At 68.5% G+C, this 57671-nt stretch carries 52 protein-coding genes and 1 tRNA gene (1 of these 53 running past the window's edge); 30 read left to right on the top strand and 23 right to left on the bottom strand.

The window, feature by feature from the left end:
- Both NS334_RS05430 and queF read right to left on the bottom strand, forming a co-directional pair.
- On the bottom strand, positions 1–369 hold the start of the coding sequence (locus NS334_RS05430; RefSeq protein WP_058754955.1) for a glycosyltransferase family 4 protein. 1905 nt of this gene lie to the left of the window's left edge; 369 of the gene's 2274 nt are visible here — the first part of the coding sequence; it begins with the start codon at positions 367–369; the stop codon falls past the left edge of the window.
- 127 nt (positions 370–496) lie between these two features.
- Entirely contained in the window at positions 497–943 is a 447-nt protein-coding gene (gene queF / locus NS334_RS05425; RefSeq protein ID WP_058754954.1) for a preQ(1) synthase, read from the bottom strand.
- Between the two features lie 74 nt (positions 944–1017).
- Here queF and NS334_RS05420 point away from each other — a divergent pair, with 74 nt between their 5' ends.
- From NS334_RS05420 to NS334_RS05410, 3 genes are read left to right on the top strand one after another with little or no spacing between them, the layout of a single operon-like run.
- Positions 1018–1866, top strand: a complete 849-nt coding sequence (locus tag NS334_RS05420; protein ID WP_058754953.1) for a sulfurtransferase — start codon at positions 1018–1020, stop codon at positions 1864–1866.
- A complete protein-coding gene (gene metC / locus NS334_RS05415) occupies positions 1863–3056 on the top strand; it encodes a cystathionine beta-lyase (RefSeq protein ID WP_058754952.1) in 1194 nt (397 codons plus the stop codon). The genes NS334_RS05420 and metC overlap by 4 nt, the downstream gene beginning before the upstream one ends.
- Positions 3053–4339 (top strand): mechanosensitive ion channel family protein, encoded by a 1287-nt coding sequence (locus NS334_RS05410; RefSeq protein ID WP_241491822.1) that lies wholly within the window; start codon positions 3053–3055, stop codon positions 4337–4339. Before metC ends, NS334_RS05410 begins: the two co-directional genes overlap by 4 nt.
- A gap of 330 nt (positions 4340–4669) precedes the next feature.
- Here NS334_RS05410 and NS334_RS05405 read toward each other — a convergent pair whose 3' ends face one another.
- Complete coding sequence (locus NS334_RS05405; protein ID WP_058754951.1) at positions 4670–4945, bottom strand: helix-turn-helix domain-containing protein; 276 nt, start codon at positions 4943–4945, stop codon at positions 4670–4672.
- Between the two features lie 189 nt (positions 4946–5134).
- Between NS334_RS05405 and NS334_RS05400 the strand changes: the two genes are divergently transcribed.
- Positions 5135–5812 carry a FadR/GntR family transcriptional regulator gene (locus NS334_RS05400; protein ID WP_058754950.1) on the top strand — a complete coding sequence of 226 codons (678 nt, stop codon included), beginning with the start codon at positions 5135–5137 and terminating at the stop codon, positions 5810–5812.
- Positions 5813–5821: 9 nt separating this feature from the next.
- Here the strand turns inward: NS334_RS05400 and NS334_RS05395 are convergent, their stop codons facing one another.
- Complete coding sequence (locus tag NS334_RS05395; RefSeq protein WP_241491821.1) at positions 5822–6379, bottom strand: gluconokinase; 558 nt, start codon at positions 6377–6379, stop codon at positions 5822–5824.
- A 163-nt stretch (positions 6380–6542) separates the two neighbouring features.
- Between NS334_RS05395 and NS334_RS05390 the strand changes: the two genes are divergently transcribed.
- From NS334_RS05390 to NS334_RS05365, 6 genes are all read left to right on the top strand, one after another.
- Positions 6543–6881 (top strand): hypothetical protein, encoded by a 339-nt coding sequence (locus tag NS334_RS05390; RefSeq protein ID WP_058754948.1) that lies wholly within the window; start codon positions 6543–6545, stop codon positions 6879–6881.
- 98 nt (positions 6882–6979) lie between these two features.
- Positions 6980–8743, top strand: coding sequence for a site-specific DNA-methyltransferase (locus NS334_RS05385; RefSeq protein WP_083500271.1), 1764 nt, complete (start codon positions 6980–6982; stop codon positions 8741–8743).
- Positions 8733–11171, top strand: coding sequence for a DEAD/DEAH box helicase (locus tag NS334_RS05380; protein ID WP_058754946.1), 2439 nt, complete (start codon positions 8733–8735; stop codon positions 11169–11171). The genes NS334_RS05385 and NS334_RS05380 overlap by 11 nt, the downstream gene beginning before the upstream one ends.
- Positions 11172–11184: 13 nt before the next feature.
- Entirely contained in the window at positions 11185–11895 is a 711-nt protein-coding gene (locus NS334_RS05375) for a hypothetical protein (protein ID WP_058754945.1), read from the top strand.
- Positions 11896–11954: 59 nt separating this feature from the next.
- Positions 11955–13757 (top strand): copper resistance system multicopper oxidase, encoded by a 1803-nt coding sequence (locus NS334_RS05370; protein ID WP_058754944.1) that lies wholly within the window; start codon positions 11955–11957, stop codon positions 13755–13757.
- Positions 13754–14893, top strand: coding sequence for a copper resistance protein B (locus NS334_RS05365; RefSeq protein ID WP_058754943.1), 1140 nt, complete (start codon positions 13754–13756; stop codon positions 14891–14893). The genes NS334_RS05370 and NS334_RS05365 overlap by 4 nt, the downstream gene beginning before the upstream one ends.
- Before the next feature lie 10 nt (positions 14894–14903).
- Here the strand turns inward: NS334_RS05365 and NS334_RS05360 are convergent, their stop codons facing one another.
- Positions 14904–15863 (bottom strand): cupin domain-containing protein, encoded by a 960-nt coding sequence (locus NS334_RS05360; RefSeq protein WP_058754942.1) that lies wholly within the window; start codon positions 15861–15863, stop codon positions 14904–14906.
- Between the two features lie 26 nt (positions 15864–15889).
- Positions 15890–17194 (bottom strand): MFS transporter, encoded by a 1305-nt coding sequence (locus NS334_RS05355; RefSeq protein WP_058754941.1) that lies wholly within the window; start codon positions 17192–17194, stop codon positions 15890–15892.
- Between the two features lie 114 nt (positions 17195–17308).
- Between NS334_RS05355 and NS334_RS05350 the strand changes: the two genes are divergently transcribed.
- From NS334_RS05350 to NS334_RS05340, 3 genes are read left to right on the top strand one after another with little or no spacing between them, the layout of a single operon-like run.
- Positions 17309–18214 carry a cupin domain-containing protein gene (locus NS334_RS05350; protein WP_241491820.1) on the top strand — a complete coding sequence of 302 codons (906 nt, stop codon included), beginning with the start codon at positions 17309–17311 and terminating at the stop codon, positions 18212–18214.
- A 20-nt stretch (positions 18215–18234) separates the two neighbouring features.
- Complete coding sequence (locus NS334_RS05345) at positions 18235–18663, top strand: hypothetical protein (RefSeq protein WP_058754940.1); 429 nt, start codon at positions 18235–18237, stop codon at positions 18661–18663.
- Positions 18660–19664 (top strand): SMP-30/gluconolactonase/LRE family protein, encoded by a 1005-nt coding sequence (locus NS334_RS05340; protein WP_058754939.1) that lies wholly within the window; start codon positions 18660–18662, stop codon positions 19662–19664. Before NS334_RS05345 ends, NS334_RS05340 begins: the two co-directional genes overlap by 4 nt.
- Positions 19665–19697: 33 nt before the next feature.
- On the opposite strand, the gene NS334_RS05335 is transcribed toward NS334_RS05340, so the two are convergent.
- Together NS334_RS05335 and NS334_RS05330 are read right to left on the bottom strand one after the other, a co-directional pair.
- Positions 19698–20018 carry a hypothetical protein gene (locus NS334_RS05335; protein ID WP_153002603.1) on the bottom strand — a complete coding sequence of 107 codons (321 nt, stop codon included), beginning with the start codon at positions 20016–20018 and terminating at the stop codon, positions 19698–19700.
- Positions 20019–20029: 11 nt separating this feature from the next.
- Positions 20030–21946: a PQQ-binding-like beta-propeller repeat protein gene (locus NS334_RS05330; protein ID WP_241491819.1), complete on the bottom strand. Its 1917-nt coding sequence runs from the start codon at positions 21944–21946 to the stop codon at positions 20030–20032.
- A gap of 158 nt (positions 21947–22104) precedes the next feature.
- Here NS334_RS05330 and NS334_RS05325 point away from each other — a divergent pair, with 158 nt between their 5' ends.
- Together NS334_RS05325 and NS334_RS05320 are read left to right on the top strand one after the other, a co-directional pair.
- Positions 22105–23292 carry a CaiB/BaiF CoA transferase family protein gene (locus tag NS334_RS05325; protein ID WP_058754936.1) on the top strand — a complete coding sequence of 396 codons (1188 nt, stop codon included), beginning with the start codon at positions 22105–22107 and terminating at the stop codon, positions 23290–23292.
- Positions 23289–24065 (top strand): enoyl-CoA hydratase, encoded by a 777-nt coding sequence (locus NS334_RS05320; protein WP_058754935.1) that lies wholly within the window; start codon positions 23289–23291, stop codon positions 24063–24065. The genes NS334_RS05325 and NS334_RS05320 overlap by 4 nt, the downstream gene beginning before the upstream one ends.
- 61 nt (positions 24066–24126) lie before the next feature.
- On the opposite strand, the gene NS334_RS05315 is transcribed toward NS334_RS05320, so the two are convergent.
- From NS334_RS05315 to NS334_RS05265, 11 genes are all read right to left on the bottom strand, one after another.
- Positions 24127–24576: a c-type cytochrome gene (locus NS334_RS05315; RefSeq protein ID WP_241491818.1), complete on the bottom strand. Its 450-nt coding sequence runs from the start codon at positions 24574–24576 to the stop codon at positions 24127–24129.
- A complete protein-coding gene (locus NS334_RS05310) occupies positions 24576–26681 on the bottom strand; it encodes a PQQ-binding-like beta-propeller repeat protein (RefSeq protein ID WP_058754934.1) in 2106 nt (701 codons plus the stop codon). The genes NS334_RS05315 and NS334_RS05310 overlap by 1 nt, the downstream gene beginning before the upstream one ends.
- A 2-nt stretch (positions 26682–26683) precedes the next feature.
- Positions 26684–28150 (bottom strand): NAD-dependent succinate-semialdehyde dehydrogenase, encoded by a 1467-nt coding sequence (locus NS334_RS05305; protein ID WP_241491817.1) that lies wholly within the window; start codon positions 28148–28150, stop codon positions 26684–26686.
- Between the two features lie 17 nt (positions 28151–28167).
- Positions 28168–29412: an iron-containing alcohol dehydrogenase gene (locus NS334_RS05300; RefSeq protein ID WP_058754932.1), complete on the bottom strand. Its 1245-nt coding sequence runs from the start codon at positions 29410–29412 to the stop codon at positions 28168–28170.
- A 17-nt stretch (positions 29413–29429) separates the two neighbouring features.
- Positions 29430–30752, bottom strand: a complete 1323-nt coding sequence (locus NS334_RS05295; protein WP_058754931.1) for an MFS transporter — start codon at positions 30750–30752, stop codon at positions 29430–29432.
- Positions 30749–32149, bottom strand: coding sequence for an amidohydrolase family protein (locus NS334_RS05290; protein WP_058754930.1), 1401 nt, complete (start codon positions 32147–32149; stop codon positions 30749–30751). The genes NS334_RS05295 and NS334_RS05290 overlap by 4 nt, the downstream gene beginning before the upstream one ends.
- A 92-nt stretch (positions 32150–32241) precedes the next feature.
- Positions 32242–32958, bottom strand: a complete 717-nt coding sequence (locus NS334_RS05285; RefSeq protein WP_058754929.1) for a GntR family transcriptional regulator — start codon at positions 32956–32958, stop codon at positions 32242–32244.
- 114 nt (positions 32959–33072) lie between these two features.
- A complete protein-coding gene (locus NS334_RS05280) occupies positions 33073–36018 on the bottom strand; it encodes a TonB-dependent receptor domain-containing protein (protein WP_083500269.1) in 2946 nt (981 codons plus the stop codon).
- Between the two features lie 474 nt (positions 36019–36492).
- Positions 36493–37698 carry an alpha/beta hydrolase gene (locus tag NS334_RS05275; protein WP_058754927.1) on the bottom strand — a complete coding sequence of 402 codons (1206 nt, stop codon included), beginning with the start codon at positions 37696–37698 and terminating at the stop codon, positions 36493–36495.
- Positions 37699–37822: 124 nt separating this feature from the next.
- Positions 37823–39430 (bottom strand): glycoside hydrolase family 43 protein, encoded by a 1608-nt coding sequence (locus NS334_RS05270; RefSeq protein ID WP_058754926.1) that lies wholly within the window; start codon positions 39428–39430, stop codon positions 37823–37825.
- Positions 39427–40668 carry an MFS transporter gene (locus tag NS334_RS05265; protein ID WP_241491815.1) on the bottom strand — a complete coding sequence of 414 codons (1242 nt, stop codon included), beginning with the start codon at positions 40666–40668 and terminating at the stop codon, positions 39427–39429. Before NS334_RS05265 ends, NS334_RS05270 begins: the two co-directional genes overlap by 4 nt.
- Positions 40669–40872: 204 nt before the next feature.
- Between NS334_RS05265 and NS334_RS05260 the strand changes: the two genes are divergently transcribed.
- From NS334_RS05260 to NS334_RS19400, 13 genes are all read left to right on the top strand, one after another.
- A complete protein-coding gene (locus tag NS334_RS05260) occupies positions 40873–41913 on the top strand; it encodes a LacI family DNA-binding transcriptional regulator (RefSeq protein ID WP_342585533.1) in 1041 nt (346 codons plus the stop codon).
- A 43-nt stretch (positions 41914–41956) separates the two neighbouring features.
- Positions 41957–42703 (top strand): GDSL-type esterase/lipase family protein, encoded by a 747-nt coding sequence (locus NS334_RS05255; RefSeq protein WP_058754974.1) that lies wholly within the window; start codon positions 41957–41959, stop codon positions 42701–42703.
- Complete coding sequence (locus NS334_RS05250; protein ID WP_058754924.1) at positions 42700–44163, top strand: carboxylesterase/lipase family protein; 1464 nt, start codon at positions 42700–42702, stop codon at positions 44161–44163. Before NS334_RS05255 ends, NS334_RS05250 begins: the two co-directional genes overlap by 4 nt.
- Before the next feature lie 88 nt (positions 44164–44251).
- On the top strand, positions 44252–45031 hold the full coding sequence (locus NS334_RS05245; RefSeq protein ID WP_058754923.1) for an SDR family oxidoreductase: 780 nt from the start codon (positions 44252–44254) through the stop codon (positions 45029–45031).
- 510 nt (positions 45032–45541) lie between these two features.
- Positions 45542–46789 carry a tyrosine-type recombinase/integrase gene (locus NS334_RS05240; protein WP_058754922.1) on the top strand — a complete coding sequence of 416 codons (1248 nt, stop codon included), beginning with the start codon at positions 45542–45544 and terminating at the stop codon, positions 46787–46789.
- Positions 46790–46890: 101 nt separating this feature from the next.
- Positions 46891–47355, top strand: coding sequence for a hypothetical protein (locus NS334_RS05235; protein WP_153002602.1), 465 nt, complete (start codon positions 46891–46893; stop codon positions 47353–47355).
- Between the two features lie 316 nt (positions 47356–47671).
- Positions 47672–48238 (top strand): hypothetical protein, encoded by a 567-nt coding sequence (locus tag NS334_RS18115; RefSeq protein WP_153002601.1) that lies wholly within the window; start codon positions 47672–47674, stop codon positions 48236–48238.
- A 10-nt stretch (positions 48239–48248) separates the two neighbouring features.
- Positions 48249–48482 (top strand): helix-turn-helix domain-containing protein, encoded by a 234-nt coding sequence (locus NS334_RS19405; protein ID WP_083500264.1) that lies wholly within the window; start codon positions 48249–48251, stop codon positions 48480–48482.
- A 184-nt stretch (positions 48483–48666) separates the two neighbouring features.
- Positions 48667–48867 carry a hypothetical protein gene (locus tag NS334_RS17600; RefSeq protein WP_083500263.1) on the top strand — a complete coding sequence of 67 codons (201 nt, stop codon included), beginning with the start codon at positions 48667–48669 and terminating at the stop codon, positions 48865–48867.
- Positions 48860–49171 (top strand): hypothetical protein, encoded by a 312-nt coding sequence (locus NS334_RS05230; RefSeq protein WP_058754973.1) that lies wholly within the window; start codon positions 48860–48862, stop codon positions 49169–49171. Before NS334_RS17600 ends, NS334_RS05230 begins: the two co-directional genes overlap by 8 nt.
- Entirely contained in the window at positions 49168–50118 is a 951-nt protein-coding gene (locus NS334_RS05225; protein ID WP_153002599.1) for a toprim domain-containing protein, read from the top strand. The genes NS334_RS05230 and NS334_RS05225 overlap by 4 nt, the downstream gene beginning before the upstream one ends.
- Entirely contained in the window at positions 50111–51397 is a 1287-nt protein-coding gene (locus NS334_RS05220) for an AAA family ATPase (protein WP_058754919.1), read from the top strand. Before NS334_RS05225 ends, NS334_RS05220 begins: the two co-directional genes overlap by 8 nt.
- Before the next feature lie 905 nt (positions 51398–52302).
- The gene (locus tag NS334_RS19400; RefSeq protein WP_428835038.1) at positions 52303–52878 is read left to right on the top strand and encodes an HGGxSTG domain-containing protein; all 576 of its coding nucleotides are present in this window, start codon (positions 52303–52305) and stop codon (positions 52876–52878) included.
- Here NS334_RS19400 and NS334_RS05210 read toward each other — a convergent pair.
- Positions 52875–53396, bottom strand: a complete 522-nt coding sequence (locus NS334_RS05210) for a hypothetical protein (RefSeq protein WP_058754917.1) — start codon at positions 53394–53396, stop codon at positions 52875–52877. The two genes, NS334_RS19400 and NS334_RS05210, sit on opposite strands and share 4 nt — an antisense overlap.
- Positions 53397–53827: 431 nt before the next feature.
- A tRNA-Ser gene (locus NS334_RS05205) sits at positions 53828–53917 on the bottom strand.
- A 196-nt stretch (positions 53918–54113) separates the two neighbouring features.
- Here NS334_RS05205 and NS334_RS05200 point away from each other — a divergent pair.
- A complete protein-coding gene (locus NS334_RS05200) occupies positions 54114–54830 on the top strand; it encodes a DUF1134 domain-containing protein (RefSeq protein WP_241491814.1) in 717 nt (238 codons plus the stop codon).
- Positions 54831–54856: 26 nt separating this feature from the next.
- On the opposite strand, the gene NS334_RS05195 is transcribed toward NS334_RS05200, so the two are convergent.
- The gene (locus NS334_RS05195; protein ID WP_058754915.1) at positions 54857–56188 is read right to left on the bottom strand and encodes a dihydroorotase; all 1332 of its coding nucleotides are present in this window, start codon (positions 56186–56188) and stop codon (positions 54857–54859) included.
- A 53-nt stretch (positions 56189–56241) separates the two neighbouring features.
- On the opposite strand from NS334_RS05195, the gene NS334_RS05190 reads away from it, so the two are divergent.
- Positions 56242–57000, top strand: a complete 759-nt coding sequence (locus tag NS334_RS05190) for a YgfZ/GcvT domain-containing protein (RefSeq protein WP_058754914.1) — start codon at positions 56242–56244, stop codon at positions 56998–57000.
- A 283-nt stretch (positions 57001–57283) separates the two neighbouring features.
- Here the strand turns inward: NS334_RS05190 and NS334_RS05185 are convergent.
- The coding region (locus NS334_RS05185) for an OmpA family protein (protein WP_153002598.1) at positions 57284–57671 on the bottom strand (388 nt) is incomplete at its 5' end.

Genomic DNA, 57671 nt, shown 5'->3' with positions numbered 1-57671 from the left:
AAGCGTCACGATCAGAGGGGTCGAAACGCGGTCAAGAAGCGCGAGGATGTGCGCACCCGCCTCGCCACCGAAGATGCCGTATTCGTGCTGGAGCCAGAGCACCTGCGCGCCGCTGCTTTCGATCGCGCGGGCCGTGGAGACATAGGCGCCACGATCATGCTGCGGGATCGTACCGACCACAGCGTCGGGATAGTCGTAGCGGCCGGGATGGTCGTCCATCGCGTACACGTCCACCTGCATATCCGGGTAGCGTGTCCGCAGCGCATGATATGTGTCGGTGGTGAACGTCGCGATCCCGCACTTTCGCGGGAGGAAATTACCGATCAGCGCGATATGCTTGACGGCGAGCGCCTCGGTCGACTGCGTCATCCCCTTGCCTCTGCTGATGCCCCACCGCGCCCGATGCGCCGGTGTCCACGGGATGAACCGTTCGTCAGGAAAAAGGTTGCGGAAATATTGCGGCGCAACACACGGCAAAGCGATTGATCGACGTCAGTCAGCCGCGTCCGCGATAGGGGGCAACCCCCTGATCCGGCAGCCACAGGCCAGCCGGTGCCGCACCGGACTGCCAGAACACGTCGATCGGCATTCCGCCGCGAGGATACCAGTAACCGCCGATCCGCAACCATTGCGGGTGCATCTCGCGGAACAGCCGCTCGCCGATCCCCACGGTGCAATCCTCGTGAAAGGCGGCGTGGTTGCGGAACGACCCGAGGAACAGCTTCAGCGACTTCGATTCGACGATCGTCTCGGCTGGCGCATAGTCGATCACCAGATGCGCGAAATCGGGCTGTCCGGTCACGGGGCAGAGCGAGGTGAACTCGGGCTGCGTGAAGCGCACCAGATAGATGGTACCGGCGCGCGGATTGGGCACGTAGTCGAGGACCGCTTCCTCGGGCGAGGTGGGAAGCGTGCTGGTCTGGCCAAGATGCATCGGGGTCATACGCGCGCACATAGTCGCTCGCGTCCGCGATTGCGACCTGTTCCCCGCCGCGTCCGAACCGCTATGGAAGGACGATGCACGATCTCGTCTCCACCGAATGGCTCGCCGCGAACGCCCATGCGCCGGGTCTGCGCATCCTGGACGCCAGCTATCATATCGGGCTGCCCGCCGAAGGCCCACGCGACGCCGCCGCCGAATTCGCGGCCGCGCATATTCCCGGCGCGACGTTCATGGACCTCGTCGCCTTCAACGAGCCCGGGGCGGCGCTGCCCTCCACGATGCCGGGGGCGGCGCATTTCGCGGCACTGGCCGGGCGGGTGGGCTTACGCGGTGACGACCGGATCGTGCTCTACGACGATGCCCCGCACCGGACGGCGGCACGCGCATGGGTGATGCTGCGCGCCTTCGGCTTCGGTCAGGTCGCGCTGCTCGACGGTGGGCTGGCGAAATGGAAGGTCGAGGGACGGCCACTCGAACAGGGCATGCCGACTGTCGCAACGACGACCGTCGATGTGGCCGAAGCCGGGATCGGCGTGCTCGATCTGCCGGCGATGCGCTCGCTTTACGCGGGCGGGGCAACGCAGATCGTCGACGCGCGCTCGGCGGCGCGCTTCACCGGCGTGGAGGCCGATCCGCGCCCCGGCGTCGCGCCCGGCCATATTCCGGGCTCGCGCAACCTGCCCTATCCGCAGCTGTTCAACTCAGACGGGACGTGGAAACAGGGCGAGGCGCTGGCCTCCGCCTTCGTCGCCGCCGGGATCGATCCGACGCGGCCGATGGCGATGACCTGCGGCTCCGGAATCACCGCCAGCGTGCTGGCGTTCGGCGCGCATCTGCTCGGACAGGACGCCGCCGTATACGACGGTAGCTGGACCGAATGGGGCGGCGACGCCGCCACCCCCAAGGCGATCGGTGACTCATGAGCGACCATGACGACATCCGCCCGGCGACGCGGCTGGTCACCGGCGGGCGGCGCGCGGAATGGACCGCGGGCGTGGTCAACACCCCGGTCTGGCGCGCCTCGACGATCCTCTACGACGACGTCGCGCACCTACGCACGACCGGCGCGCGCGATACCCACCACCGGCTGTTCTACGGCCGGCGCGGCACGCCGACGCAGTGGAGCCTCGCCGATGCGCTGACCGAACTGGAGCCGGGCGCGGAGGGGACGTTCCTCTATCCCTCGGGCGTCGCGGCGGTCGCGGCGTGCCTGCTGACCTTGCTGTCACCGGGCGACGAGATGCTGCTGGTCGACAGCGCCTATGACCCGACGCGCGGGCTGTCCGACAAGCTGCTCGCGCGGATGGGCGTGACGACACGCTATTACGACCCGCTGATCGGCGCCGGGATCGCCGATCTGATCGGCGAGCGGACGCGCGTCATTTTCATCGAAAGCCCCGGCAGCCTAACCTTCGAGGTGCAGGACGTACCTGCGATCGTCGCCGCCGCAAAGGCGCGCGGCGTCGCGACTGTCATCGACAACACCTGGGCGACGCCGTTGCTGTTTCCCGTCGTCGAACGGGGCGTCGATTATTCGATCCTCGCCTGCACCAAATATATCGGCGGCCATTCCGACGTGATGATGGGATCGGTCACCGCCGGGCCGGGGCGGTTCGCCGCGCTGCGCGACACCAGCTTCCAATTGGGCCAAGTGGTCAGCGCCGACGACGCCTATCTCGCTGCCCGCGGCTTGCGGACGATGGGCGTCCGGCTGGAACGGCACGAAGCGAGCGCGATGCGGATCGCGCAGTGGCTGGCGACCCGGCCGGAGGTGGCGCAGGTCCTGCACCCCGCGCTCCCGTCCTGCCCCGGCCACGACATCTGGAAACGCGATTTCAAGGGCGCGGCGGGGCTGTTCTCGTTCGTGCTGGCGGGCGGCGACGATGCCGCGCGCACCGCGTTGATCGACACGCTCGACCATTTCGGGATCGGCTATAGCTGGGGCGGATTCGAAAGCCTCGCCATCCCCGTCGATCCGCAGCGCCACCGCAGCGTCACCGACCGCGCCTTTGCAGGACCAGTGGTGCGCTTACAGATCGGGCTGGAGGATGCCGACGACCTGATCGCCGATCTGGAGCGCGGTCTGGCGGCGTGGCGGGCGGCGCAGGCGTGAACGACCTCGCGCCGCTCCTGGCGATGGTGCCGGCGCGCGCCGACCTGATCGAACTGGGCGTCGCGGGCGCGCTGATCCTCGCTGCGCTCGCGGCCGGGGTCACGGCACAGCGGATGGTCGGCACACGCGTGGCGCGGTGGTGGCGCGACAAGGTCGGCGCGCATGTCGAGGGGCTGCGCCCGCGCCTGCCGTCGATCGTTCGCCACGGCACCGCCGCGCTGCTGCTGGCGATCGTGCTGACGGTGCATCCGTGGGGGCTATTGGCCGCCGCCGCGATCGGCTTCACGCTGGCGTGCGCGTCCACGCTGACCGCGCACCAGTTGATGCGCGGCGTCGGCATCCCCCGCCTCGCCGCTTATGTGGTCGAGGTGGTGGTGTTCACCGCCTTGTTCAGCCGCGCGGTTGGCGGGCTGGAGCCGATCACCTCGACGCTCGACGCGATCGGGGTCACGGTCGGGCGGCGACGGCTGTCGCTGCTGGCGCTGGTCGAGGCGTTGGTGACGGCCGTCGTGCTGATGGCGGCGGTGCGCGTCGCCAACCGCACCACCGCGCACACGATCGCCCACGCCCGCGCGCTGGATGCGACGCAAAAGGTGCTGGCGCAGAAGATCGCCGGGATCGGCGTCGTCGTCTTCGCCTTCCTGTTCGGCATCGACCTGCTCGGGATCGACCTCACCGCGTTCGCAGTGTTTTCGGGCGCGTTCGGGCTTGCGGTCGGCTTCGGGATGCAGAAGACGATCGGCAATCTGATCGCTGGCATCATCCTGCTGATGGATCGTTCGATCAAGCCCGGCGACGTGATCGCGGTCGGCACCAGCTTCGGCTGGGTCAACAAGATCGGGGTGCGCGCGGTGTCGGTGCTGACGCGCGACGGCAAGGAGCATCTGATCCCGAACGAGGATCTGATGACCCGCGAGGTCGAGAACTGGTCCTATTCCGACCGCAACGTTCGCGTGCGGATCACGGTGCGCGTCCCGTATGACTGCGACCTGCAGGCGGCGCAGGCGCTGATGCTGAGGGCGGCGCGCGAATCGCCGCGCGTGCTCGACTCGCCCAAGCCAAACGTGTGGCTGACCGCGTTCGGCACCGATGGCGCGGAGCATGAGATCCTGGCGTGGATCAGCGATCCCGAAAGCGGGGTCGGCAACGTCCGCTCCGACGTGCTGAACCGCTTGTGGCTGATGTTCCGCGAGGCGGGGATCGGGATGCCGTTCGCGCAACGCGACATCTATGTGCGGAGTTGGCCGGGAGCGGCATCCCCCGCCCCCGGCTCCGAGGCCTAGACCCTCACCACGTACAGGCCGTGGTGGGTAAGGACGTAGAGCGTACAGCCCGTCATTGGTCAGCTTTTCAAAGGCGTTGGTCAGCGTGATCCGGCTGCCCGGAACCGCCCCGACGAAGCCATCGAGCGTGTCGGACCAGCGCCAGCCGGCGGAGATTCACAGGTCGCGGGGGCCGACACGGTCCGCGAATTCGCCGTTCGCCCAGACGTTGACGGGCAGCCACCCTGCCCGCCTCGCCCGTCTCCGTGGCCTACCCCGCCTTTCCGCCAGAAATACCAAGATGATGATCGAGGCACGACGAAAGTCGTAGCGGTCGGCCCGGACACCTCGTCAGGCGGCTCCCTGCACCGCGCCACCGGCCAGCGCCTGCGCGGCGATCGCGACCTGCGTGCGGTTGCGGACGTTGAGCTTGCGCATCAGCGCGGTCATGTGTGCCTTCACGGTCGCTTCCGCGATGCCGAGGTCGAAGGCGATCTGCTTGTTGAGCAGCCCCGAATGGACGCCGCGCGCCACCTTGATCTGCGTCGGGGTCAGTCGTGCCAGCGCCAGTGCCTCCTCGGGCAGGCCGGCATCGTCGGTCCGGTTTTCCTGGACGATCCCTTCCATCCTCTCCTCCTCCACAAAGATCCGCCGCGCCCGTCGAGGCGAATGCGGTCGGACAGCTTTCACCATTATGCCGCGTTTTTCGCAATTCTATCAAATCAAATATCGTCTTAACCTGCGTGACCTGTCCGACAGCCTAGTGCGGGCGGGCGCGGGCAGCTACAGGGAAGACCTGGCCCGGGGAGGTGCGCGGTGAGCGAAGGACGAGTGGCCGATCGCGCCTATGCGGCGATCGTGCGCATGATCACGGACGAGAAGCTGTCGGCGGGCGACCGGCTGCCGTCCGAGGCGCGGCTGGCGGCGACGTTCGGCATGTCGCGGACGATCGTGCGCGAGGCGCTGGCACGGCTCGCCTCCGACGGGATCACCGAGGCGCGGCTGGGGGCGGGGAGCTACGTCAAGCGCCGCCCGTCCGAGCGGCTCGGCACGCATCTGCCGATGGACGAAATGGCAACGACGATAGGCACTTACGAGGTACGCTTCGTGCTGGAGGCGGAGGCGGCGCGGCTGGCGGCGCTACGCCGGTCGGGCCCGCAACTCGAGGCGATCGAACGGGCGCTGGAGCAATTGCGCGCGGCGCTGTTCTCCCACGCCCCGGCGCATGACGAGGATTGGCAACTCCACCGCGCGATCGCCGAAGCGACGGGAAATGCGGCGTTTTTACCGGTGTTCGACCATCTGCGCGATAGCGTGGTGCACATCCTGCGCGCCGGGGTGGATATTTCCCGATCGCGCCCTCCGCAGGTGATCGCGGCGATGATGGAGGAGCATGACGCGATCGTCGATGCGATCCGCGTCCGCGATGCCGACGGCGCGGCGCTGGCGATGCGCTGGCACCTGTCGCAAGGCCGCAAGCGCCTGATGCCGTGAGATAATCGACTAGGCGACCGTCTCGCCCAGCCAGGCGCGCAGGTCGCGGATCAGTCGTTCGGGCGGGCGTCCGGCGTCGAGCGTCAGCGCGCGTTCGTCGGGTGTCGGACGCTCCAGCGTGGCGAGTTGGCTGTCGAGCAGGCAGGGCGGCATGTAATGCCCTTCGCGCGTGCTCATCCGCCGCGCGATTTCGGCCCGCTCAGTGTCCAGGAAGGCGAAATACAGGGGCAGTCGCGCCGCCTGCGCCAGCCGATCGCGATAGACGCGCCGCAACGCCGAACAGGCCGCCACCGCGACCCCGTTCGTGCGCGCCGACTCCCCCAGCGCGGCACCGAGCCGGTCGAGCCACGGCCAGCGATCGGCATCGGTCAGCGGATGGCCGGCGCGCATCTTCGCGACGCTGGCGGCGGCGTGATAGGCATCGCCCTCCAGGAAGGGCGCGTGCCATTCGGCGGCGAGCCGCGCGCCGAGCGTCGACTTGCCCGACCCGCTGACTCCCATCACGACGATCGCGCGCGCGCCCGACGCCGTCCCGCACCCCTGCCGCATCGCCATCCGTTCCCTCATCCCCGGTCAACGCCCGTTATCCGCGGCGGGTGCCGCAAAGACCATTACGACCTTCGTCGGCGAGCGCCGCGACGCTGGTCGTCGCCGTCCCCCTCGCTTCGATCGATACCGAGGGTGACGGCCCGATTGATCCGGACGCCCGAACGGTCGATAGCACACGGCCATGTCGATGCGCTGCGCCCTGGGCCTTCACCACTGGTCGAGCCGGGCGACCGCGCGCGCCGGCACCACCGTCCACCGCTGCGAGCGGTGCGGGCTGACGCGGCTGACGCATGGCGGGCGCGGGCGGAGCCGGAAGCGCTGGTGGCTGGCCGGGGCGCTCGCGGTGTCGGCGGGGCTCTGGTTCGTCAGCTACAATCTGGTCGTCCACCGGCGCACCCGCGTGCTGCACACCATGTCGCGTGCCGCGCGCAAGGCGGAGGTGGCGGCATCGCGCGGCCGCGCCGCCATCCACCGGATCGAGGGCGATCGCGGTGCCTATGTCGACGGCAACGACGACTGATCGGCGACTTTGCGCGCGTGCACGGTTAAGGGCGTGACGTGAAATCGCCATGGCGGCGCGCCGGAGCGGCGACGCCGCCGCCATACGGAAGGAAGCGCGTGCCGACGCTGGAGTTCAAGGGCAAGCCGTTCGTCTATGCGCATCATCTGTCGGTGCCGTTCCGCGAGCTGCGCATCGACGCCGCGCGCAGCCTGCCCGGCCCGGCCGGCCCGAGCCTGGACGACAATCTCATCATCCACGGCGACAATCTGGAGGCGCTGAAGGCGCTGCTGCCGCGTTATGCGGGCAAGGTCGACGTGATCTACATCGACCCGCCGTACAACACCGGCAAGGAGGGCTGGCGCTACAACGACAATGTGAAGGCGCCGGGCCTGCGCGAATGGCTGGGCCGCGTCGTCGACGAAGAGGATATGGAACGCCACGACAAGTGGCTGACGATGATGTGGCCGCGGCTGAAGCTGTTGCGCGAGCTGCTGTCGCCGACCGGGATCGTGCTGATCCATATCGACGAACATGAGGAAGCCGCGCTGTCGATGATCGGGGACGAGATCCTCGTGCGCGGCGAGACCGAGCGTTACGGCACGATTGTCTGGGACAAGGGCAATCCGAAGGGGGACGCCTCGGGCGTGGCCTGTCAGCACGAAAGCCTGCTGGTATGGGGACCGGAGAAGGCCGGCGGCTACTCCCCCGCCTTCCTGCGGCCGAAGCCCGGCGCGCAGGCGATGCTGGCGGCGGCGGCGCGGTTCCGCGCGGATGACCCGGCGACCGCGCCGGCGCGCTATGCCGAATGGGTGCGCGGCGAGGCGACGCTGACCGGGGGCGAGCGCCCGTACAACAGGATCGACCATGCCGGCGACGTCTATCGGCTGGTGCATATGGGCTGGCCGAACAAGAAGCGCGCACCGGACGAATATTTCGCGCCGCTGCGCCACCCGGTCACGGGCGCGCCGACGCCGATGCCGGCGCGCGGCTGGCGTTATCCGGTCGCGACGATGCGGCGGATGCTGGGCGACGGCGCGCCGGTCATCGAGCCGGACGGCAGCGTTTCGATGGGGGAGATCGTCTTCCCCGCCGACAACGACAGCCAGCCGCAGCGCAAATACCGGCTGAAGGACAATCTGCTGGAGAACGTGCCCTCCGTACTGCGTTCCGCGGCGAGCGACGATGCGTTCTTCGCGGCGCTGGGGCTGACCTTCGAGAATCCGAAGCCGGCGCGGGTGGCGCAGTCGATCCTGGGATGGGTGGTGAAGAAGGACGCGCTGATCCTCGATTCCTTCGCCGGATCGGGGACGACCGCGCAGGCGGTGCTGGCGCTCAACAAGGCCGATGGCGGCAACCGGCGCTTCATCCTGATCGAGACCGAGGATTATGCCGACACGCTGACCGCCGAGCGCGTGCGGCGCGTCGCCAGCGGCGTGGCGGGGGCGAAGGACGCGACGCTGCGCGACGGGCTGGGCGGCAGCTTCACCTATTGCACGCTGGGCGAGGCGATGGACCTGGAGCGCTTCTTCGCCGGCGACGGCCGCGCGCCGGCATGGGAGCGGGTGGCCGAATATGTCGCCTATACCGCGACCGGCGCGACGCTGAACGCCCGCGACACCGGGCCGGACGGCTATGCCGGCGAGGCGGGCGGGTTCCGCTTGCACCTGCTGTATCGCCCCGATCCGGCGTGGATGCGATCGAACGACGCGATGCTCGACACCGCCACCGCCGAGCGGATCGCGGCGGCGGCGGCCGGCCGCCCGGTGCTGGTGTTCGCGGCGGGCAAGTTCATGGCGCAGAAGGCGCTGACCGACCTGGGGCTGACCTTCTGCCAGCTTCCCTATGCGATCCACCGCATGCTGGGCGTCGATGCGGCTTAAGGACTATCAGGAGGACACGCTCGCCGCGCTGGACCACTATGTCGCGGCGCTGGCGGCGGCGCGCGACGCCGCCGAGCCGGCGGTGGCGGCGTGGGGCGCGGTGCAGGCCGCCGGGGTCGCCGCCTCGCCCGATCCGTGGCGCCCGCTGCGCGACGGGCATGGGGCGCAGGTGCCGCATGTCTGCCTGGCGTTGCCGACCGGATCGGGCAAGACGCTGATCGCCGGCCATGCGGTCGGGCGCATCCTGTCGGGGCTGGGCGGGGCCGCCACCGGGCTGGTGCTCTGGATGGTGCCGTCGGAGGCGATCTACCGGCAGACGCGCGCGCAGTTGCGCGACCGCGCGCATCCGCTGCGGCAGGCGCTGGAGGTGGCGAGCGGCGGACGGGTGACGCTGCTGGAAAAGGGATCGGACATCGCGCGCGCCGATGTCGAGGGCGGGCTGGCGGTGATGCTGCTGATGCTCCACGCCGCGCGGCAGACGAAGGACACGTCCGAGCAGAAGGCGCTGAAGGTCTTTCGCGAGAGCGGGCGCTATCGCGATTTCTTTCCCGAGGGCGACGACCGGGCGGCGGCGCAGGCGCTGGCGGCGCGGGTGCCGAACCTGGAGACGCACGACCTGCCCGACGGGGCGCCGGGCGCGATCGTGCAGAGCCTGGGCAATCTGTTGCGGCTCGTGCGCCCGCTGATCGTGCTGGACGAGGGGCATACCGCCTATAGCGTCGATCGCCGCCGGTTGCTGGGCGCGTTCAACCCGCGCTTCCTGCTGGAGCTGACCGCGACGCCGAGCCGCGAGCATTCCAACATTCTGGTGCGCGTCGGCGGGCGGCGGCTGCGCGATGCGGAGATGATCCGGCTGCCGATCGAGCTGGTGGCCGACGCCGACGCGCCGTGGAAGGACACGCTGAAGGCCGCGCTGGACCAGCGTGCCGCGCTGGAGCGGCTGGCGCGGGCGAACGGCGCGCCGATCCGCCCGATCATGCTGGTGCGTGTCGAGCTGACCGGGCGCGACCAGCGCGAGAAGGGCAAGGTCCATACCGAGGATGCGGTCGAGGCGCTGGTCAACGAGATGGGCGTGCCGCCGGAATGGATCCGGCGCCAGACCGCGGTCGACCGGGAACTGGACGACCAGTTGCTGTCGGATGCCAGCCCGGTGCGGATCATCGTCACCAAGGACGCGCTGCGCGAGGGGTGGGATTGTCCGTTCGCCTATGTGCTGGCGCTGCTGGGGAGCACGCGCGCCCGGACCGCGCTGACGCAGATGATCGGGCGCGTGCTGCGCCAGCCGGGCGCGCGGCGGACCGGGGTCTCCGCGCTGGACAGCGCCTGGGTGTTCTGTCGCGACATCAGCGTGCGCGACGCGGTGGCGGGCATCCGCGCGGGACTGGACGAGGAGGGGCTGGGCGATCTGGAGACGCCGGTCCGTGCCGCCGGGGCGCCGGGCGAGGCGCGGACGATCGCCCGCGGCGCGGCGTGGCGCGACGCGCCGATCGCGCTGCCGGTCGTCACACATGACGACGGCACGGGCACCGCGCGCGCGCTGGACGTGGAGCGCGACATTCTGGCGGCGATCGACTGGTCGGCGCTGCGCTACGTCGCCGCCGCGCCGGTCGTGGCGGGCGGATCCGGCGCGACGCGGCGGCGGATCGACGATCGCGGCGATGCGCCGGGCGCGGCCGGGATGATGGTCGACGAGCGGATCGACCGCCCCGATCTGGCGCGGCGGTTGCTGGACGTCGTGCCCAATCCATGGGTGGCGATCACGCTGGTGGACCGGGCGCTGGCGGCGTTGCGCGCGCAGGGGATCGACGAGGCGACGATCGCGCGCGGGCGGCTGGCGCTGGTCGCCGACATGCGGGTGGCGCTGTCGCGCGCGGTGGACGCGGCGGCGCGCGCGGTGTTCCTGCAGAAGCTGGCGGCGGGCACGATCGCGATCCGGCCGGACGACGCGGTGGCGATCCCGGCGCACGTGACCGTGCCGGTACGCGCGCGGGGGGACGGTCCGCTGACCGACGATCGCGGCGCGCCGCTCGCACGCCCGCTGTTCCCGGAGGCGATCGGCGCGGGAGAGCTGAACGCGTTCGCGCGCGAGGTGGCGCTGTCTCTCGACCGTGCGGACGCGGTCGACTGGTGGTGGCCGCTGCCGGCGCGCGGGGCATGGGGGGTGCGGGGCTGGCGACGGCAGCACGTCCGGCCCGACTTCGTGGTGCGGGCGGGTGGACGGTTGCTGGTGCTGTTGCTGGAGGCCGGCGGGCGGCCGTCCGACGATGACGATGCCGCCTACAGGCGCGCGCTGATGGCGGCATTGCAGGACGTTCGCGCGGTCGATGCCAGGGGGTCCCGCGGCAACCCGCGTGCCGCGCCCGCGTTCACGATGCTGATGCAGGACGAGGACTGGCGATCGGTGCTGGCCGCCGCGCTGCGGCTTTGATCGTGGGAGACCGATGGCCTATTACACCAGCAACGGGGTCTACGATCGTCTGGCGCGGGAGCGGCCGGACGGTTTCGTGTGGGCCGCCGGCAATGCGTGGATCCTGCTGTATGGCGACCGCCGGTCGCGCGTGAAGCTGGTCGCCTTCGTCACCGGATCCTCGGCGGCCGACGTCGGCGAGGCCCGCGATGCGGCAGCGATGCTGGCGACGCGCGCGGGGCTGCCGTTCGCGACCATCGCGTTCGACGACAGCGTTCGCGAGATCGTCGGGGTCGTGCTGAACGACAGCCCTGCGTCGCTGGACGAGCTGACACGCTGGTTCGCGCGGGTCGGTGTTCCGGTCAACCGTGGTCGGACGGGCAAGGCGATCAACAGGGCCAGCAGCAGCGCCTATCAGGACTGGCAGCGCGCGGCGCTTGGCCGCATCCGCGTCACCGACATCGATCTGATCCGGCAGCGCGGCGACGGCAGGATCGTCGTCTACGAACTGAAGCGATCCTTCTATTCGATCGACGACTGGCCGGAATTTCCGGAGGACTTCCCCAATTTCGACCTGATCGTCGACTTCTGCGCGCGCGCCGACCTTCATTTCCGGATCCTGTACAACGTGGTGAGAAAGCCGGCGTTCGACGATCCGTCCGAGGTGGCGATCTTCAACTATGCGCCCGGCACCGCCCCGGCACACTGGCGGACGATGCCCTTCGAGGTTTTCGTGAAGGGGTAAGCGCCTCGCCCGCGTAAAGGGAGCGATGCCGCGGGTCGCGGCGCCTTCCGGGAGTGTGCATGTCGGGCGTTGTCGATCGCCGTCAATTGTTGCGGGGTGCCGGGCTGGTGGCGGGCGGTGCGGCGCTGTCCGCCGGGCTGCCCGGCTGGGCGCAGCCGGTGTCGGCGGGCCTGCCGACCGTGACCGGCGACGACATCCACCTTCGCATCGCGCACCAGATGATGACGATCGACGGCCGGCGCCGCCATGCGATCGGCATCAACGGCAGCGTTCCCGCGCCGCTGATCCGGCTGCGCGAAGGGCGGACGGTGCGGCTGCATGTCGAGAACGCGCTGGACGAGGACAGTTCGCTGCACTGGCACGGGCTGATCGTGCCGTTCCAGATGGACGGCGTGCCCGGCATCTCCTTTCCCGGCATCCCGAAGCGCAGCACGTTCACCTACGAATTCCCGGTCGTGCAGGCCGGCACCTACTGGTACCACAGCCATTCGGGATTGCAGGAGCAGATGGGGCTGTACGGCCCGATCGTGATCGACCCGGCCGGCGACGATCCGATCGTGTCCGACCGCGAGCATGTGATCGTCCTGTCGGACCACAGCCCGCTGCACCCGCACCGCATCTTCATGAACCTGAAGAAGCAGGCCGGTTACTTCAATCGCCAGCAGCAGACGCTGGCCGGGCTGCTGAAGGGCGAGGACCAGCCGCTGCGCGAGCGGCTCGCCTGGGGGCGGATGCGGATGGACCCGACCGACGTCGCGGACGTGACCGGCTCCACCTACACCTATCTGGTCAACGGCCATGGGCCGCGCGACCATTGGACCGGGCTGTTCCGCCCCGGCGAGCGGGTGCGGCTGCGCATCGTCAACGCATCGGCGATGACGACCTTCAACGTCCGTATCCCGGGCCTGCCGATGACGGTGGTGCAGGCGGACGGGATGAACGTGCGCCCGGTGGAGGTCGACGAATTCCAGATCGGCGTGGCGGAAACCTATGACGTGATCGTCACGCCGCCCGCGGACATCGCCTATACATTGGTCGGCGAAAGCGTCGACCGGTCGGGCATGGCGCGCGCGACGCTGGCGCCGCGTGCCGGGATGGTCGGCGCGGTACCGCCGCTGCGTCGCCGCCCGGTCGCAACCATGAAGGACATGGGGATGGGCGGGATGGATGGCGGCGGGAAGGACATGGCGGCGCATGATGCGATGCCCGGGATGGACCACGCGGCCATGGGTCACGCGACGATGGACCATGCGGGGATGGGTCATGCGGGGATGGATCCTCCCACGGCGGGCCATGCCACGATGGACCATGGCGACATGCGCGACTTCGCGAAGGCGCCGGGGGTGCGCAAGGGTCCGGGGGTGCAGACGATCGCGCCGATGCCGGTCGATCGCACCGGCGATCCCGGTCAGGGGCTGGAGGATGTCGGCCACCGCGTCCTCACCTATCGCGACCTGATCGCGCGCGACCGCAACCCCGACGTCCGCGCGCCCTCGCGCGCGCTGGAGATCCACCTGACCGGCAACATGGAACGTTACATGTGGGGGTTCGACGGCGAGAAGCTGTCGGAAGTGACCGCGCCGATCCCGTTCACCGCCGGGGAGCGCGTCCGCGTCACGCTGGTCAACGACACGATGATGGGACACCCGATCCACCTGCACGGCCATTTCTTCGAACTGGTGACGGGGCATGGCGCGTACAGCCCGCGCAAGCATACGGTGATGGTGCAGCCGGGCGGGACGGTGAGCTGGGACGTCACCGCGAATGCGGGCGACTGGGCGTTCCACTGCCACATGCTCTATCACATGCATGCCGGGATGATGCAGGTGGTGCAGGTGCGCGCGGACGGAGAGGCGGCATGAGGATCGCGCCGCTTGCCGCATGGGCCCTGATCGCCGCGCCCGCCGGGGCGCAGACGATGGATCATGCGACGATGCCGGGAATGGCGATGCCCGCCGCGACGCCCCGACCGGCGGCGTCCGGCGCGCGGCGGAAGCCCGCGCCGCGACCGGCGCGCCCTGCGGCGGCGCGACGATCCGCCCCGCACGCGGCACACGACACGCCCGCGACGAAAGCGCCCGCCGATCCGCATCCCGGACACCATCTGCCCGGCATGACGACGGCCCCGGCGGCGCAGGACCATGGCGGGCACCATATGCCCGGCATGACGACGACCCCGATGGCGGGCCATGGCGGGCATGACATGGCGGTCGATCCCGGACCGTCGTCGTCCCCGCCGGCTGGCACCGACCTGCCCGTCGGCACCGCCCCGGCACCGCGCGCCGTCCCCGGTCTGGCGGCGGCGCGCTATCACGACGCCGCCGCGATGCGCCGCGCCGCGCGCGCGATGCGCCGCGAACATGGCGGGATGACGATCCATCAGGCGCTGCTGAACCTGGGCGAGTATCAGGTACGCGACGGTCGCGACGGCTATCGCTGGGACGGCGATCTCTGGATCGGCGGCGATATCGACCGGCTGACGATCAAGACCGAAGGCGAGGGCAGCGCCGGTCGCGGGGTCGACGATGCGGAAGTGCAGGCGCTCTACAGCCGCGCGCTGGACCCGTATTGGAACCTGCAGGCGGGCGTGCGCTACGACATCACCCCCCGCCCCGCGCGCGGCTATGCGACGATCGGCGTCGAGGGGCTGGCGCCCTATTGGTTCGATGTCGAGGCCGCGCTGTTCCTGTCGACCAGGGGCGAGCTGCTGGCGCGCGCGGTCGGATGGTACGACCAGCGGGTGACGCAGTTCGTGGTGCTCCAGCCGCGCGTCGAGGCCAATGCCGCCGCGCAGGCGATGCGGGACACCGGGACCGGCGCGGGGCTGACCGATATCGAGCTGGGCGTGCGGCTCCGCTATGACCGGCGGCGCGAATTCGCGCCCTATGTCGGCCTGTCGTGGGAGCGTCGCGTCGGCGCCACGGCGCGGCTGGCGCGCGCGCGCGGCGACGAGGTGGGCGGCCTGGCGGCGGTGGCCGGGATCCGCGCCTGGTTCTGATCCGGCGGCGCTACTGACGCCCGCCCGACCGGACGCTGTAGCCGTGCAGCCCGAGCGGGTAGGGATTGATCGCGACCCGCGTTCCCATCTGCCCCTCCGGCCCGCCGAAGCTGGCGCGGTGCCAGCGTCCCTGCTTGGCGATCAGCACGTCGCCGGGCGCGGCGCCCGCGATCAGCGGCTCCCCCTCGATCTGAAGATCGACATTGCCCTCCATGACGAACCAGAATTCGTCGTAGCCGACGTGGAAATGGCCGAGGTTGGACGCGGGCGGCGTCGGCGTGGCACGGCCGCGAATGTTGTTCACGAACAGATGCTGCGCCGCGACGAAGGCGGTGGCGCGCGCCCCGCCCTGCACCACGTCCTTGTAGTAATCGAGGTACAGCGGGTTGGTCGCGTCGGGCGTGCCCGCGCCGCCGGACACCAGCCGCCGTTCGTAGCGGAAGCCGGCGACGTCGCGCGGCCGCGCCGCCGTGCCGGCGACCGGATAGAGCGGCAGGTCGCTGGCGGCATGGACCTCGAACCACAAGGCCGGCCGGTCGCCGATCGTCTCCAGCGTGAACGGCACGCGCAGCGGCACGTCGATCTCGAACCCCTTGCCCGCCACGAACGTCGGGTGGCCGGCGATGGTGACGCGCACCTGCCCCTCCCACACGATGATCGCGGTGCGATTGTCGGCATAGGCGACCTCGGCGGTGCGGTTGCCGGGCGCCTGCTGGTGCCAGTCGGCGACAAGGTCGCGGTTGCGCACGATCGGTTGCGACCAGTCGGCCGCGCCCCGGTGCAGCGCGCGCACCTCGGCGAGCTTCCACCACGGACGGTTCGGCGCGTCATAGGCGGCATAGGGCGTCTTCTTGGGCACCCACATCTCGACCGGGGCGGGCGGCGCGGGGCGCGGCGCCTGCGCGGTGAGCGTCAGCGCGGCGAGCGCGCAGGCGACGACGCGCCGACGGCGTCCGGTGTCGTGGATCATGCTTCCTCTCCGTTGGTCGTTCGCGATCATCGTGCGGCGATCGCGACAGGATCGCGGTCGGCGCCGATCAGCCGGCGGGGATCGACGATCGCCCAGGCACCGATGCCCAGCATCACCACCCCCGCGCCGGTCCCGAAGGCCGCCGCCCAGCCGTAGCGCGCCGCGATCCACGGCGTGAGCGACGCGGTCAGCGCGCCGCCGATCTGGCAGCCGACGTTCATCAGCCCCGACACGACGCCGGTGTGACGCCCCGCGATGTCGGCGGTGACCGACCAGAAGGAGCTTTGCGACAGATAGATCGCGCCGCCGCCCAGCGCGAGGGTCATCACCGCGAGCGGCGCGTTGTCGACCCGCGAGCCGATCAGCAGGAACACGGCGGTCAGCGCGAACGACAGCATCGCCAGCCCGGATCGGCCCCAGTACAGGCCGTGCCGCCGCGACACCGCATCGTTGATGACGCCCCCGGCGAGACACCCGACCGTCATCGCGAGGAAGGGCGCCATGCCGAACAGCGCGCTGGAAGTCAGATCCAGCCCGCGCGCCTCCGCGAGGTAGATGAAGAACCAGCTGAAGAAGATCCAGATGACATAGCCGAACGCGAAATAGCTGAGGAACAGTCCCCATACCGCGCGGCTGCCGAGGATCGCGCGCCACGGGATCGGCCCGGTCGCGCCGGCCGGCGCGTCGGGCAGCCCCGCCTCGATATGCGCCCGCTCCGCCGCGTTCACGGCCGGATGCTCCTGCGGCCGGTCGCGCGCGATCGCGAACCAGATGACGGCGGCGATCAGCCCGATCAGCGCGCAGACGTAGAAGGACGCGCGCCAGCCGCCGACCGCGACCACCGCGCTGATGAGCGGCGGGGTCAGCCCCGATCCCGCCCCGACGCCCGCGAAGATCAGGCCGTTGGCCTTGCCGCGTTCCTGCGCCGGCACCCAGCGCGACACGAACTGGTTGCCGGACGGATAGACCGCCGCCTCGCCGATGCCGAGCCCGAAGCGCACCAGCATCAGCAGCGTGATGGCATGCGCGCTGCCCGGCGGCACCCAGGCGGTGGCGATGCTGAACACGCCCCACCAGAGCAGCGCCAGCGTCAGCAGACGGCGCGGGCCGATCCGCGCCGCCAGCCAGCCGGCGGGCACCTGGAAGGCGGCATAGCCGATCAGGAACGCGCTGAAGATCCAGCCGAGCCGGATCCGGTCGATCGCATATTCCTGACGCATCTGCACACCGGCGACCGAGATGTTGGTGCGATCGAGGAACGCGATCGCGCTGATGACGAACAGCATCGCCACCAGCCGCACCCGCACGTTCGTTCGCCCCGCCTTCGCCATCAGCACTCTCCCGGACGCACGGCTGGTACCGCATTATATCCTATATGATTTTGTGTAGACCCGTTGTAAGCATCCGTAAAGCCGGTCGATTCCGGCGCGGACGGGAGAAACGGGGTGGGTGCGATCCGATCGCTGGCGCGCGGCGCGACGATGCTGACGCTGATGCTGGGGGCCACCGCACCGGCGCAGCCGCCGCGCGGTCCGGCACCGGCGGCGCGGCCGCTGGCGCAGCGGATCGGCCATAGCGACCCGGCACGCTATCGGCGGCTGGACAAGGTGCACGGCGGCGCGGGCACGATGGCGTTCGCGCCGCTGCTCGGCCCCGATGCGCTGTCCACCAACCTGATCTTCGTCCACCGCGGCGTGATCGCCCCGCACAGCGGGATCGGCCAGCATTTCCACCACCAGTGCGAGGAGATGTTCGTCATCCTGGACGGCGAGGCGCAGTTCACGGTCGACGGCCGCACCGCGACGCTGGCCGGCCCCGCCGCGGTACCCGACCGGATGGGGCACGCCCATGCGCTCTACAACGCCTCCGACCGGCCGGTGCAGTGGCTGAACATCAACGTCGGCCAGACCAAGCGCTATGACAATTTCGACCTGGACGACGCGCGCGACGCAGCGGCGATCGACCCGGTCGCGCAATTCGCCGCGATCCGGTTCGACCGCGCCAGACTGACGGCGGACGGCGCGATCCGTACGCGCCGGCTGCTCGGCCCGGAGGTGTTCGCGACCCCCTGGGCGTTCGTGGACCATGTGCTGATCCCGCCCGGCGCCGCGCTGGAGGGTGCCGCCGCACCGGGGATCAGCGAGATGGTCTATGTCATGGCCGGCACCGGCGAGGCGACGGTCGCCGGCGACCGCGCGCCGCTGCGCGGCGGCGACGCGCTGCCGGTCGAGGTCGGCGCGCGCCGAAGCCTGCGCGCGACCGGGGACGCCCCGCTCGAACTGATGGTGGTCGGGATCGCGCGCGATCCCGCCGCCAAGGCCGCCTACGCGGCCTCGCTTCCCCCGCGCTGACCCCGGAAAGGACCCTGCCGATGCAACGACGCTCCCTCCTGCGACTGATCGCCGCCACGGGCGCGGGCTGGGCGCTGCCCGGCGCGGCCCGCGCCGCCGCGCCGAAGACGACGCCGAAGCCGAAGCCGATCGTGCTCTATTGCGACCTCGCGGTCGATCCGGCGCGCGAACAGGAAATGCTCGACGCCTTCCACCGGCATTTCCTGCCGGCGGCGCGGAGCTTTCGCGGGCGCGGCTTCATCGACCTCAAGATGCTCAAGCTGCGCACGGTGATCCAGGGCCGGCCCGCGCCGCCCGCCGGGGTCAATTATCGCTTCCAGCTCACCTATGAGAGCGAGGCGCAGCGCCAGCAATGGATCCGCTCCGATGTGCACGAGCGCAACTGGCCGCTGATCGAGCGCACGGTGCTCAATCGCGACTATCTCGTCCTGCTGACCGACGCGGTATGACGATGCCGCGCCTGTTCGTCGTCGCGGCGGCGGTCGTCGCGCCGCTCGCGCTCCATGCCGCCGCACCCGCGCAACAAGGCGGCGCGCGGATCGAGCGGCTCGACCCCGCGCTCGACGCACTGATCGCGCCGGACACCCGGGTCGAGCGGGTCGCGACCGGCTTCGGCTTCACGGAGGGGCCGCTGTGGCACGAGGGCCGCTTGTGGTTCTCCGACGTGAGCGGCGACGTGCTGCGCGCGGTCGATCCCTCCGGCCGCGTCGAGTCGCTGATCGCCCATGCGGGCGGGCTCGCCGACCCGCCGGCCGGCAAGAGCATCGGCCCGAACGGGCTCGCCCCCGACCGCGACGGCAGCGTGCTGATGGCGCAGATGGGCGCGCGCCGGATCGTGCGGGTCGGCGCCGACCGCCGGATCACCCCGGTGATCGCCGACTATCGCGGGAAGCGGCTGAACAGCCCCAACGACCTGGTCTTCGCCGCCGATGGCGCGTTGTGGTTCACCGATCCGCCGTTCGGGCTGTACAACGGCATGGATCGCGATCCCGCCAAGCAGCTGCCCTACAATGCGGTGTTCCGCTATGCCGGCGGTACGCTGACGCCCGTCATCACCGACCTGACGCTGCCCAACGGCATCGGCTTTTCCCCGGACGGGCGGACGCTGTACGTCACCGATTACGGACCGCCGGGGACGATCTACGCCTATCAGGTCGGACGCGGCGGCACGGTCACGGCGCGGCGCGTGCTGATCGCCTTCCCCGCCGACGGGGCCGGCGGCGCCGACGGGCTGAAGGTCGACCGGCGCGGCAACATCTGGGCGACCGGACCCGGCGGCATCCGCGTGATCTCGCCGGCGGGCAAGGTGCTCGGGCGGATCGTGCTGCCGGAGGTGGCGGCCAACCTGGCCTTCGCGGGCGACGGCCGCACGCTCTACATCACCGCCTCGACCAGCGTATATCGGTTGACGACCAGGGTCGCGGGGGTGCTGCCGCGCCACGCCCGCTGACGTGGCGGGGGCGACCGGCCCGCCCCCGCGCCCTCAATGCCCCGCCGCGCCGGCCGCCTTCCGATCGGTGGCGAGCGTGGCGACCAGATAGTCGTTCATCACCTTCTGCTCCTCCGGCGTCAGTTCGGCACCGCGATCGATCATCGACTGGACGATCGCGGGCCATTCGGCCGACGTCTTGCGCGCGGCGAACACCTGATTGGGGGTGTGGCAATAGCCGCACCGTTCGTTGATCAGGTCGAGCCCGGGACCGGGCGTCGGCGGCGCGGATTGCTGCGCCGAAAGCGCCGCCGCGCCGAGCAGCGCCGCGCCGACGACCCCGGCGACGCGGACGAACGGGTCGATACGCATCATGGTCATTCCCTTCAGCGGACGGCGAAGGCGACCACCTGGTCGCTGGTCGCGGGTTGCGCGGCGAAGCCGCCGGTGGCGACCGCCGCGAGCATCTGGCGCCCGTCGGCGGCGCGATAGGTCATCGGCGTGCCGTAGTTCGAGGCGGGCAGCGGCGCGGACCACAACAGCGCGCCGCTCCTGGTATCGAAGCCGCGAATGGTCGCGTCGCGCGTCGCGCCGATGAAGGTCAGTCCGCTCGCGGTCGTGATCGGCCCGCCAGCGCTGATGACCCCGGCATCGGCGAACGCAGGATCACTGTTCGTGCCCAGCACCTTGCGCCAGGCGATCGTGCCGGTATCGACATCGACCGCGATCAGTTCGCCCCACGGCCCCTTCTGGCACGGCATGCCGGTGTCGGGATCCTGGAAATAGGCGTAGCCCGCCTTCATCCCCCAGCTGCCGTCCGGTTGCCGCGCGAGTTGCTGCGGGCTGGCGAGATTGTTGATGTTGACGACGTACAATCCGGTCTTGCGGTCGAACGCGCCCCCGCCCCAGTCGACACCGCCCAGGCTGCCGGGGAAGAAGTTGACCGCGCTGTCGGCACGCAGCGGCTGGAACAGCCGGCTCGGCGCCACCGAGAGGTCCGCCACCAGTTTCTCGCACGCCGCGCGATGCGCCGGGGGCCCGTCGACCAGATCGGTCGCGGCATAGCTGAGCCGGGCGAGCGGCGGCGGCGTCACCGGCATCGGCTGCGTCGGCCACGGCTGTTCGCCGGGCACGTCGGTATCGGTCGGCACCGGCACCTCGCGCACGTCGTACAGCGGCTTGCCGGTGACGCGATCGAGGATGAACATCATCGCGGTCTTGTTCATCACCGCGATCGCCGGGATCGTCCGCCCGGCGCGGCGCACCTCGATCAGCGTCGCGGACGGCAGGTCGACGTCCCAGATGTCATGGTGCACGGTCTGGAAGTGCCAGAGGTAGCGGCCGGTCGCCGCCTCCACCGCGACGATCGAATTGCCGTACAGGTTCTGCCCCTTGCGATCGCCGCCCCAGCGATCGAAGGTCGGCGCGCCGACCGGCAGATAGGCGATGCCGCGCCGGTCGTCGACGAGCACGAACGTCCAGACGTTGACGCCCGAACGCCGCCGCCAGCTGTCGCCCTCCCACGTGCCGAAATTGGGCTCGCCCGGTTGCGGGATGGTGTGGAAGGTCCAGAGCAGCTTGCCGGTGCGCGCGTCCCAGCCGCGCACGTCGCCCGCCGCGCCCTTGACCGGCATTTCCTGCACGCGCGACCCGGTGATGATGACGTCGCGGTAGATCGCGGGCGGGCTGCTCATGCCGAGCGGCGCGCGCGTGCCGTTCATCACCTCCGGCGTCTTCATGTCGACCGCGCCGGCGGTGCCGAAGCCCGCCGCCGGCCGCCCGGTCGCGGCGTCCAGCGCGATCAGCTTGCCGGTCCGCGTACCGAAGACGATCCGCGCGCCGGCCCCCTTCCCGCCCGGCCAGTAAGCGACGCCGCGCGTCGACGGCTGGTCGTTGCCGGGCAGCTGGAACACCCAGCGTTCCCGGCCGGTGGCGGCATCGAGCGCGACGACGCGCCGATACGGTGTCGCGAGGTACATCACGCCCTTCACCACCAGCGGCGTCGCTTCCGACGCGGAGAAGCCGGTGCGGAATTTCGCCGGAACGCTGTCGGGCATCGGAATCGCCTCGCCGGTCGTGCCCGCCGGCCGCATGTGATAGGTCCAGACCCGTCGCAGCCGCGCGACGTTCGCGGGCGTGATCTGCGTCAGCGGCGAGTGGCGCGCGTGGCTTTCGTCCCGGCCATATCCCTGCCAGTCGCCCGCGCCCTGCGCGGTCGCCGAAGCGACCGATGACAGCGCGACGGCGATCGCCGTCCCCGCCCGCGCGACGCCGTTCATGCGCCGCCTGATCCTGCTCGCCACGCTCCACTCTCCTGTCCGGCGGCGTTGCGTTCCGCATCGGGCGGCCGCAACGTTGTCCTGTCATTTCAACGGTGCTAGCAAGCCACACGATCCTATACAATATGATCCGTGATGGTCGGATGCCGCGATCGGCGGCATCGCAGGAGAGGAGATTGCGCATGCCGGAACTGCCGCTGAAGGGCCTGAGGGTCCTCGATATCTCGCAGGTGATGGCCGGGCCGTTCTGCTGCATGCTGCTGGGCGACATGGGCGCGGACGTGATCAAGATCGAACCGCCGCGCACCGGCGATTCGACGCGCCATTCGATGGGGTTCCGGCTGAAGGGGGAGGACAGCCCCGGCTTCCTGGCGCTCAACCGCAACAAGCGCAGCATCACGCTCGACCTGAAGGACGCGGCGGATCGCGCGGTGCTCTACGCGCTGGTCGAGACCGCCGACATCGTCGTGGAGAACGCCCGGCCGGGTGTCGCGAAGCGGCTGGGCATCGACTATGACACGCTCGCCGCGCGCAATCCGCGACTGATCTACGCCAGCATCTCGGGCTTCGGCCAGACCGGGCCGTGGGCGCAGCGCCCCGGCTTCGACCTGATCGCGCAGGCGATGTCGGGCGTGCTCAGCTCCAACGGCTTTCCGGGGATGGAGCCGGCCAAGAATTCGATCGCGGTCGCCGATCTCGGCGCCGGGCTGTTCTCGGTCTACGGCATCCTGAGCGCGGTCATCGGGCGCCAAGCCTCGGGGCGCGGGCAATATATCGACGCCTCGCTGCTGGAGGCCGCGATGGGGCTGTCGATCTGGGAGACGACCGAATATTGGGGCACCGGCCGCGCGCCCGCGCCGATCGGGTCGGCCAACCGCATGTCCGCGCCCTATCAGGCGGTGCGCGCGTCGGACGAATGGTTCGTGATCGGCGCCGCCAACCAGGGGCTGTGGCGCACCTTCCTGACGGTGATCGACCGACCGGAATTGCAGGAGGACGAACGCTTCGCCACCAACGCCGCGCGCGTCGCCCACCGCGAGATCCTGATCGAGACGCTCGCCCCCACCTTCCTCACGCGCACCAGCCAGGAATGGATCGATGCGCTGCTTGCCGCCGGCGTCCCGGCCGCGCCGATCCTCGATTACGGCGAGGCAGTGGTCAGCGAACAGGCGGTCGCGCGCGAGATGGTGATGCAGGTGCCGCACCCGGTGGAGGGCGAATTCCGGGCCCTGGGCTTTCCAGTCAAGATGCGCGGCACGCCGCAGGAAGTGCGGCTGCCCCCGCCGCTGCTCAACGAGCATGACGCCGAGATCCGCCGCGAGCTGATCGAGCGCGGGCTGCTGCCCGCCGGGCAGGAGGCGGCGGCGTGAGCGGCGTCGTCGTCACGCGCGACGGGGCCGCGGTCCATGTCCGGTTCGACAATCCGGCCGCGCACAATGCGCTGACCGGCGCGATGTGGCAGCAGCTGCGCGACGCCGCGCGCGCGGTCGCCGCCGACGACACGGTGCGGGTGGTCACATTCCGGGGCACCGGGGGCAAGGCGTTCATCTCCGGCACCGACATCGGCAAATTCGCCGATTATGCCGACGGAGCGCAGGGCGTCGCCTATGAGCGCGAGATCGACGCGTGCATGGGCGCGGTCGACGCCATTCCCTGCACCACGATCGCGGTGATCGAGGGCTGGGCGGTCGGCGGCGGGCTGAACATCAGCGCGGCATGCGACTTTCGCGTCGCGACCCCCGACGCGCGCTTCGGCTCGCCGATCGGGCGCACGATCGGCAACTGCCTGTCGGCCGCGAGCGTGGCGCGGATCGGCGGCGCGATCGGCGTGGCGATGGCACGGCGCATGGTGCTGCTGGGCGAGATCGTCGGCGTGGAGGAACTGCGCGCGAACGGGTTCCTGCTGAAGGTCGTGGCGCGTGAGGCGCTGGATGCCGAAGTGTCGGCGCTCTGCGCGCGCGCGTCCGAAAATGCGCCGCTGACCACGCGCGTGACCAAGGAGACGCTGCGGCGGATGACGTTCGACGGCCTGCCCGCGATCGAGCCGCTGATCGAACAGGTGTACGGCAGCGACGATTTCCGGCGCGGGGTCGCGGACTTCCTGGCGAAGACGAAGCAGGTGCCGGCGTGGCGGGGGGCGTGAGCACGCGCCGCCCGCCACGCGCCCTCGCGCGCACGACCCGCGCGACGCCGGCCGACGCCGCCTAGCCGACCGGTTTGGGCGCGATCATGATGCCCGCCGCCATCGGCTGGCTGGGCGGCAGCGGCAGCTTGCCCGCCGGGAAGCCGTTCACCTCGAACATATAGGCTTCGATGTCGGAAACCGTCTTCCCGCTGAGGCTGCCGGGGGCGCTGAGCGGCATCGTCGTCTTGATCCGCGAGAACAGGTCGCCCGCCGAGGTGCCGTTCCAGTTGTTGAGGAAGCCGCCCCCCGCCAGCGCGGGCGCCACGTCGATCCCGGCCAGCGTGTCGCCGTGGCAGGCGGCGCAATGTTCGGCATAGGCGACCTTGCCGCGCGCCGCCTGCTCGGCGGTATAGACGCCGTTCCACACGTCGCGCTGCCCGCCCTGCGCGCGCACCACCACCGCGCTGCCCAGCGTCAGCGCCGCCGCGCCGAACAGCCAGCCGCCAAATCTCGTCACGCGTTCGATCATCACGCTGCTCCCGGCAATCGATAGGCGACCAGCTCCGCGCTGGCATTGCCGCCGCCGGTGGCGACGACGATATACTGGCGGCCCTTCAGGCGATAGGTCATCGGCGAGCCGCTTTGCGGCGCGGTCATGTAGACGGCACCCTTCTCCTCGCCGGTGGCCTTGTCATAAGCGCGCAGCATCGCGCCGCGGATGCCGTATTCGTTGGTGTAGAACCCCGCCTCGCCGCAGATCACCAGCGTCCTGGTCACCAGCGGCCCCAGATTGCCGGCCCGGCCGGTGCGCGGGATCTTTAGCCCCTTCAGCAGGGGATGGTTGCGGACGTTGTCGGGCGTCTCGCCATGCGCGACCTGCCAGGCGAGATCGCCCCTGGCGAGGTCGATCGCGGTGATCCGGCCATAAGGCGGCTTCAGCAGCGGCAAGCCGTCGATGGCGAGGAAGCCCGGGGGCGGCCCCTTCGACGCGCCGGCGGGCGCGCCCCCGGCGGGCGGCGACGCGGGCGGCGCCTCCATGTTGCGCATCCCGGTACGCGCCGCGCCCATCGCCGGCATCGCGCGCGCCTCGCGCCCCGCGACGCCGTGCACCTGCGGAAATTCGGACACCTGCGGATCGTCGTTGGGCACGATCCCGATCAGCGACGGCTGCGTCTTCGAATAGACGTACACCATATGCGTCTCCGGGTCGTAGCAGCCACCCGGCCAGTTGGTGCCGCCCTGAATCCCCGGCGCCGAGATCGTTCCCCACCGTCCGGGCTTGCTGACGGTCGGCGGCGTGAACAGCGGCCCGATCCTGTACGACTTGACGAACTCGACCGCCTTCGCGCGCAATTCGGGGGTGAAGTCGATCAGGTCGTTCTCGGTGACGCCCTGCACGTCATAGGCGGGCGGCCTGGTCGGCACCGGCTGCGTCGGGCTGTACCATTCGCCGGGCACGTCGCCGCGCTCCACCTTGCGCTCGACGATCGGCCAGACCGGCTTTCCCGTCTGGCGATCGAGCACGTAGAGAAATGCCTGTTTCGTCGGCTGGGCGAGCGCCTTGACGATGCGCCCGCCGACCGGAATGTCGCACAGGATCGGCGCGCACGGAATGTCGCGGTCCCAGAGGCCGTGATGGACGAACTGGTAATGCCAGCGCCGCTGCCCCGTCTCCAGATCGAGCGCGACCAGCGATTCGCCGAACAAGGCGTTGCCGCGACGGAACATGCCCATTTCGTCGCCGGTCGGCAGCTCGACAGGGACATAGACCAGCCCCAGTTCCTCGTCCGCCGACATCTCCGCCCAGGCGCCGGCGTTGCCGGCCTCGTCGGCGTCGCCGTTCAGCCAGCTGTCATAGCCGAATTCGCCCTTTCTGGGGATGGTGTGGAAGATCCACTTGCGCTTGCCGGTGCGCACGTCGAAGCCGCGGATATAGCCCTTCACGTTCTTGCGCACCGCCGGCACGTCGCCGGCGGTATGTGCGGCGCCGACCACCACCGTGTCGCGCGCCACCATCGGCGTGGCGTGGAGCCCGACATCGGCGGTGTCGAGATCGAGTTCCTGGTCGAAATCCCGCTTGAGATCGACGACGCCGTTGGTGCCGAAGGCAGGATCGGGGATGCCGGTATCGGCGTCGAGCGAGACGAGCTGATAACCGATCGTGACGTAGAGGATCCGCTCGACCGTGCCGTCGGTCCAGTAGGAGACACCGTGCCCGGAGAGCTGGCGCGGGGAGTTGAGCGCGCGCTGCCCCTCATCGACGCGGTGCATCCACAACAGCTCGCCCGTCGCCGCGTCGAGCGCGATACAGTCGCGGCGCGAGCCCGCCGGCAGGAACAGGCGCCCCTTTACCAGCAGCGGCGTGGGTTCGAACTGATATTCCTTGCGCGCGCCGAACACGTCGGTCTTCACGCTCCACGCTATTTCGAGATCGTTGAAATTGTCGGCGTTGATCTGGTCGAGCGGGGAATAGCGGGTGTTCGCCTTGTCGGCGGCATAACTGCGCCACTCGGTATCGGGCGGCGGCGCGTCGGCGTCCTGTGCCGGGGCGGCGAGCGCCGCCGGATCGACCGCGAAGGCCAGCGCCGTGGCGGCGGTCCCCGCGAGCAACCGGCGGCGGGTGAGCACCGGCACGCTCACCACGTCACCGCGATATATTTCGCCTCGCAATATTCCAGCAGCCCGTGATGCGAGCCTTCGCGCCCCAGCCCGCTCTGCTTCATGCCGCCGAACGGCGCGGCGGCGTCCGACACCAGCCCCCGGTTGACCGCGACCATGCCGCAGTCGATCCGGTCGGCCACCGCCAGCGCCCGCCGCAGATCGCCCGAATAGACATAGGCGGCGAGCCCGTATTCGGTGTCGTTGGCCAGCGCGACCGCCTCGTCCTCGGTATCGAAGCCGGTCACGGCGGCGACCGGGCCGAACACCTCCTCGTGCAGGATCGCGGAGCCGGGCCGCACATCGGCGATCACCGAAGGCGGGTAGAAACAGCCGTCACCGGCGGGCGTCCGTCCGCCCAGTTCGACGCGCGCGCCCTTGCCCACCGCATCGGCGACGAGCCGCTCGATCTTCTCCACCGCCTTGCGGTTGATCATCGCGCCGCACTGGGTCGCGGGATCGGTGCCCGGACCGACCGTCAGCGCGCCCATCCGCTCCACCAGCCGGGCGACGAACCGGTCGTGGATGCCGCGCTGGACGTAGAAGCGGTTGGCGGCGGTGCACGCCTCGCCGGCATTGCGCATCTTGGCGACCATCGCGCCGTCGATCGCGGCGTCGAGATCGGCGTCGTCGAAGACCACGAAGGGCGCGTTGCCGCCGAGCTCCATCGACGAGCTGATCACCTGGTCGGCCGCCTCGCGCAGCAGCACGCGACCGACCTGGGTCGAGCCGGTGAAGGACAGTTTGCGCACCCGCGGATCGTGGAGGATCGCGCTGCACACCGGGCCGGGCCGGCTGGTGGTCACGACATTGACCACTCCCGCCGGCACACCGGCGCGGCGCATGATCTCCGCCACCGCCAGCGCGGTCAGCGGCGTTTCCGCCGCCGGTTTCAGGATGCAGGTGCAGCCCGCCGCCAGCGCGGGCGCGATCTTGCGCGTCGCCATCGCCGCCGGGAAGTTCCACGGCGTGATGAGCAGCGCGATGCCGATCGGCTGGTACCGCACCATGATGCGGTTGCCGCCGGCCGGGGAGGTGGCGAGTTCACCCGGGATCCGCACCGCTTCCTCGGCATACCAGCGGAAGAATTCGGCGGCATAGGCGACCTCGCCCCGCGCGTCCGGCAACGCCTTGCCATTCTCCAGCGCGATCAGCCGCGCCAGCCATTCCTGCTGCGCCATCATCGCGTGATAGCAGGCGAGCAACACCTCGGCGCGGCGGCGCGGCGCGGTCGCGGCCCAGCTGGTGGCGGCGGCGGCGGCGGCATCAACCGCCGCGATCCCCTCCTCCGGCGCGGCGTCGGCGACGGTGGCGAGCGTCGCGCCGGTGGCGGGATCGTCGACCGCGATCGTCGCGCCGTTCGCCGCCGGGATCCAGCGCTCGCCGATCAGCAGGCCGGTGGGAATGGCGAACGGGCCGTCGCCGGGCGGGGTGTAGCTGGTCATCGAAGACGTTCCGTGCATCAGGCGTTGAGGAGCGTGGCGCGATCGCCGGCGAAGGCGGCGCGCGTGATGGTCTGCATCGCCGCGAGGTCGAGCGGGCGCGGGTTGTTCTTGATCAGCCGCGCGGCGTTGAGCGAATATTCGGCGACATGGTCCTGCTGCTCGGCGTGCAGCCCCAGCGCGGCGAGCGAGCGCGGGATGCCGATCCGCGCAAACAGGGCATCGACCGCGTCGATGAACGCCTGCGCCCGCGCCGCCGGCGTCGCGCCCGCGATGCCGACCAGCGTGGCCAGTTCGGCGAAGCCATCGACACAGGCGGGGCGGTTGAACTGCATGACGTAGGGCAGCAGCGTGGCGACCCCCTGCCCATGCGCGGTGTGCGTCAGGTTGCCGACCGGATATTGCAGCGCGTGCGCCGCCGCGGTGCCGGCGGTGCCGAACGCGCAGCCCGCCGCCAGCGACGCCAGCATCACGCCCTCGCGCGCCTCGATATCGCTGCCGTCGACCACCGCGCGTTCGAGATAGCGGAACACGTTGGTCACCGCGAGCGTCGCGAAATGGTCGGACAGCACGTTCTTGCCGACGAACACATGCTGTTCGGTGAGCATCGCGTCGATCGGGCGCGCCAGCGTCGTATAGGCCTCGACCGCATGGGTCAGCGCGTCGGCGCCCGAAAAGGCGGTGAGCGCGGGCGGACAGCTGACGGTCAGCTCCGGATCGCAGATCGCGACCTGGGCGATGAGGTGCGGGCTGGCGATCCCGACCTTGGCGCCGCGTTCCTCATCCGCGACGACCGCGACCGGCGTCGCCTCCGATCCGGTGCCCGAGGTGGTCGGCACCGCGACCAGCGGCATCACCGGGCCGGGCACCGCGAACTCGCCGTAATAGTCGCGCACGCTGCCGCCATGGGTGAGCAGCACCGCCGCCACCTTGGCGAGATCGAGCGAGCTGCCGCCGCCGACGCCGATCACCAGATCGGCGTCGAAACCGGCGGCGGCGGCCACGCAGGCATCGATCGAGCGCAGCGGCAGATCGGGCACGGTGCCGTCGAACACCCGCGTCGCGACCCCGTGCGCGGCGAGATCGGCGAGCATCGCGGCGAATTCGGGCTGCGCGGCCTGCCGCTCGTCGGTGCAGAGCAGCGCGCGCCGCCCGAGGCGGGCGCTGGCCGAGCCGAGCGCGGCGCGCTGCCCGCGACCGAACAGGATCGCGCGCGGCAGGCGCGCCGCACCGAACAGGGCGGGCGCGGTCGGATCGGACGTCATGCACGTATCTCCAGAGGTCATGCCGCGGCGCCCTCGCCACCGGCCGCGAGCGGCCGCGACGCGTCGATCCGCAGGAACAGAAGGGCGGCGATCGCGCACAGCACCGCGAGCACCACGAAGGCGGGGAACCAGCCGGCGACCGTCACGATATAGCCGGTCACGGCGGCCGCGATCGCCGCGCCGAGATTGCCGAGCGTGTTCATCACCGCCGAGACCGACCCGGCGAACTCCCCGCCGATGTCCAGCGTCACCGCCCAGGACACGCCGACGGTCAGTTCGAGCCCGAACACCGCCACGCAGAAGCAGATGATGCTCGCCACCGGCGCGTCGATCGCCGCCGCGAGCGGCATCATCGCCGCCGCGATCGCGAAGCCCGTCACCGCGACCGCGCGCCGGGCGAGCTTCAGCCCCGCCCCGCGCTTCACCAGCAGGTCCGAGGTCCAGCCGCCCGCGAGATCGCCGACCACGCCCGCCATCAACGGCAGGCTGGCGAACAGCCCCATTACCGCGAGATCGTAACCGCGCGCGTCGTGCAGGTACTTCGGGAACCAGGTGAGGAAGATGTTGATGCAATAGGCGTAGCAGAAATACATCGCCGACAGCGTCCAGAGCTGCGGCCGGCGCAGCAGGTGACGCCACGGCACGCGCGCCCGCGCGGGGCCGGTGCCCAGCGCCTCCTCGATCATCAGACGCTCGGCCGCGTTGACGCCGCGATGCTCACGCGGCGCGTCGCGGTAATAGACGAACCACGACACCGCCCAGACGAGTCCGACCCCGGCGAACAGGAGGAACGGCATCCGCCAGCCGAAATCGAGGATCAGCAGCGCGACGAACACCGGCGTGACCGCGCCGCCGAGCCGCGCGCCGGCGTGGGTAAGCCCCTGCGCCCAGCCGCGTTCCGCCGGCAGCATCCAGCGCGACAGCGAGCGCGTGGCGATCGGGAACGCGCCCGCCTCGCCCATCCCGAACAGGAAGCGGCACACCATCATCGAGCCCGCCGACCAGGTGAGCGCGGTCGCGGCGGTGAAGGTCGACCACCAGATCACCACGCCGGTGAGCGCGCGGCGCGGCCCGAAGCGATCGCCGAGCCATCCGCCGGGAATCTGGAACAGGGCATAGGCGAACTGGAAGGCCGCGAAGATCCAGCCCATCGTGACCAGCGAAAAGCCATATTCCTTCTGGATCGACGGCGCGGCGGTCGCGATCACGACGCGGTCCATATAGGTGATGAGATACGCGAGCACGGTCAGCCACAGCACCGCATGGCGCACCCGCGTCGGCCGCACCGACCGTTCGCCCGCGACCGGCACCGGCTCGACCAGCGCGCCCGACGCGCTCACGGCTTCGCCGCGCCGCAGGCGTCGGGGGCGCGGCCGACGCAGGTCTCCCAGATCGTCGGCACCTTGCGTCCGGCGACATAGACCGCGCTGATCGCGCGCGTGTTGCGGATGTCGCGCGTCGGATCGCGATCGAGCACGAGCAGGTCGGCCCATTTGCCGGGGCGCAACACGCCGCTTTCGTTCTCGCGCAGGAAGCCGGCGTTGGTGCCGGTCGCGGCGGTCAGCGCCTGTAGCGGGGTGAGCCCGGCCGCGACCATCAGTTCCAGTTCCCAATGCGCGAAATAGCCGGGAAAGCGCGCGGTCGGCCCGCTGTCGGTGCCCATGCCATACCGCACCCCGGCCCTCGCCTCGGCGGCGAGGCTCGTCATCGCGTTGCGCAGCACCGGCGGATATTTGGGAAACAGCGGCGATGCGGCAAGCTTCTGCCGCCGCTCGGCACTCTTCAGCGTGGCGATCGTCGCGGGGGCGACCCCGCGCGCGAAGAACGGCTCGTCCACGAAGGGCAGCAGGGTGTAGGTGAAGCTCGCCTCGCGGCTGAGCGTCGAGGCGAGCTGCCACGTGCCGCGCCGTTTCATCGCGGTGGCCAGCGCCGGATCGGCGACGCGATCGCGGACCTGATGCATGAAGACATCGACGCCCTGCCGGGTCAGTTCGGCGGCATTGTCGTAATAGAAGATGTGCGCCGCCGCCTTCCGCCCGGCCGCATGCGCGGCGTCGATCACCGCCCGGCTGACCGGATAGGGCATCCGCCGCGCGACGGTGCCGAATTCGTCGTCCATCCACAGCTTGACGAAATCGTCGCCCTTGGCGGTTTCCCGCCGGACCATCGCGGTCGCCTCGGCAGGGGTGGCGACCGACTGCTCCAGCCCCGGCACGCCGCCGTAGCTGCCCTTGTAGACCACCCCGCGACCGGCGGTATAGGCGCGCGCCATGTCGATCCGCCCGATGCGACGCTGATCGGCGATCACCTGATGGATCAGATCGCCGTCGGTGCCGAGCGTGTAGACTGAGGTGACGCCGTAAGCGGCATAGAGTTTCAACTGCTGCTCGACGTTCGCGCGGTCGTAATAGCGGGTGAAGCTCTGGTCGACGCCATCGACGAGCCCGAGATGGACATGGCTGTCGATCAGGCCGGGCATCAGGAACTTGCCGCGCAGGTCGGTGACGATGGCCCCTGTCGGGGCGGGGCGGCGGCGGGCCGGGCCGACCCAGGTGATGCGGCCATCGGTCATGACGAGCGACTGATCCGCGCGCGGCGCGCGGCCGGTGCCATCGAACAGCGTGACATGGTCGAGAACCACCGTCTCGGCCGTCGCCGTGCCACCGAGACACAGCGCCACCAACGCGACGCCGACGCGGGTCGACGCCCACGCGCGAGCCGGACGAATTCGCCGCATCGCACTCCTCCCCAGGTCATATCCTATATGATCTGACTAGGGGCGGCTCCGATGGCTGTCAAGCAGCGGAGCGACAATGAACGCGAATGTTGTCAGTCGCTTGCCGCACCCTGCGCCAGCACGGCGTCCATCCGCTGCTGCGAACATTCGAGATGGTGGCGGACCGCGCGCTCGGCCGCCGCCGCGTCATGCGCCACCAGCGCGTCGATGATCGCGCGATGTTCCCGCGCGGCCTCGTGCGGGGCATTGGTGGCATAGAGGGCGCGGAAGATATGGAGGTGGGCATGAAGGCGGTCGATCGTTTCGGCGATCAGGCGATTGCCGCTGCCGGTCGCGATCAGCCGGTGGAGCGCGGCATCGGCCTCTGCGAAGCGGGAATAGGCGCGCGCGTCGCCCTCCACCACGCTCGACATGTCCTGACCGATCGCGCGCAACGTCTGGATCGCGGTGTCGGTCATCGCCTCCGCCGCACGCGCCGCGGCATAGGGCTCGATCAACTGGCGCAGCGTATAGAGATCCCGCACCTCCGCGCGCGTCATCTGCGGGCTGGCGCGATAGCCGACGTTCGGCATCTTGTAGACCAGCTTCTCGGCCTCGAGCTGGCTCATCGCCTCGCGCACCGGCGTCTGCGAGATGCCCAGCTGACGCGCCACCGTGTCGATCGCGATACGCTCGCCGGGGGCGATCTTCAGGCTCATCAGCATGTAGAGCAGATGGTCGTACGCCCGCTCCACCATCGTCGTCACCGGCGCCGGGCGCGCTGCGCGGGAGGTCGCCGTGACGGGACGCTTCGTGTCGATCTGCCGCAAGTCGGGTTCGCCGTTCCGGGGGAAAAGGAAACCCGATCATATAGGGTTTGAACGCCGCGCGTAAGATGCCGCGGTGACAGGGGACGCGCGACGACGCGCGTGCCCCCGCCGACATCAGAAGCTGAAGCGCACACCCAGTCGGTAGGTGCGGCCCAGCACGTCGTACAGCGCCGGGTTGACGAAGAACGGCGACTTGGCCGGATCGCGGTTGAAGAGGTTGTCGACCTTGGCATAGGCGGTCACCGCCCTGGAGATGTTGTAGGTGCCGCCGACATCCATGTAGAAGGCGCCCGGCATGAAGTTCTGGTCGATCGTCGGGTGCTTGTTGGTCGATTCGGGACAGGTGCCGGGCTGGCAGACGACATATTGGTTCCCGAGCACGCCGTCGCTGAACCACCGTTCCTGAAGCAGCAGCGAGAAGTTGTCGCCTTCATAGGTCTGCACCGCCAGCCACTTCCAGTCGGGCGTGTTGCCGGTGTTCACCCCGGCGGTATCGTTGGGGATGGTCCCGTTCAGCCCGGTGTCGGTGACGAACCTGCTGATGTGCGTCGCCAGCGCGCGTACCGTCAGCCGGCCCGGCAGGCCGAGCGGACGCTGCCAGCGATAGCTCGCCTCGATATCGTATCCTGACGTGTCGATCGACGCGAGGTTGAACGCCTGTACGTTGATGAAGTTCGGGCCGTTCTGGTTGTTCAGGTTGAATGCGCTGCACGTGCCCGGCAGGATGTTGCGATAGCAGAGGTCGACGATGTCGCCCGCGCCCAGGCTGGAGATGACGTCGGTGATCTTCAGCTTGTACCAGTCGAACGACAGGCTGAGCCCGGGCAGCCAGCTCGATCCGGAGAAGGCGATGCCGGCGGTGGTATTGCGCGCGATCTCCGGCGTCAGGTTGGGATTGCCGATCGTGTTCTGGATCGCCAGCACGTTCACGTTGCGGAACGGATCGAAGAAGTTCGGCTGCGTGGTCGTGACCGGCGCGGCGAACAGCTCCGACAGGTTGGGCGCGCGCACGTCGCGCGAGGTGACGCCGCGCAGCCGGAGCCCGTCGATCGGCAGATCCCAGGTGCCGCCGACCTTCCACGCCCATACCGTGCCGGAGGTGCTGTAGTCCGTGACGCGCGCGGCGCCGTTGACGCTGGCGCGGCCGACCGAATCGCCGTTGAGCAGCGGCACGTCGACCTCGATGAAGGCCTCCTTCACGCTATAGGCGCCGGAGCCGTTCTTGTAATTGCCGGCATACCAGTTGTTGCCCGCCGGCAGCTGCACCGGATCCGCCGGATAGATCGAATCATACGGCTGATTGTCGATGCCCGCGCCGTACGGATCGGCGGTGACCTTGTAATATTCGTGGCGGAACTCGGCACCGAACGCGACCGACACCGGCCCCGCCCACGAACTGAACGGCGATCCCGAGAAGTTGAGGCTGGCGACGTCCTGCGTCTGGCGCGTGCGCTGGCGCGGGCCGTTGGCCGGCATCACATAGTCGAGCGCCTGCTGCGACGGATTGCCGCCGAAGACGTTCAGCGGCTGGCAGCCGGCGGCACGCGCTACGGGATTGGCGCAGACGATCGCGCCGTCCAGCGTGACGGCATTGATGGCGTTGTTGTAGCGCTGCGTCAGCAGGATGTTGTCGACGTCGATCCGGGTACGGTTGGTGCCGTGTTCGACATAGATGTCGTAGCTCCAGTCCGATCCGAACACCGGCTGCCGCCCCTTCGCGCCGACCACGAAGCGATACTGGCGACGGTCGGTATGCACCTGCGTGTTGCCGAGCGCGGCGTTGCTGGTGCCGAACTGGAATTGCGTGATGTTCGCCGTCGCGCACGCCGACTTGATCTCCGCCGGGACATAAGGGTTGGCGCACTGGATCGTCAGCGCCGGGCGGTTCTGCCCGCCGACCGGCTGGTTGTTGGTCTTCACCTGCGCGATGTTGGCGGTGACATAGATCTCGTTATCCGGCGCGAAGTCGAAACCGATCCGGCCGTAGCTGTTCAGCCGCTCCAGCCCGGACAGCAGCGAGCGTCCGGCATCGACGTTGCCGGACAGGTCGCCGCCCTGGCAGAAGCCCGCGAAACAGCCGAGGACCGCACCCGACGACGTCCGCGACGGCACGCCGTTCGAGCCATATTGGAACTGGAACGGCTTGCCCGACTGGTCGAAGGCGATGCCCTGCAACGGGCCGGCGGTGATCAGGCCGTATTTGGTGAAGGTGATCGACTGCGCATAGTCGCGCAGCACATATTGCGGCGAACCGTCGTTGGTGACGTTGCGGTTCACCAGCGTCGTCTGTTTGAACCAGTCGCGGCCGCCCGCCAGACCGATGCCGAACTCGCCGCCGCCGACGCCCTCGTCACGGGCATATTCGGTGCTGCCGACGATGTGCAGCCGGTCGTCGAGCAGGCTGGTGCCCGCGGCGAGCTGGACCAGCACCTGCTCGTTGTCGCCGTAATCGGTGATGCCGCCCTGGACGTTGCCCTTCACGCCCTTGAACCGAGTGTCGGTGATGAAGTTCACCACGCCGCCGACCGCGTCCGAGCCATAGGAGGCCGAGGCGCCGCCGTTCACCACGTCGACGCGCTTGATCAGCAATTGCGGGAACTGGCTGACATCGGGGACGCCGGTGACGTTGGCGCCGACGACGCGCTGGCCGTCGATCAGGGTGAGCGTGCGGATCGCGCCGACCCCGCGCAGCGAGAACGAACTGAGGCCCTGCGCGCCGCTCGACGTGCTGAAGGTGTTGACGCTCGTCCCCGTCGATCCCTGTAGCGAAGGCAGTTGCGAGATGGTCGTGAAGACGTTCGGCTGGGCGTTGGCGGCGATCGCGCCCGAGTCGATCACGGTCGTGGGGGTCGGCGCGGTGAAGCCGCCGGTCGTGATGCGCGAGCCGGTGACGATCACGTCGCGCGCGGTGTCGTCGTCCGTCGTCGCCTGGCTGGCCGGGTCGGGCAGCGCGGTGGAACCGGCGGTGGTGTCGAGCTGCGCGGGCACCTCGGGCGGTGTCGTCGCGGCACCCGCCTCCTGCCCGGCAGGTGCCGATTGCGCCGCCGCGAGCGACGGCATGGCACCGGCGGCGATCAGGGCGATGGCGGCCACGCCGGTCCGCATGCGGGCACGGCGCCTGTCGATCAACGCTGTCATCATCTTCCCCTAACTCCCTTGTTATGTCGCTGCGTCGCGGGCGGTCATTGGGCCGCCTCGTCTTGTCATCGCCGGGCGCCATTACCGCCCAGCCCTTCATCACCGCACGCATCGGGCCGTCCCGGAACACATCTGAGGGTGCGCATGCGCGACGAGCACAAATCCTCGATCATGACGAACGTCGCCTCTTGGCAATATTCATCACGTGAATTCTTGGACGGCATTTCCCTCACCTTCGGCACGCGCGCGCCAAAGTTTCAGAAGCTACCTGTCAGCAGTACGGTAACGTTACCATCAAACACTATACTCGGAGATCATCTTGTCAATACAATAGCGAAAGCATTTTCTCTTTCGCGCGACCCGTGGCGGTGCATACCGCCGCCCGGTCGCCCGGGATCAGTCGCGGAACAGGAGCGGCGCCATCTCGCGCAGGCTCCGCCGCCATGACTGGAATTCGTGCCCGGTGTCGGGCGACACGTAGAAGACGCTGTTAAGGCCGGCGCGTTTCAGCGCCGCGGCATTGGCGGCGGGATCGGTGGCGGGCCGCGCGGGCGATCCGCGCGTCTTGCCGTTTTCCAGTTCGCGGCCGCCGTAACTGACGAACGTCAGCCGCACCTTGTCCTTGTACCCCGGCGCGGCGGCGACATCCTCGGGCGATATCGTGCCCCCGCTCAGCAGGCCGATATAGCCGAAGGTGTCGAGATTCCGGGGCGCGATCAGCTTGGTCTCGAACCCGCCCATCGACAGCCCGGCCATGCCGCGATGCCGCTGGTCGGCGATCGTGCGGAAGTGGCGATCGACATAGGGGATCAGTTCGTCGATCAGCACGGTACGGAACGGCGTGATGTCGAAACTGGCCAGCCCGCCGGGACTTCCGGGGCGCACGTCGTTGGTCATGCCATAGGTCATGACGATGATGAACGGGCGCGCCCTGCCGGCGGCGATCAGATTGTCCATGATCAGATTGGCATGGCCCTGGTTCGACCAGGCCGTCTCGTCCTCGCCCCAGCCATGCTGGAGATACAGCACCGGATAGCGGGTCCGCGCCGCGCCGTCATAGCCGGGCGGCGTGTAGACGAAGGCGCGGCGTTGCGACCGCGTGCTGGGCGAGGCGAACAGGATCTGTTCGACCCGCCCGTGCGGCACGTCCTTCGCCGCGTAGAAATCGGCATCGCGGGCGGGGATCTCGATCCCGCTTTCCCAGCGGGTCGAGCCGTAGAAATTGAGCGTACCCGGATCGTTGAACGTGCCGCCGTCGACGGTGAGATGATAATAATGGAAGCCTTCGTCGAGCGGCCCTTCCGACGTGCCCGTCCATGCGCCGTCGTCGCCCCTGGTCAGGACGGTACCGCCGCGCCCGCCCAGACCGAGGCTGACCTTGACGTTCCGCGCCTCCGGGGCGAGCACGCGGAAACGCGCATAGCCTTGCGAGTTGACCTGCGGAAAGGACTGACCGGGCTGATTCAGCGACGAGGGTTTAAAATCCTCGACGATCGCGGGCGCCGCGGTCAGCGTGCTCGCCGGCGCGGTCGCCGGCGTCTGGGCCGGCGCTGGTGACGCGGCGATCGCACACGCGACGGCGACGGCTGAAACCAGTCTCATCAGCTTTCCTCTCCCTGGCTCCCGATCCGCATCATGGGTCGGCGAATCCTATCTGATATCTTCTACAGCATTGATTAGAGGCCGCAACCTTCGATGTTGTTGGCGGGGGCAACGAACGGTGCGGTCATGCCTCGACATAATGGAAATAGGCGAAGTCAGCGGCCTTGCCCGCGCCGGACACGTCCTGGCACGCCATGCCGACGAAGGTGCCGGTGAAATTGGGAAGGCCCGCGATCGTGGCTTCGTCCGACAGCGGGTCCGCGGCGAAGACCGCGTCCAGCCACGTCCATTCCGCGTCCTCGCCCACGCGATAACCGAAGCGAAGCGCCTCGTTATCCACATCGACGCGCAGCGCGACCGCGCCCTCTCCGATCGCGACCGGATCAGTCGTGGCGCTCACACCGTCGCCGATCGGCAGGACCGACAGCACCTGCAACACCCGAGCGCCCCGGTCGTCGGCGGTGACGTGGAGGTAGTGAAACTTGGTCGCGTTATAGTAGCAGACCAGCCCCGCCGCCTGCTGGAAATGGTCCGGGCGATAGTCCATCCATGTCTCGGCGCTGTAGCGGAACGCCTGCTGCCGCCGCGCGACCAGCGCCTGGGTGAAGTGGCTGCCGATCGACTCGCGGCCATGCAGCCGCAGCCATCCGGGCCGTGCCGAGAGGCTGAAGATGTCGTCCGGATAGGGCGTGCGCAGCCACTGGAATTCGGGCGGCAGCGTCGCGCCGGTGAAGCGGGCGAAGGATCGTGTCGGCGGGTGCGGCGTGGTCGGCACACCGCCGGGCACCTCGATCATCGGCATCGCCGCGCCGTCGAGCGTGCGCAGCCAGCCGTCCTCGCCCCATTCGACCGGCTGGATCGCGGTCTCGCGACCCAGCACGCAACGGTCGCTGGCGGGCAGCGGGCGCCCGCAGAGATAGGTCAGCCATGTGGTGCCGTCGGGCGCTTCGACGAGATCGCCGTGGCCGGTGCGCTGCAACGCGGCGTCCGGGCGACCCCGCGCGGTAAGCACCGGTCCGTCGGGATGCACCTCATAGGGCCCGAACAGCTGGCGCGACCGGGCCATCACCACCGCATGGTTGCGCTCGGTTCCGCCTTCCGCGACCAGCAGATGGTACCAGCCGTCGCGCTTGTAGAGGTGCGGCCCCTCGGTAAAGCCCAGCGCGGTGCCGCCGAAGATGACGCGGCGTTCGCCGACGAGGCCGCCCGCCGTCCTGTCCAGTTCCTGGATGACGATCCCGCCAAAGCGCGGGCGCCCCGGCCGGTGATCCCACAACATGTTGAGGAGCCAGCTTCGCCCGTCGTCGTCGTGGAACAATGCCGGGTCGAAGCCGCTGCTGTTCAGATGGACGGGGTCGGACCATTCGCCGTCGATGCGGTCGCACCAGACCCAGTAATTGTGGAAATCGCGCAGCGACACGCCGACCGCCCCGTCGACGGTGGTCCGCCCGTATCGCTTCACATCGGTGTAGACGAGGTGGAAGCGGCCGTCGGCGTGGCTGAGATCCGCGGCCCACACACCGCACGAATCCGGATCGCCGCGCAGGTCGATCTGGCTGGGCCGGTCGAGTGGACGCGCGACGAGCCGCCAGTCGGCCAGATCGCGCGAATGGTGGATCCGCACACCGGGCAACCATTCGAATGTGGAGGTGGCGAGGTAATAGTCATCGCCGACGCGCACGATCGAGGGATCCGGATGGAAACCGCGCAGGATGGGATTGCGAAGGGTCATGTCGGCTTTCGGATATTCGTCCAGAGCAGCACGGCACCGGCCAGATCAAGCAGGCCGAGCAGGATGAAGAAGGGCTGGTATCCGACCTGATCGACCAGCGATCCCAGCCCCAGCGTGAAGAGCAGCACGCCCAGATTGGCGGCGGTGCCCGAGATGCCGGTCGCGGTGGCGACCTGATCCTGCGGGAACAGGTCTGACACCATCGTGATGACCGTGACCGACAGCGTCTGGTGCGCGAAACCGCCGAGGCACAGCAAGGCGATCGCGACGACGGGGCTGGTCACGGTGCCGACGAAGATCATGCCCGTCATCAGCACCGCACCGAGCGTGAAGGCCCAGCGCCGCGCGTCGATGAGGCCGATGCCGCGACGTTGCAGCCACGCCACCACGGCGGGCCCGAACAGGCAGCCGAGATCGGCGGCGAGGAACGGCAGCCAGGCGAACAGCGCGATCTGCCGGAGGTCGAAATGCCGCACCTGGACGAGGTACAGCGGCATCCACAGCGACAGCATCCCCCAGACCGGATCGGCGAGGAAGCGCGCGGCGGCGATCGTCCACAGGTTGCGGCGGCGGAGCAGTTCGCCGAGCGGCGGGCGGCGGCGCCGGCTTGCCAGCGCGACCTCCTGCCCCTCCGCGATCAGGTGCCGTTCCTGCGCGGAGATCAGGCGATGGCGGGCGGGCGGCGCATACCAGAGCAGCCAGAGCAACACCCATGCGAGGCCAAGGCCACCCGCCACGAAGAACGCCGCGCGCCAGCTGTCGTAGAGGATCGCCCAGGCGACCAGGGGCGGCGCGAACACCGCGCCGAACGAAGCGCCGATCTGGTAGATACCCCCCGCCACGCCGCGTTCGCGCGCCGGAAACCATTCCGCCACCACCTTCATGCCGGCGGGCTGCGCCGAGCCTTCGACCAGCCCCAGCGCACCGCGCAGCCCCGCGAATCCCATCCAGCCGCTCGCCAGCCCGTGGCCGATCGTGATGAGCGACCACAAGGCGACGAACAGCGTGAAGCCGATCTTCAGCCCGATCACGTCGAGCAGATAGCCCGCCACCGGCTGGAACATGATGCCGAGCTGGAACGCGCCGGTGATCCAGGAATATTGCTCCGACGAGATCGCCTGCTCGGCCATGATCGCGGGCGCGGCGACCCCCAGCACGCTGCGCGCGAGATAATTGATGACCATCGCGACCACGAACAGCGCGATGATCGTCCAGCGCACGTAGGGAAATCGTGCCACCCCGCCCCTCCATGGTAACGTTATCAACGCCTCGTACCCGTGCGGGGGTGGTCCTGACAAGTGCCTGCGCGCGTCGACCGACACGATCGGAGATTGACGCGACCGCCCGACGCGAGGCAGATCGATCCGCTCAAGCGCACCAGCGGCAGTCGACGGTGCCATGACGGGATGAGCGTGCCCCAGCCGAGAGGACGTCGCCGCGGGGTGACGATCATCGATGTCGCCAGACAGGCCGGCGTGTCGCCGATGACGGTGTCGCGCGTCATCAACGGCGACCCGGGCGTCCGCGACGAAACCCGCGAGACCGTCAACGCGACGATCCGCGCGCTCAACTATACGCCGAACCTGTCCGCGCGCAGCCTCGTCACCGCGCGCGAACTGCGGATCGGCGTGATCTACGCCAATCCGAGCGCCGCGTTCATGAGCGGTTTCCTGGCGGGCGTGTTCGAGGAGGCGTCGGCACGCGCGGCGCAGCTGATCCTTTTGAAGGGAAAGAACGGCGGGGTGCCCACCCATGCCGAGATCGAGCAGCTGATCGGCTCCGGGATCGGCGGCGTGATCCTGACGCCGCCGCTGGGCGAATCGGCGGAGGTGCGACAGATCCTCCGTGCCGCCGGGCTGCCGATGGCGGTGGTGGCCGGTCGGGTGCCGGACGCGATCTCGGTCGGGATCGACGATCAGCGCGCCGCACACGACATGACCCGGCACCTGATCGCGCTCGGCCATCGCCGGCTCGGCTTCATCGTCGGCAATCCCAACCAGAGCGCCAGCATCGCGCGACTGGCGGGCTTTACCGCCGCCGCGCAGGCGGCGGGCGCGGAAATCCGCGTCGCGCAGGGCGACTTCAGCTATACATCGGGCCTCGTCGCCGGAGAGCAGTTGCTGGACGCCGCGGTGCCGCCCACCGCGATCCTGGCCAGCAACGACGACATGGCCGCCGCCGTCGTCTCGGTCGCGCATCGACGGAACCTGAACGTACCGGGCGACCTGAGCGTCGCGGGGATCGACGACAGCACCGCTGCCACGACCCTCTGGCCGCCGCTCACCACGATCCGGCAACCCCTTCAGGAACTGGCGGGCGAAGCGCTGCGGCTTCTGATCGATGACATGCGGGCCGCCCCGGGCAAGGGAGGGCAGTGCATCGCGCGCGTGCTGGACCACGCACTCGTCACGCGCGAGTCCGCGGCGCCGCCCCGGGCGTGCGCGACGTCGCCGGACGCCGCGCGCGCGGTCGATCGACAGTGAATCCCTATCCCTTCGCCGTGTCGCGGCGGACAATCGGAGCATGATGGTGATGAAGTCCCTGCTCATGTCGATGCTGATCCCGTTGTCGGCGGCGGCCATCGCCCAGACCCGGCCCCCGACCGGTCAGACGCCGCGAGAGGATGCGGCGGAGGAGCGGCTGCGCACGGATTTCGCCTGGCTCGGCCGCTATCAGGAGGCCAACGCGCGGATTACCGGACCGGTGCGCGTCGTGTTCATGGGCGATTCGATCACGCAGGGCTGGTTCGACATGATGCCCGGTTTCTTCACGCCGGGCCGCCATGGTCGCGGGATCAGCGGGCAGACGACACCGCAGATGCTGCTGCGGTTCCGGCAGGACGTCATCGACCTTCACCCGCAGGTCGTCCAGATCATGGCCGGCACGAACGACATCGCCGGCAACACCGGCCCGATGACCCTCGAACAGACCGAAGCGAACCTGATGTCGATGACCGAGCTGGCGCGGGCGCACGGCATCCGCGTCATCCTGGCCTCGATCCCGCCGGCCGACCGCTTTCCCTGGCGACCGGGGATCGAACCCGCTGCCCGGATCGCGGCGCTCAATGCCTGGATGAAGGATTATGCGGCGCGCACCGGTGCGACCTATGCCGACTATTGGAACGTGCTGCACGACGGGCAGGCATTGCGGGCGGCATGGACCAGCGACGGCGTCCATCCGAACAGGGCCGGCTATGCGGCAATGGCCCCGGTAGCGGAGGCGGCGATCCGCATCGCGATGGCGACGCCGGCGCCGCGGGCCAGCGCGCGATGAGCACGCTCCTGGCGATCGCGCTCGCCGCTCAGCCGGCCGCTCCGGTCGTCCGCACCGACGACGGTCCCGTGCGCGGCGTGGCGATGGGTGCCGGCGCCGTCTTTCGCGGCATCCCCTATGCCGCGCCGCCGGTCGGCGCACTGCGCTGGCGCGCGCCGCGGCGCCCGCACCCGTGGACCACACCGCGTGCCACGATCGCCCGGCACGCCACCTGCCCGCAGGTCAGCTTCGGCTGGAATCGCGCCGACGCCGATGCCAGCGACGAGGACTGTCTGTTTCTCGACGTGCGCACCCCGGACCTGCGCCCCGGCGCCAGACTGCCGGTGTTGTTCTGGATCCACGGCGGCAGCAATCGCGCCGGCAGTGGTGCCGGCCCCGTCGAGTCGCCGATCGCGGAAAGGGGGCTGGTCGTCGTCAGCATCCAGTACCGGCTCGGCTCGCTCGGCTTCCTGTCGCACCCCAGGCTCAGCCGTGAGCAGGGCGGGCACAGCGGCAATTATGGCCTGATGGACCAGCAGGCGGCGCTCCGATGGGTGAAGCGCAACATCGCCGCCTTCGGGGGCGACCCGGCGCGCGTGACCATCGCGGGCGAATCGGCCGGGGCGATGGACGTGGGCCTGCACATGCTGCTCCCCGGCTCGCGCGCGCTGTTCGCGCAGGCGATCGCGGAAAGCGGCACCGCCGGTTTCGGCACCGCGCCCCGCGACCTCGCCTCCAACGAGCGGCTCGGTACGCTGATCGCGGGCCGCGCCGGGTTGCGCGCCACCGCCACCGCGGCGCAGCTGCGCGGACTGTCGTGGCGACAGGTGCTGGCGGCGGACAAGGACACGGACGTTCCCGGGCTCGACGACGACGACTTCATCTGGCTTCAGGCGGTGGTCGATGGTCGTGTGCTCACCGACACACCGGCGCGCCTGCTGGCCGGCGGTCACGTGACGCGCGTGCCGCTGCTGATCGGGATGAACGCGACGGAACTGCCGCTGCACGGCGCGGCGGTTGCAACGGTGCGACGTGCCTTCGGCGCCGACGCCGACGAGGCGCTGCGACTCTACGGCTTGCAACCGGGCGGCACGCCGACCTCCGATCCCCGGCTAGCCGATGTGACGCTTCAGCTGGCCAATGACCTCACCTTTCGCTGCCCGGTCATCACGGTATCGAACGCGCTTTCCGCGATCGGCGGAACGGTATGGCAGTATCAGTTCGATTATGCCCCGCCCGGCGGCGCGGTACGCCATGCCAGCGAGCTCCGCTATATCTTCGAGGCACCGCAGCCGGGCGCGCCGCCACTACAGGCCTATTGGGCGCATTTCGTGCAAACCGGTACGCCGAACCATCCGGGGCTGGTGCGATGGCCGGCATACGACCGCACGGCGCGCGCCTATATGGCGTTCGACCAGAGCGGCCCGGTCGCGAAGACGGGGCTCCGCCGGGCGATCTGCGACCTGCGCCGCGCGCCGTGACGGACGGCGGCGACGGGCGGGATCGTGAACGTTTCACCCCGGCGATCGTTGAGACGCGACGGCTGGTCCCGATGCGGAGCCTCCACCGATGAAGACGAGCGGCAACACCATCCTGATGACCGGCGGCGGCAGCGGTATCGGCGAGGCGCTGGCGCATCGCTTCCATGATCGCGGCGACACCGTCATCCTCGCCGGGCGGCGGGAAGAGGCGTTGCGCCGGGCGGCGGTGGGGCGTGATCGCCTCCACACCATGGTTCTCGACGTCGCGGACGCCGCGTCGGTCGATGCGTTCGCCCGACGCGTGATTGCCGATTTTCCGGCGCTGAACGTCGTGTTCAATAACGCCGGCATCATGAAGTTCGAGGATCTGACGAGCCATCGCGACCTGACCGATGCAGAGGCGACGCTGGCGATCAACGTTCTCGGACCGATCCGCCTGACGAATGCGCTTGTCGACCATCTAAAAGGTCAGCCGAACGCCGCGATCGTGATGGTCACTTCGGGTTTGGCCTATGTGCCGCTGGTGGCCGCACCCACCTATTCGGCGAGCAAGGCCGCGATTCATTCCTACACGGTGTCGCTGCGAACCCAGTTGCAGGGGCAGGTCGAGGTGCTGGAGCTGGTACCGCCGGGTGTACGCACCGGCCTGACCCCCGGGCAGGCCGACCGGCCGGGCTATATGCCGATCGATGCATTCGCCGATGCGGTCGCGGTGCAGCTCGGCCAGGATCCGACGCCTTCGGAAATCCTGGTGGATGAGGTGCAGTTCCTGCGTCAGGCTGAACGCGAAGGCCGCTTCGACGAGACGTTGAAGACGCTTACCGAGAGGGCCGCCCGACAACGGGAGGCAGGTGACGGGCGGGCCTGAGCGATTCGCGCGGCCGTTCGTCGCCGGCCGCGGTGAACCGTTGCGATCGTGGGCACGTCGCGTTCTGTAAAGGCGTCAGGCTCTCCTCACGGGCGGTATCCGTACATGAGGACGGGTTCGCCGCGCCGGCGACATTCCACCATCTCGCGCACATTTCCGCGCGACCCCTCAACAGAAGCAACACGCCGCCGACCGGACGCGAGCTTATACTCGCAACCGTTCTCACGTGTCCTCGCCGGCAGCACGCCTAAGGCATTTTCGGACGCGCATAGGAAGCGTCGGTGGCGGAGACGGAGTCCGCCTAACTATCGTCCAGCTGCATCCGGATACCTCCACGATAACGGCTAAAATAGGCGGATTTGGTGGGGACTTCCCGTCCGCTTGTCCGAATGCGTCCCGTTGCGTTCCCATAAAACCGCGCTATTATCGGGGAACAGTTTTGGGAACGCGGTGCCGCGACGCCATTGGGGCGATCTAGGGGCAGGTTCGGTTCCCTGACAGGGAGCCATAATGCCCAAGAAGCTCAGCAACGTTCTCACGCCCTTGGCGGTGAAGAATGCAAAGCCCGGTCGCCATGCCGATGGTGGCGGGTTGCATTTGCTGGTGAAGGAAAGCGGTGCCCGGTCATGGGTCTATCGCTTCATGCTCAACGGCAAGTCGCGGGACATTGGACTTGGCCCGGCTGGACCGGACGGCATTTCCCTGTCGCAAGCCCGCGATGCGCGCGACGCGCTGCGCCTCAAGGTCAAGGCGGGGGTTGATCCCCTTGAGGAACGCCAGCGGGAGGCCGCTGAGGCCCTTGCTGCCGCTCAGGCTGCACAAGTCGCCGGAATGACGTTCAAGGCGGTGGCGGAAACCTACATCGGCGCGAATGAGGGAAGCTGGCGCAATGACAAGCATCGCCAGCAATGGAAGAACACGCTGGCCACCTATGTCTATCCGGTGATCGGGGAGTTGCCCGTTGCCGAGGTCGGGACTGCCCACGTCCTGAAAATTCTTGAGCCGATCTGGAAGGCCAAGGCCGAGACTGCCAGCCGCGTGCGGGGACGCATGGAAACGATCCTCGATGCCGCCAAGGCGCGTGGATACCGGGAGGGCGAAAACCCGGCCCGGTGGCGGGGCCATATCGCGCAAATCCTGCCTGCCCGCTCCCGGCTCACGCGCGGCCACCACAAAGCCATGCCCTATGAAGCGATCCCGGCATTCGTCGGCGCGCTGCAAAAGCGGGAGGCCGTCGCGGCGCTGGCGCTGGAATTTACAATCCTGACCGCTGCCCGCACCGGGGAAGTGATCGGCGCGAAGTGGGATGAGGTCGATTTGGACAAGGCAATCTGGACCATCCCGGCCAGCCGCATGAAGGCGGGCAAGGAGCATCGCGTGCCCCTGTCGCCGCGCGCGGTGGAGATTTTGAAGTCCACGCAAGGGCTGCGCAAGGAATGGCTTTTCCCGGCAACCAAGGGCGGAAAAATGTCCGGCATGGCCATGACAATGCTGCTGCGCCGAATGAAAGTTGACGTGACCGTGCACGGCTTCCGTTCGGGCTTCCGCGACTGGTCTGCTGAATGCACCGGCTATGCCCATGAGGTCGCGGAAATGGCCTTGGCGCACACCATCGAGAACAAGGTGGAGCGGGCCTATCGGCGCGGCGACCTGTTCGACAAGCGGCGGCGGCTCATGGACGATTGGGCTACCTATTGCGCCACGATCCCGGCGACTGGTGCCAACGTGACGCCCATCCGTAAGGCTGAGGCCGGATAGAGTTTCACCGGGCATTCGGCCCGATGGAAGCGGGCCAGCCGGGGAAGGTAGTAGCTCCCCCGCTGGCCCTAACCACAACCCGACTGCAAGGAGTCGAGAATATGGCTAGCAACCCCATAGGCCGAGAGGCCCAGCCCGTCACCCTGCCGGGCGCGATACCGCCCATGCCAGCCGTGGCGCGTATCCTGTCGCGGTATGATCGCGGCAAGCTGGCGGTATTTGTCACGGTGGCAATTGACTTGCTCGACGTGCTGGACGGTGATCCCGACCGGGAGGGCGAATGCAGCGAGGATGAAGTTTCGCGCTGCACTGACTTGGGCCGTCCGGTGCCCAGCGATGAGCCAGGATGCGACATTGCCGACGCCGGGGAGAATGCTTGGATTGAGTGGCACACCATGCGCGGGAGCCAGAAGCGCGGCCCAAATATCACGCAAGCGCATGAGGATGCCGAGGACGACGATCCAGCCGGGCAATATGATGAGGATTGCTGGACAGGCCCGGCGATGCGCGACCGTGGCGCGGGTTGTCCGATCAGCGATCCGGGCGAATATGAGGATGGATATTGAGCGGCTGGGGATAGCTCCCGCTGCCCCCTGATAAAATGAATATCCGGCCACTATTTAATTTGGCGGGGATAGGACGGCCATCCGACAAGCACGCTTCCCACGTGCTTCCCCTCCTACTTTTGGGAACCGCTTGGGAGGCGGCATGGGTCAGAAGCCACCATATCGGATGCCAACCGAGGCTGAACATGCCGAGGCATCGCGACAAGCTCGGCAAGATGGATATGCTCGCCAGCGTCCGGCTGGTGGCCGTGTTGCAGCATTGGACAGATTGCACGCTCAGCTAACAGACGATGCTCAGCTATACGAGAGCGATAAGTTGCAGGACCAACGTGATGCAGTCGCACATGCATTGCTTGCGGTCGCAGATTTTTTGAAAGCGCAGGGGTTCGCCAACGCGACACTTGCACCATTGATGCGGCCCATTGCCGCATTGGCGGAACGTGAGAACAATTCACTCGATCTGATGTTTGCTCAGCGGGCAAGGGGCGGGAGGCCCAAGGCCACACTTGCCGACCACGAGCGCACCGGGATTCTCGCTGCACTGGCTGAGGGCTGGCTTCGCACTCATCCCGGCGATGATATGACGCAATCCGACAAACTCTCGGCGGCTGCGCGCAAGATGAAAGGCCGATGGTTTGGAACTGTCACACGGGCACAACTTGAAACCGCGCGAGAGCTAGTCAGCCAAGAGGCGAAAGATCATCCGGCAGCAAGCCACGCAACAATGGTCTATGGATGGTTTGTCAGAACGGCGGAAATGTTTGGCGCTGACAACGCATTCCCGATCATGGTCCGATTTTTCAACGATCAAAAAATGCCGTTCGGCGCGGGTGAAGGTGGAATCTTGAAAACCCCCCGTGTTTCTCCGACCGAGGATAGCTGACCCCCGTCCCATGAAGTCCGGCGCATACCCGCGCGGGCCAAATGGGACCGAAACCATGCAGTCCATCAAGCACGATCCCCCGAAGATCGGTTACAGCATTCGGGAAGCCTGCCGGGCGTCCAGCCTAGGTAGGACCACGCTCTACAATCACATTTCCGCTGGTCGCCTTCGCGCTGTTCGCGTCGGTGGCAGGACGATCATTCCAGCCGAGGCGCTGCACGCGCTCATCGCGGGGGAGGCTTGAGCCATGCCCCGGAAAAGCAAAACCCCGGCTGGCACCGGGGCTTCGCGGGATAGCTTTGCAGGCCTGTCGCTCCCTCTCTCTACCCCTCTCGCCATTCAGGCGCAATTCCTGATCGCAGCGCACCACGTCAGGCCCGAACTGGCCGCGATGGTCGCCGCGCTCGCATTCGGGGGAGGTGCCTATCATGGCTGATACCTTCCCCAGCTTCCCCGCTGCGGCACGCGCCTTGCTGGCCGTCGAATCCCTGTCCGAAAAGGAAGGGCAATTCTGCGGTGGCCTTGCCTTCCGCACTGCCCCGCTCAGCGACAAGCAGGCAAACTGGCTGCGCATCCTACTTTCCCGGCATGGCCTTCCCGCACTGGCTGAGGGAGGCGAGCATGTCTGATCGCTATCCCGAAATTCCCGGCGCGAAAGGCCCGGACGGCACCAGCCAGGACGCTGCCGAGGCCATCAAGCCATGCGTTTCCTACCTTCGCCGCGTCGCCATGCGCTCGCTGGATCGGCTGGGCGAGGCGACGGTGCTTGAAGCCGTCGCCTTTGCCGAGGTCGCCCGCGAAAGCCTGCAGCCGCGATTCTCCGAACTGCGGGCCATGGGCCTTGTGGAACCGACCGGCGCGCGTCGCCGCAATCCTTCCGGCAAGGGCGCGGCGGTGTTGCGCCTTACCGATAAAGGGAGGGCTGCATTGTGACCGATCCTGTTTCGGATTTTCTCGATGCCATGGGGGCGGCTGGTATCCGCCCCGTGGAACCGATTGCCGACAAGCTCGCTGCCGGTGATCCTGTGCGCTTTCGCGCCGATGGCGACAAGCCCGGACGGCGCAACGGCTGGGCATGGCTGCACCTTGATGGCGTGCCCGCTGGCGTGTTTCGGCACTACCGGCTGGGCGTGCGGACAATATGGCGTGCGGGGAGCGATCCCCGTTCGCTGTCACCAGCCGAGAGGCGCGCGATCATGGTTCAGGCCCGTGAAAGCGAGGCCCGGCGCAAGGCGGAGACCGAGGCCAAGCAGGAAGCGGCGGCTTGCGCTGCCTGCGATCTGTGGCGCGGTGCAGGCAAGGCCGATCCGGCGCATTGCTATCTGGCCCGCAAGGGCCTGCCCGCGTTCGGTATCCGGCAGAGTGGCGACGCGCTGCTTGTCCCGATGGTCGATCCCAGCTTTCGCCTGTGGAACGTCCAGCGCATCTATCCCGATGGCCGAAAGCTGTTCCTGTCCGGCGGGCGCACCGAAGGCCTGTTCTGGTCGCACGGCGCGTTCATGCAGGATGGCAGGCCATCGGCTGGGCCGCTGGTGATCGGGGAAGGCTTCGCCACCATGGCAGCGGTCCACCGTGCGGCCGGGCACGGTGTGGTCGCGGCCATGTCGGCGCGCAACCTCGAAACCGTCGCCCGCGCCATGCGCAAGCTGTTCCCCAGCCGGACGCTGATCGTCGCGGCGGACGATGACCGTCACCTATCGGAGAATATCGGGATGGAAGTCGCTCAGAGGGCCGCTGAGTCCATCGGAGCGCTTTTGGCCACTCCGCTGCCCCTTGGGCCGGAAACGCGCTCAGCGGACTCAGGAACCGATTTTGCGGACATTGCGCCTGCCGAAGTCGCGGCCCGGATCGCTCACGCCGGGAGTGTTGGCCATGCGTAACGCGACCGCTCCCATCGATTTTGCCGATATGGACCCGGACGACGTGGCCAGCCGCATTGCTGGTGCCACGCATACCGGCACGGCCATTCGCGCCACGCCCTATCGCTGGCCCGATCCCCGTTCGCTACCAACCCGGCAATGGCTGCTTGGCCATTGGCTGCTGAGGGGCGAGGTTACGGCGATCATTGCGCCCGGCGGCACCGGCAAGAGCACGATTGGCACCGCGCTGGCGCTGTCGCTCGCATCCGGGCAACCGCTGCTTGGCAAGCCGCTCCCGCGCGGCCCGCAATCGGCATGGATCTACAACCTTGAGGATTCGCAGGACGAGCTGGACCGGCAAGTGTCCGCTGCCTGCCTGTTCCACGGCATAGTGCCGGACGACTGCCGAAACCGGCTTTGCGTCGATAGCGGGCTGGTGCAGCCGCTCTGCACGGCAACCGAGGATCGCGACGGCTTCGCCATAGCCGAGGGCGTGTTTGCTCAGGTCGCGGCGACGGTGCGGGAACGGGCAATCTCGGTCGTGATCGTGGACCCGTTCGTTTCCAGCCATACCGTGCGGGAAAGCAGTAATGAGGCAATCGACGCCATCGCCAAGCGGTGGAAGCGGCTTGCTCAGGAAACCGGCTGCGCGGTCGTGCTGGTGCATCATACCAAGAAGCTGGGTGGGCGTGAGGTGACGGCAGAGGATGGGCGTGGCGCAGTCGCCTTGCGCGATGCTGCCCGCGTCGTGCTGCCCCTCAATGCCATGAGCCAGGCCGAGGCTGAGGAACTTGGCATTACCGATCCCGCGTTGCGCCGCTCGCTGGTGCGCGTCGATACCGGCAAGGCCAATCGCGCTCCCCCGGACGCGGCGACGTGGATCAAGCTGGAAAGCCAGTGCCTCAATAACGGCGATGGCAGCGAGCCTGCCGATTATGTCGGCGTCGCCTGCCTTTGGGAAAAGCCGGACGTGTTCCACGGGCTGAGCACGTGGCACCTCTACCAAGTGCAATTGCGTGTTGCGGCTGGGCAGTGGCGGGACAGTGCGCAGGCCAAGGATTGGGTCGGCCATGTAGTTGCTCAGGTCGCGGGGCTTTCAGTCGATAGGGACAAGGCCCGTATCAAGGCGATCCTCAAGACGTGGAAGCGCAACGGTGCGCTCAAGGTCGAAAACCTGCCTGACAAAAACGGCGATGAACGCCCGTTCGTTGTTGTCGGTAATTCCGTGGACTCTAGAGAAATACGCGGGCATTTCGGAAGTATACCACTTTCGCAACTAGACCCTAACAACCTCAGCTGACGTTACCAAGATGACCACAATAGCGCCAACCAGCCAACCCCATCGATTAAAGCGAGTTGCTACCAAGTTACCAGTGGTTGATAGGATAATGCCGTTGGTAACGGCTATCGCCAGCCACAAACCGACGAGGACAAGAAACCCGACCCACCAATGGAAAACTGATCCTGCCCAGAAAGCAACAAGTGCCAAAGCTGCTTTATGGAAATAGTGATCATGGCGAACGCGACTTGCATAGGCTTCGAAGTCTCTATCAGTCATACTGACACCCCTCTATTCGGACCCAATGTGGCCGGTTTTCAACCTGTCGATCTCGCAACGCGAAAGACCGTTAAATCAAGATACGATCTTCCGCACCTTGAAAAGTGCGATGCGGAAAGTGCGGAATGTGCGGCTTGCAACCCGTGCTGAACCCGTCCGCACCTTCCGCACTTCCCTTATAGGGAGTGCAGGTGGTGCGGGTGCGGGTGAGTGGAGGTTTCGGGCCTAAATCAAAGGTGCGGATATGACGGCGAAGAATACCAAAACCAAACCGGCGCGGCAGAGCAAGGCGACCGGATCGAAAGACCCGACCAAGGGCAATACGATTGAGATTGCAGTGCCAGAATCGGGCACGGCGGAGGAAGCCAAAGACACGCTGGCGAAAAGCATCCCCGGCTGGGATGAGATGAGCAAGGAACAGCAAACCGAACTGGCGGAGATTGCCGTTGCGCAGCGAAAGCAACGCCAGCCGGTCAAGGTGACACTCACGCGCAAGCCGGAAGGTGGAATGTCCATCGGCATCGCCGGGAAATGTGAGGCGCACGGCTTGCTCAAGCTGCAAAAGACGTTCGCGGCGGTTTCGATGGACCCGGTGAACGCCCGCGCCAATGAACTGCTGAAATACCTTGGCTCGGTCGGCGCGGACAATGCGGATCGCTACAACGCTGCGCTGTCGTTCATCGAAAGCATGGCCCCGCGCGATCAGGCGGAGGCGCTGTTGCTGGTGCAAATGTATGTCACGCATGACGCGGCAATCCGGGCGCTCAGCCAGCTTGGGTCGGCGGAATGGGTGCCGACTGCGCAGATGTTTGGCAACCTCGCCACAAAGCTGCTGCGCACCTCTCAGGGGCAAATGGAAACGCTGGCCCGGATGCGTCGCGGCGGGGAACAAGTCGTGCGCCATGTCCATGTCGATAATCGCGGCGGGCAGGCCGTCATTGCCGAGAACGTCCACACCGGGGGGAAGGGAAATGGAAAAATTGACGATCAATCCCATGCAACCGGAACGGCTGGCATCGGCCCCGCGCTGCTTGGCGCGGACCCGTTCGGGAGCGGAGTGTCAATCCCCAGCCGTCAAGGGGCGGAAGCGGTGCCGTATGCACGGGGGCACGAATCCGGGTGCGCCTGAGGGGAATAGCAACGCCCGAAAACACGGCGGGCGATCAGCCAGAGCGATGGCGGCGGCTCGATACCTGAGGGGGATTGCGCGGCTGGTGCGCTAATCCAGAGGTTTCGTAAGTTCAAAGCTGTAAATCGGGAATGCCGTCTTTCCGTCTTTCCCGGTCACTCGCTTGTAGCCCAACGTGACGAGCTGTTCTGGATCACGGCGAACCTCCTCCAATGCGTGGCGTGCTAGCTGGTAGGGCAGCCCTATGAAGCATTCGCAGCCGCCCCGATCATACGTTCTGATGCCGCCGATCCGCGATGATTGGAACCATTCGGGCATTGCGCCAATCTTCACACCAGTCCGCTTTCCAAACTCCGGTGGAGCGCTCGCTTTCTGATCGTCGGCGGGGATGATAGAGCCATACAGAGCAAAGGTTCGGCCCACGTCCCAATCGTCAATGAATGCAATTTTGAACTCATCTTCAAGGATCGTTTCAATCCGGAAGGTGACGTAATCGTCGGGAAGCTCGAAGGTGTAGTCCCTATGCTTCTTTGGCTTTGGAAGCCGGTCTAGGACCATTCCACCATAGACCGCGATCAATGCCGCCAACGCGACGAACTGCCAGCTACTCATGCCAATATCTCCCGACAACTGCGGTCGGGGGCCATCCTCGCGCATTTATATGGGAAAGCACAATTCCCGAAAGTGACCCGCAAGGGATTTGCCGCAAACCCTCATTAAACGGCCCTCTTGGTCGAATCCAAGTCGCAAGTCATTTTTGACTGAGAAGCTGCCACCGCTCGAAACCCGCACAAACCAGCCATTTCCGGCCGCGATTTGTCGCGTTCGGTGTGTAGTCGTTTCCAGCTTCCATGGCGGGCACCGGCAAGGCCTCCCGAATGACATGACAGACGATTGTCCCGCCCCTGTTGAGAAATGTTGAGGTGTGCGCCGATTGAGCGAATCCAGCCGTTGGCGTTCGCCTCAAGTGCCGGACCTATCGGGGAGCGGTTATGGGAACAGGCGTGCGATCTTGAAAAAATATCAATAAAATCAATGGATGTTGGCGGAGACGGAGGGATTCGAACCCTCGGTACGGTTTCCCGTACGACGCTTTAGCAAAGCGTTGGTTTCAGCCACTCACCCACGTCTCCGGGTCCGGCGTGAGGCGCGGCTATAGCGGGGGTCGCGTGCGGGATCAACTGGCAACGCGACGTTCCGTGCGACGCGTCCACGACTCGGATCGTCGCCCCGTTCATTGCCGTGACAGCCTCGACACCGCTATACCGTGCCGACGCGGTTGAAGGGGCGAAAACGATGCGGACGGCACGGCACGGCATATGGGCAATCATGCTGGCAGCGGCGATCGTGTCGGGACCGCTGGGCGCCGCTGCACAAGTGCGCACGATCGATCCCAATGCCGGGATCGATGCGGACGTCGCCCCGGGGCCGTCCGTCCGCACGCCGACGGCACCGGCACCGGCACGCCCCCAGGAGCCGGCTGCCCCCGCCCCGCAGGCCGATCCGCTGCCGCCGCCCGCGACCGGCGCGGAAACGCGCGCCGACGCGACGACCACCGCCGCCGCCACCTACAAGCGTGACGACCTGATCGCCGCGGGCGAAGGCGTGTTCGGCAAGGGGGCGGAGGGCTTCGGCCAGTTGATCGAAAAGATCCTGAAGGATCAGGGCGAGCCCAACGCCTATATCGCCGGGCGCGAAGCGTCGGGCGCCTTCATTCTGGGCGTTCGCTACGGATCGGGGATCATGACCCACAAGGTGGAGGGACAGCGGCCGGTCTACTGGACCGGGCCGTCGGTCGGCTTCGACGTCGGCGGCGATGCGAACAAGGTCTTCGTGCTCGTCTACAACCTGTACGACACGCACGAGCTGTTCAAGCGTTTCCCCGGTGCGGAGGGTCGCCTGTATTTCGTCGGCGGATTCGCGGCGACCTATCTGCGCAAGGGCAATGTCGTGCTGATCCCGGTGCGGCTGGGGGTCGGCTGGCGCGCCGGCGTCAACGTGGGCTACATGAAGTTCAGCGAAACGTCGAAATGGTCGCCGTTCTAAGCGGCGACCACCCGCTCACCCCCTGATCACTGGCCGGGGAAACCGGTCGATTCAAAGCGGATCGGCGCGCCGCGCGGCGCATCGCCGAGCGTATCCTCCCACATCGCGACATGCCCGCGCACGATCGTCCCGATCGGCTTGCCGGTCAGCTCCATGCCGGTGAACGGCGACCAGCCCGCCCGCGAGCGCAGCCAGCGGTCCTCGATCGTCCAGCGCTTCTTCAGGTCGACGATCGTGAAGTCGGCGTCATAGCCCGCCGCGATCCGGCCCTTGCCGGTCAGCCCGAAAATCCGCTGCGCGCCCGCGCTGGTCAGCTCGATGACGCGCTGTAGTGTCAGCCGTCCGTTGGCGGCATGGTCCAGCAGCAGCGGCAGCAGCGTCTGCACCCCCGGCATCCCGCTCGGGCTGGCCGGATAGGGCTTGGCCTTCTCCTCCAGCGTATGCGGCGCATGATCGGAACCGATGACGTCGGGTACGCCCTGATTCAGCCAGTACCACAGCCCGTCGCGATGCGCGCCCGACCGGATCGGCGGGTTCATCTGCGCCAGCGTGCCGATGCGCGGATAGGCGTCCTCGCCCGCCAGCGTCAGGTGTTGCGGCGTGACCTCGCACGTGGCGATGTCCTTGTTCCGGCCCAGCAGTTCCAGCTCGGCGGGCGTGGTGACGTGGAGCACATGGATGCGCCGCCGCGCCGCGCGCGCCAGCCGCAGGATGCGCGTCGTCGCCAGCAGGGCGCTCTCGTCGTCGCGCCACACCGGATGCGAGGACGGATCGCCCGCGACGCGCTCGCCCTCGCGCGCGTTCATCCGGTCCTCGTCCTCGGCATGGATCGCGACGCGGCGCTGCCCGCTGGCCAGCACCTCGGCCAGCCGCGCGTCCTCGCTGACCAGCAGGTCGCCGGTCGACGCGCCCATGAAGATCTTGACGCCCGCCGTGCCCGGCAGCCGCTCCAGCTCGGCGAGGTCGCGCGCATTGTGGTTGGTCGCGCCGACGTAGAACGCATGATCGCACCACATCCGCCCGTCGGCGCGCGCCAGCTTGTCGGCGATCGCCTCGGCCGAATCGGTGTTCGGCTTGGTGTTCGGCATCTCGAAGACGGCGACTACGCCGCCCATCACTGCCGCTTCGCTGCCAGTCGCCAAGTCTTCCTTGTGGACGAGGCCCGGCTCGCGGAAATGCACTTGTGTGTCGATGACGCCCGGCAGGATGTCCAGCCCGGTGCAATCGATCGTCCGCCCGGCATCGCCGCGCGCGCCGATCGCCACGATCCGGCCATCGGTGACGCCGATGTCGGCCGCGACCGGGCCACCGGGAGTGTGCACGGTGCCGCCGGTGAGCAGGAGGTCGTAGGTCGCCATATCAGCCCTTTCTGGCTCTTTCGTCGCGTCGGCGTCCTCCCTACCTTGGCGGCATGGACGATACCACCCCGGCGACGATGCTGGCCGACCGCGCGCTGCTGCGGCTCTCCGGCGATGATGTGCGCGGCTTCCTGCAAGGGCTGCTGACCAATGACGTCGGTGGTGCCCTGCCGGTCTGGGCGGCCCTGCTGACGCCGCAGGGCAAGGCGCTGTTCGACATGATCGTCTGGGCCGACGGGGATGACGTGCTGCTCGACGTCGAGCGCGAGCAGGCCGGGGCGATCGCGCGGCGGCTGACCATGTACCGGCTGCGGCGGGCGATCACGATCGCGCCCGAGGATGCGCTGGCGGTACACTGGTCCCCCGATCTGCGGCGCGGGGCACCCGACCCGCGTCTGACCGACCTCGGCGCCCGCTGGCTTGCCGCGCCGGGCCCGACGACCGCGGAATGGCGCGCCCACCGGCTGTCGCTGGGCGTGGCCGAGGGTGTCGCCGAGCTCGGATCCGGCGAAACGCTGTGGCTGGAGGCGAACGCGCGCGAACTGCACGGGGTCAGCTTCACCAAGGGCTGCTACGTCGGGCAGGAGAATACCGCGCGGATGCATCATCGCGACAAGGTGAGGCGCCGCCTGGTCGTCGCCCCGATCGATGCGAGCGACGCGCGGAGCCGCACCGTGCATGAGGATCTGGCGGTGATGGTGACGCCGCGCCGCGTCGACGCGCTCGGCGACGCGCTGGTGCCGGGCTGGCTGGCAGCGGCGCTGGCCCCCGAAGAGGCGACCGCGTCGGTGGAGCCGCTCTCGCGCCCCTGATCGTGCCCGGATAGGTGGCTCGCCACGCTCACCCCGTTCGGGCGCGGCGGGGTTTCGACCTGCGTTCTTGCCTGTCCCATCGCGACCGAAGGCGTCGCCCCGTTCGGATCAGCAAGACCGGCCAGCGCGGCGGCGCGCTTCGTAGTGGCAGAGTACCGGCGGCCGTGCACGTCCAGGTCGCGATTAAACAATGCCGGATCACACCGCGACACCGGGCGCAGCGCATAAAAAAAGGAGGCCGGCTTTCGCCGACCTCCCTCTTTCGTCACCGAAGTGATCGACCTTACTGGCCCGAACCCGGACCGTAGGTGATCTCCACGCGACGGTTCTGCACTTCGCGCACACCATCGGCGGTTTCGACGCGCAGGCGGGTCTCGCCGAACGCTTCGGTCGTCATCACGCCATCGGGGATACCCTTCGACGCGAGATAGGCCTTCACCGAGTCCGCACGGCGCTGCGACAGGCCGAGGTTGTACTTCGGCGTGCCCGACGTGTCGGTGTAACCAGCCAGCATGACCTGCGCGTTGTTGCAGCTCTGGTACTGGGTCACCGCATTGTCGAGGATCGACGCTGCTTCCGGGGTAACGTCCGACTTGTTCCACTCGAAGAACACGATGAACGGACCCGGCGAGCACACCACTTCCGGCGGCGGAGGCGGCGGAGGCGGGGGC

The organism is Sphingomonas endophytica, from assembly GCF_001476895.1.
GTDB classification, from domain to species: domain Bacteria; phylum Pseudomonadota; class Alphaproteobacteria; order Sphingomonadales; family Sphingomonadaceae; genus Sphingomonas; species Sphingomonas endophytica_A.
This window is presented reverse-complemented; position numbering and strand designations above follow the sequence as displayed.

Coding starts and splice junctions, on each gene's coding strand:
- queF (WP_058754954.1), bottom strand. CDS start 943: ATGACCCCGATGCATCTTGGCCAGACCAGCACGCTTCCCACCTCGCCC.
- NS334_RS05420 (WP_058754953.1), top strand. CDS start 1,018: ATGCACGATCTCGTCTCCACCGAATGGCTCGCCGCGAACGCCCATGCG.
- metC (WP_058754952.1), top strand. CDS start 1,863: ATGAGCGACCATGACGACATCCGCCCGGCGACGCGGCTGGTCACCGGC.
- NS334_RS05405 (WP_058754951.1), bottom strand. CDS start 4,945: ATGGAAGGGATCGTCCAGGAAAACCGGACCGACGATGCCGGCCTGCCC.
- NS334_RS05395 (WP_241491821.1), bottom strand. CDS start 6,379: ATGAGGGAACGGATGGCGATGCGGCAGGGGTGCGGGACGGCGTCGGGC.
- NS334_RS05390 (WP_058754948.1), top strand. CDS start 6,543: ATGTCGATGCGCTGCGCCCTGGGCCTTCACCACTGGTCGAGCCGGGCG.
- NS334_RS05380 (WP_058754946.1), top strand. CDS start 8,733: ATGCGGCTTAAGGACTATCAGGAGGACACGCTCGCCGCGCTGGACCAC.
- NS334_RS05375 (WP_058754945.1), top strand. CDS start 11,185: ATGGCCTATTACACCAGCAACGGGGTCTACGATCGTCTGGCGCGGGAG.
- NS334_RS05370 (WP_058754944.1), top strand. CDS start 11,955: ATGTCGGGCGTTGTCGATCGCCGTCAATTGTTGCGGGGTGCCGGGCTG.
- NS334_RS05365 (WP_058754943.1), top strand. CDS start 13,754: ATGAGGATCGCGCCGCTTGCCGCATGGGCCCTGATCGCCGCGCCCGCC.
- NS334_RS05360 (WP_058754942.1), bottom strand. CDS start 15,863: ATGATCCACGACACCGGACGCCGTCGGCGCGTCGTCGCCTGCGCGCTC.
- NS334_RS05355 (WP_058754941.1), bottom strand. CDS start 17,194: ATGGCGAAGGCGGGGCGAACGAACGTGCGGGTGCGGCTGGTGGCGATG.
- NS334_RS05345 (WP_058754940.1), top strand. CDS start 18,235: ATGCAACGACGCTCCCTCCTGCGACTGATCGCCGCCACGGGCGCGGGC.
- NS334_RS05340 (WP_058754939.1), top strand. CDS start 18,660: ATGACGATGCCGCGCCTGTTCGTCGTCGCGGCGGCGGTCGTCGCGCCG.
- NS334_RS05335 (WP_153002603.1), bottom strand. CDS start 20,018: ATGATGCGTATCGACCCGTTCGTCCGCGTCGCCGGGGTCGTCGGCGCG.
- NS334_RS05325 (WP_058754936.1), top strand. CDS start 22,105: ATGCCGGAACTGCCGCTGAAGGGCCTGAGGGTCCTCGATATCTCGCAG.
- NS334_RS05315 (WP_241491818.1), bottom strand. CDS start 24,576: ATGATCGAACGCGTGACGAGATTTGGCGGCTGGCTGTTCGGCGCGGCG.
- NS334_RS05305 (WP_241491817.1), bottom strand. CDS start 28,150: ATGACCAGCTACACCCCGCCCGGCGACGGCCCGTTCGCCATTCCCACC.
- NS334_RS05300 (WP_058754932.1), bottom strand. CDS start 29,412: ATGACGTCCGATCCGACCGCGCCCGCCCTGTTCGGTGCGGCGCGCCTG.
- NS334_RS05290 (WP_058754930.1), bottom strand. CDS start 32,149: ATGCGGCGAATTCGTCCGGCTCGCGCGTGGGCGTCGACCCGCGTCGGC.
- NS334_RS05280 (WP_083500269.1), bottom strand. CDS start 36,018: ATGCCGTCGCTCGCGGCGGCGCAATCGGCACCTGCCGGGCAGGAGGCG.
- NS334_RS05275 (WP_058754927.1), bottom strand. CDS start 37,698: ATGAGACTGGTTTCAGCCGTCGCCGTCGCGTGTGCGATCGCCGCGTCA.
- NS334_RS05270 (WP_058754926.1), bottom strand. CDS start 39,430: ATGACCCTTCGCAATCCCATCCTGCGCGGTTTCCATCCGGATCCCTCG.
- NS334_RS05255 (WP_058754974.1), top strand. CDS start 41,957: ATGGTGATGAAGTCCCTGCTCATGTCGATGCTGATCCCGTTGTCGGCG.
- NS334_RS05250 (WP_058754924.1), top strand. CDS start 42,700: ATGAGCACGCTCCTGGCGATCGCGCTCGCCGCTCAGCCGGCCGCTCCG.
- NS334_RS05245 (WP_058754923.1), top strand. CDS start 44,252: ATGAAGACGAGCGGCAACACCATCCTGATGACCGGCGGCGGCAGCGGT.
- NS334_RS05240 (WP_058754922.1), top strand. CDS start 45,542: ATGCCCAAGAAGCTCAGCAACGTTCTCACGCCCTTGGCGGTGAAGAAT.
- NS334_RS05235 (WP_153002602.1), top strand. CDS start 46,891: ATGGCTAGCAACCCCATAGGCCGAGAGGCCCAGCCCGTCACCCTGCCG.
- NS334_RS19405 (WP_083500264.1), top strand. CDS start 48,249: ATGAAGTCCGGCGCATACCCGCGCGGGCCAAATGGGACCGAAACCATG.
- NS334_RS17600 (WP_083500263.1), top strand. CDS start 48,667: ATGGCTGATACCTTCCCCAGCTTCCCCGCTGCGGCACGCGCCTTGCTG.
- NS334_RS05230 (WP_058754973.1), top strand. CDS start 48,860: ATGTCTGATCGCTATCCCGAAATTCCCGGCGCGAAAGGCCCGGACGGC.
- NS334_RS05220 (WP_058754919.1), top strand. CDS start 50,111: ATGCGTAACGCGACCGCTCCCATCGATTTTGCCGATATGGACCCGGAC.
- NS334_RS19400 (WP_428835038.1), top strand. CDS start 52,303: ATGCGGATCGCTACAACGCTGCGCTGTCGTTCATCGAAAGCATGGCCC.
- NS334_RS05210 (WP_058754917.1), bottom strand. CDS start 53,396: ATGAGTAGCTGGCAGTTCGTCGCGTTGGCGGCATTGATCGCGGTCTAT.
- NS334_RS05200 (WP_241491814.1), top strand. CDS start 54,114: ATGCTGGCAGCGGCGATCGTGTCGGGACCGCTGGGCGCCGCTGCACAA.
- NS334_RS05195 (WP_058754915.1), bottom strand. CDS start 56,188: ATGGCGACCTACGACCTCCTGCTCACCGGCGGCACCGTGCACACTCCC.
- NS334_RS05190 (WP_058754914.1), top strand. CDS start 56,242: ATGGACGATACCACCCCGGCGACGATGCTGGCCGACCGCGCGCTGCTG.